Origin of the sequence: Burkholderia sp. KBS0801 (genome assembly GCF_005937855.2) — a bacterium.
GTDB classification, from domain to species: Bacteria; Pseudomonadota; Gammaproteobacteria; order Burkholderiales; family Burkholderiaceae; genus Burkholderia; species Burkholderia ambifaria.
Genome location: NZ_CP042177.1, coordinates 339,312 through 395,779 on the forward strand (window position 1 = coordinate 339,312; position 56,468 = coordinate 395,779).

General features: G+C 66.7%; 53 protein-coding genes and 1 riboswitch (2 of these 54 cut by a window edge). Of the genes, 45 read left to right on the forward strand and 8 right to left on the reverse strand.

Features of this window, described 5'->3' with window-relative positions; genetic code table 11:
* Positions 1–600, forward strand: the final stretch of a protein-coding gene (gene dsbD / locus FFI87_RS01640; protein ID WP_012362895.1) for a protein-disulfide reductase DsbD. It extends 1,236 nt beyond the left edge of the window; only the last 600 of its 1,836 coding nucleotides appear in the window; its start codon lies off the left edge, out of view; the stop codon is at positions 598–600.
* A gap of 110 nt (positions 601–710) precedes the next feature.
* Here the strand turns inward: dsbD and hemB are convergent, their stop codons facing one another.
* The gene (gene hemB / locus FFI87_RS01645) at positions 711–1,709 is read right to left on the reverse strand and encodes a porphobilinogen synthase (RefSeq protein WP_011655765.1); all 999 of its coding nucleotides are present in this window, start codon (positions 1,707–1,709) and stop codon (positions 711–713) included.
* Between the two features lie 253 nt (positions 1,710–1,962).
* A complete protein-coding gene (gene yihA, locus FFI87_RS01650) occupies positions 1,963–2,622 on the reverse strand; it encodes a ribosome biogenesis GTP-binding protein YihA/YsxC (RefSeq protein WP_006758791.1) in 660 nt (219 codons plus the stop codon).
* 217 nt (positions 2,623–2,839) lie between these two features.
* On the opposite strand from yihA, the gene FFI87_RS01655 reads away from it, so the two are divergent.
* The 5 genes from FFI87_RS01655 (at position 2,840) to msrQ (ending at position 8,972) form a co-directional block, all read left to right on the forward strand.
* A complete protein-coding gene (locus tag FFI87_RS01655) occupies positions 2,840–3,493 on the forward strand; it encodes a c-type cytochrome (RefSeq protein ID WP_006758792.1) in 654 nt (217 codons plus the stop codon).
* 203 nt (positions 3,494–3,696) lie between these two features.
* Positions 3,697–5,913 carry a cytochrome c biogenesis protein ResB gene (locus FFI87_RS01665; protein ID WP_138848359.1) on the forward strand — a complete coding sequence of 739 codons (2,217 nt, stop codon included), beginning with the start codon at positions 3,697–3,699 and terminating at the stop codon, positions 5,911–5,913.
* A 4-nt stretch (positions 5,914–5,917) separates the two neighbouring features.
* The gene (gene ccsB, locus FFI87_RS01670; protein WP_012362898.1) at positions 5,918–7,108 is read left to right on the forward strand and encodes a c-type cytochrome biogenesis protein CcsB; all 1,191 of its coding nucleotides are present in this window, start codon (positions 5,918–5,920) and stop codon (positions 7,106–7,108) included.
* Positions 7,109–7,266: 158 nt separating this feature from the next.
* On the forward strand, positions 7,267–8,262 hold the full coding sequence (gene msrP / locus FFI87_RS01675; RefSeq protein ID WP_138848358.1) for a protein-methionine-sulfoxide reductase catalytic subunit MsrP: 996 nt from the start codon (positions 7,267–7,269) through the stop codon (positions 8,260–8,262).
* Between the two features lie 20 nt (positions 8,263–8,282).
* Entirely contained in the window at positions 8,283–8,972 is a 690-nt protein-coding gene (gene msrQ / locus FFI87_RS01680) for a protein-methionine-sulfoxide reductase heme-binding subunit MsrQ (protein ID WP_012362900.1), read from the forward strand.
* Positions 8,973–9,058: 86 nt separating this feature from the next.
* On the opposite strand, the gene lptM is transcribed toward msrQ, so the two are convergent.
* The gene (gene lptM, locus FFI87_RS01685; protein WP_012362901.1) at positions 9,059–9,337 is read right to left on the reverse strand and encodes an LPS translocon maturation chaperone LptM; all 279 of its coding nucleotides are present in this window, start codon (positions 9,335–9,337) and stop codon (positions 9,059–9,061) included.
* Positions 9,338–9,376: 39 nt separating this feature from the next.
* On the opposite strand from lptM, the gene cyaY reads away from it, so the two are divergent.
* A complete protein-coding gene (cyaY, locus tag FFI87_RS01690) occupies positions 9,377–9,703 on the forward strand; it encodes an iron donor protein CyaY (RefSeq protein WP_006758798.1) in 327 nt (108 codons plus the stop codon).
* Positions 9,704–9,798: 95 nt separating this feature from the next.
* Here cyaY and FFI87_RS01695 read toward each other — a convergent pair whose 3' ends face one another.
* Positions 9,799–12,186, reverse strand: a complete 2,388-nt coding sequence (locus tag FFI87_RS01695; protein WP_012362902.1) for a penicillin-binding protein 1A — start codon at positions 12,184–12,186, stop codon at positions 9,799–9,801.
* A 226-nt stretch (positions 12,187–12,412) separates the two neighbouring features.
* Here FFI87_RS01695 and FFI87_RS01700 point away from each other — a divergent pair, with 226 nt between their 5' ends.
* The 12 genes from FFI87_RS01700 (at position 12,413) to ugpQ (ending at position 24,570) form a co-directional block, all read left to right on the forward strand.
* Complete coding sequence (locus tag FFI87_RS01700; RefSeq protein ID WP_138848357.1) at positions 12,413–13,336, forward strand: competence protein ComA; 924 nt, start codon at positions 12,413–12,415, stop codon at positions 13,334–13,336.
* On the forward strand, positions 13,333–13,965 hold the full coding sequence (locus FFI87_RS01705; protein ID WP_138848356.1) for a PilN domain-containing protein: 633 nt from the start codon (positions 13,333–13,335) through the stop codon (positions 13,963–13,965). Before FFI87_RS01700 ends, FFI87_RS01705 begins: the two co-directional genes overlap by 4 nt.
* On the forward strand, positions 13,962–14,834 hold the full coding sequence (locus FFI87_RS01710) for a pilus assembly protein (protein ID WP_138848355.1): 873 nt from the start codon (positions 13,962–13,964) through the stop codon (positions 14,832–14,834). The genes FFI87_RS01705 and FFI87_RS01710 overlap by 4 nt, the downstream gene beginning before the upstream one ends.
* Entirely contained in the window at positions 14,831–16,492 is a 1,662-nt protein-coding gene (locus tag FFI87_RS01715) for a type IV pilus secretin PilQ (RefSeq protein ID WP_138848354.1), read from the forward strand. Before FFI87_RS01710 ends, FFI87_RS01715 begins: the two co-directional genes overlap by 4 nt.
* Positions 16,493–16,532: 40 nt before the next feature.
* Positions 16,533–17,087 carry a shikimate kinase gene (locus FFI87_RS01720; RefSeq protein ID WP_011655776.1) on the forward strand — a complete coding sequence of 185 codons (555 nt, stop codon included), beginning with the start codon at positions 16,533–16,535 and terminating at the stop codon, positions 17,085–17,087.
* The gene (gene aroB, locus FFI87_RS01725; RefSeq protein WP_012362908.1) at positions 17,084–18,163 is read left to right on the forward strand and encodes a 3-dehydroquinate synthase; all 1,080 of its coding nucleotides are present in this window, start codon (positions 17,084–17,086) and stop codon (positions 18,161–18,163) included. The genes FFI87_RS01720 and aroB overlap by 4 nt, the downstream gene beginning before the upstream one ends.
* Positions 18,164–18,228: 65 nt before the next feature.
* The gene (locus FFI87_RS01730) at positions 18,229–19,413 is read left to right on the forward strand and encodes a deoxyguanosinetriphosphate triphosphohydrolase (protein WP_229202968.1); all 1,185 of its coding nucleotides are present in this window, start codon (positions 18,229–18,231) and stop codon (positions 19,411–19,413) included.
* 88 nt (positions 19,414–19,501) lie between these two features.
* Entirely contained in the window at positions 19,502–20,836 is a 1,335-nt protein-coding gene (ugpB, locus tag FFI87_RS01735; RefSeq protein WP_138848353.1) for a sn-glycerol-3-phosphate ABC transporter substrate-binding protein UgpB, read from the forward strand.
* 96 nt (positions 20,837–20,932) lie between these two features.
* Positions 20,933–21,817 (forward strand): sn-glycerol-3-phosphate ABC transporter permease UgpA, encoded by an 885-nt coding sequence (gene ugpA, locus FFI87_RS01740; RefSeq protein ID WP_059535674.1) that lies wholly within the window; start codon positions 20,933–20,935, stop codon positions 21,815–21,817.
* Positions 21,814–22,659 carry a sn-glycerol-3-phosphate ABC transporter permease UgpE gene (ugpE, locus tag FFI87_RS01745; RefSeq protein ID WP_012362912.1) on the forward strand — a complete coding sequence of 282 codons (846 nt, stop codon included), beginning with the start codon at positions 21,814–21,816 and terminating at the stop codon, positions 22,657–22,659. Before ugpA ends, ugpE begins: the two co-directional genes overlap by 4 nt.
* Positions 22,660–22,691: 32 nt before the next feature.
* On the forward strand, positions 22,692–23,777 hold the full coding sequence (locus FFI87_RS01750; protein WP_138848352.1) for a sn-glycerol-3-phosphate import ATP-binding protein UgpC: 1,086 nt from the start codon (positions 22,692–22,694) through the stop codon (positions 23,775–23,777).
* Positions 23,778–23,805: 28 nt separating this feature from the next.
* Positions 23,806–24,570 (forward strand): glycerophosphodiester phosphodiesterase, encoded by a 765-nt coding sequence (gene ugpQ, locus FFI87_RS01755; RefSeq protein WP_138848351.1) that lies wholly within the window; start codon positions 23,806–23,808, stop codon positions 24,568–24,570.
* A gap of 164 nt (positions 24,571–24,734) precedes the next feature.
* Here ugpQ and FFI87_RS01760 read toward each other — a convergent pair whose 3' ends face one another.
* On the reverse strand, positions 24,735–25,466 hold the full coding sequence (locus FFI87_RS01760; RefSeq protein WP_011655784.1) for an OmpW/AlkL family protein: 732 nt from the start codon (positions 25,464–25,466) through the stop codon (positions 24,735–24,737).
* 193 nt (positions 25,467–25,659) lie between these two features.
* On the opposite strand from FFI87_RS01760, the gene FFI87_RS01765 reads away from it, so the two are divergent.
* The 3 genes from FFI87_RS01765 (at position 25,660) to FFI87_RS01780 (ending at position 32,919) form a co-directional block, all read left to right on the forward strand.
* A complete protein-coding gene (locus FFI87_RS01765; RefSeq protein ID WP_006752972.1) occupies positions 25,660–26,373 on the forward strand; it encodes a transposase in 714 nt (237 codons plus the stop codon).
* A gap of 290 nt (positions 26,374–26,663) precedes the next feature.
* On the forward strand, positions 26,664–31,367 hold the full coding sequence (locus FFI87_RS01775; protein WP_138848349.1) for a glutamate synthase-related protein: 4,704 nt from the start codon (positions 26,664–26,666) through the stop codon (positions 31,365–31,367).
* Positions 31,368–31,452: 85 nt separating this feature from the next.
* Positions 31,453–32,919 (forward strand): glutamate synthase subunit beta, encoded by a 1,467-nt coding sequence (locus FFI87_RS01780; protein WP_012362916.1) that lies wholly within the window; start codon positions 31,453–31,455, stop codon positions 32,917–32,919.
* A gap of 126 nt (positions 32,920–33,045) precedes the next feature.
* Here the strand turns inward: FFI87_RS01780 and FFI87_RS01785 are convergent, their stop codons facing one another.
* On the reverse strand, positions 33,046–33,420 hold the full coding sequence (locus FFI87_RS01785) for a hypothetical protein (RefSeq protein WP_175711924.1): 375 nt from the start codon (positions 33,418–33,420) through the stop codon (positions 33,046–33,048).
* 51 nt (positions 33,421–33,471) lie between these two features.
* Complete coding sequence (locus tag FFI87_RS01790; RefSeq protein ID WP_261378485.1) at positions 33,472–34,524, reverse strand: lipid II-degrading bacteriocin; 1,053 nt, start codon at positions 34,522–34,524, stop codon at positions 33,472–33,474.
* 757 nt (positions 34,525–35,281) lie between these two features.
* Between FFI87_RS01790 and FFI87_RS01800 the strand changes: the two genes are divergently transcribed.
* On the forward strand, positions 35,282–36,772 hold the full coding sequence (locus FFI87_RS01800) for an alanine/glycine:cation symporter family protein (RefSeq protein ID WP_138848345.1): 1,491 nt from the start codon (positions 35,282–35,284) through the stop codon (positions 36,770–36,772).
* Positions 36,769–37,317 carry an RNA 2',3'-cyclic phosphodiesterase gene (thpR, locus tag FFI87_RS01805; RefSeq protein WP_138848344.1) on the forward strand — a complete coding sequence of 183 codons (549 nt, stop codon included), beginning with the start codon at positions 36,769–36,771 and terminating at the stop codon, positions 37,315–37,317. Before FFI87_RS01800 ends, thpR begins: the two co-directional genes overlap by 4 nt.
* A 65-nt stretch (positions 37,318–37,382) precedes the next feature.
* Here the strand turns inward: thpR and FFI87_RS01810 are convergent, their stop codons facing one another.
* Positions 37,383–39,152, reverse strand: coding sequence for an ABC transporter ATP-binding protein/permease (locus FFI87_RS01810; protein WP_138848343.1), 1,770 nt, complete (start codon positions 39,150–39,152; stop codon positions 37,383–37,385).
* Positions 39,153–39,421: 269 nt separating this feature from the next.
* Positions 39,422–39,545: riboswitch (TPP riboswitch) on the forward strand.
* Positions 39,546–39,779: 234 nt separating this feature from the next.
* Here FFI87_RS01810 and FFI87_RS01820 point away from each other — a divergent pair.
* From FFI87_RS01820 to hisA, 21 genes are all read left to right on the forward strand, one after another.
* On the forward strand, positions 39,780–40,916 hold the full coding sequence (locus FFI87_RS01820) for an FAD-dependent oxidoreductase (RefSeq protein ID WP_138848342.1): 1,137 nt from the start codon (positions 39,780–39,782) through the stop codon (positions 40,914–40,916).
* Positions 40,917–40,948: 32 nt separating this feature from the next.
* Positions 40,949–41,146 (forward strand): sulfur carrier protein ThiS, encoded by a 198-nt coding sequence (thiS, locus tag FFI87_RS01825; RefSeq protein WP_006762101.1) that lies wholly within the window; start codon positions 40,949–40,951, stop codon positions 41,144–41,146.
* A gap of 38 nt (positions 41,147–41,184) precedes the next feature.
* Complete coding sequence (locus FFI87_RS01830; protein ID WP_006755423.1) at positions 41,185–42,000, forward strand: thiazole synthase; 816 nt, start codon at positions 41,185–41,187, stop codon at positions 41,998–42,000.
* Positions 41,997–43,121, forward strand: coding sequence for a thiamine phosphate synthase (gene thiE / locus FFI87_RS01835; protein WP_138848341.1), 1,125 nt, complete (start codon positions 41,997–41,999; stop codon positions 43,119–43,121). Before FFI87_RS01830 ends, thiE begins: the two co-directional genes overlap by 4 nt.
* Positions 43,122–43,205: 84 nt before the next feature.
* Positions 43,206–44,027, forward strand: a complete 822-nt coding sequence (locus FFI87_RS01840) for an ABC transporter ATP-binding protein (protein ID WP_011655795.1) — start codon at positions 43,206–43,208, stop codon at positions 44,025–44,027.
* Entirely contained in the window at positions 44,024–44,791 is a 768-nt protein-coding gene (gene mlaE, locus FFI87_RS01845) for a lipid asymmetry maintenance ABC transporter permease subunit MlaE (RefSeq protein ID WP_011655796.1), read from the forward strand. The genes FFI87_RS01840 and mlaE overlap by 4 nt, the downstream gene beginning before the upstream one ends.
* 24 nt (positions 44,792–44,815) lie before the next feature.
* Entirely contained in the window at positions 44,816–45,385 is a 570-nt protein-coding gene (gene mlaD / locus FFI87_RS01850) for an outer membrane lipid asymmetry maintenance protein MlaD (protein ID WP_041489744.1), read from the forward strand.
* A gap of 32 nt (positions 45,386–45,417) precedes the next feature.
* Positions 45,418–46,362, forward strand: coding sequence for a VacJ family lipoprotein (locus FFI87_RS01855; protein WP_138848516.1), 945 nt, complete (start codon positions 45,418–45,420; stop codon positions 46,360–46,362).
* A 110-nt stretch (positions 46,363–46,472) separates the two neighbouring features.
* Positions 46,473–47,102: a phospholipid-binding protein MlaC gene (locus FFI87_RS01860; protein WP_041489891.1), complete on the forward strand. Its 630-nt coding sequence runs from the start codon at positions 46,473–46,475 to the stop codon at positions 47,100–47,102.
* Positions 47,099–47,374: a lipid asymmetry maintenance protein MlaB gene (locus FFI87_RS01865; RefSeq protein ID WP_006751811.1), complete on the forward strand. Its 276-nt coding sequence runs from the start codon at positions 47,099–47,101 to the stop codon at positions 47,372–47,374. Before FFI87_RS01860 ends, FFI87_RS01865 begins: the two co-directional genes overlap by 4 nt.
* Positions 47,375–47,566: 192 nt before the next feature.
* Complete coding sequence (locus FFI87_RS01870; protein WP_012362928.1) at positions 47,567–48,493, forward strand: ABC transporter ATP-binding protein; 927 nt, start codon at positions 47,567–47,569, stop codon at positions 48,491–48,493.
* On the forward strand, positions 48,490–49,335 hold the full coding sequence (locus FFI87_RS01875; RefSeq protein WP_011655801.1) for an ABC transporter permease: 846 nt from the start codon (positions 48,490–48,492) through the stop codon (positions 49,333–49,335). The genes FFI87_RS01870 and FFI87_RS01875 overlap by 4 nt, the downstream gene beginning before the upstream one ends.
* A gap of 52 nt (positions 49,336–49,387) precedes the next feature.
* A complete protein-coding gene (locus FFI87_RS01880) occupies positions 49,388–49,627 on the forward strand; it encodes a BolA family protein (RefSeq protein ID WP_006477131.1) in 240 nt (79 codons plus the stop codon).
* A 13-nt stretch (positions 49,628–49,640) separates the two neighbouring features.
* Positions 49,641–50,990 carry a UDP-N-acetylglucosamine 1-carboxyvinyltransferase gene (murA, locus tag FFI87_RS01885; RefSeq protein WP_105788606.1) on the forward strand — a complete coding sequence of 450 codons (1,350 nt, stop codon included), beginning with the start codon at positions 49,641–49,643 and terminating at the stop codon, positions 50,988–50,990.
* Positions 50,987–51,640, forward strand: a complete 654-nt coding sequence (gene hisG / locus FFI87_RS01890; RefSeq protein ID WP_006751807.1) for an ATP phosphoribosyltransferase — start codon at positions 50,987–50,989, stop codon at positions 51,638–51,640. Before murA ends, hisG begins: the two co-directional genes overlap by 4 nt.
* Before the next feature lie 24 nt (positions 51,641–51,664).
* Positions 51,665–52,981 (forward strand): histidinol dehydrogenase, encoded by a 1,317-nt coding sequence (hisD, locus tag FFI87_RS01895; protein WP_012362930.1) that lies wholly within the window; start codon positions 51,665–51,667, stop codon positions 52,979–52,981.
* Positions 52,982–53,102: 121 nt separating this feature from the next.
* On the forward strand, positions 53,103–54,176 hold the full coding sequence (gene hisC / locus FFI87_RS01900; protein ID WP_138848340.1) for a histidinol-phosphate transaminase: 1,074 nt from the start codon (positions 53,103–53,105) through the stop codon (positions 54,174–54,176).
* Positions 54,177–54,238: 62 nt separating this feature from the next.
* Positions 54,239–54,826: an imidazoleglycerol-phosphate dehydratase HisB gene (gene hisB, locus FFI87_RS01905; RefSeq protein WP_006751804.1), complete on the forward strand. Its 588-nt coding sequence runs from the start codon at positions 54,239–54,241 to the stop codon at positions 54,824–54,826.
* Positions 54,827–54,888: 62 nt separating this feature from the next.
* Positions 54,889–55,509: a MarC family protein gene (locus tag FFI87_RS01910; RefSeq protein WP_012362932.1), complete on the forward strand. Its 621-nt coding sequence runs from the start codon at positions 54,889–54,891 to the stop codon at positions 55,507–55,509.
* A complete protein-coding gene (gene hisH, locus FFI87_RS01915; protein ID WP_006757059.1) occupies positions 55,506–56,147 on the forward strand; it encodes an imidazole glycerol phosphate synthase subunit HisH in 642 nt (213 codons plus the stop codon). Before FFI87_RS01910 ends, hisH begins: the two co-directional genes overlap by 4 nt.
* Positions 56,148–56,310: 163 nt before the next feature.
* A protein-coding gene (hisA, locus tag FFI87_RS01920) for a 1-(5-phosphoribosyl)-5-[(5-phosphoribosylamino)methylideneamino]imidazole-4-carboxamide isomerase (RefSeq protein ID WP_006751801.1) crosses the window boundary here: on the forward strand, positions 56,311–56,468 show its beginning. It continues 598 nt past the right edge of the window; the window shows 158 of its 756 coding nt (coding positions 1–158); it begins with the start codon at positions 56,311–56,313; its stop codon lies off the right edge, out of view.

The window sequence follows — 56,468 nt, forward strand, 5'->3', positions numbered from 1 at the left end:
ATGGTCCTCGCCGCGTTGTGGCTGCTGGTTGCTGCCGCGGCACTCGGCCTGTTCACGCCGCATGCCGGCGCCGCGTCGATCTGGCGCCGCCTCGGCCGCGGTCTCGGTGCGGCGCTCGCGATCTGGGCTGCGACGCTGCTCGTTGGTCTCGCGGCCGGTTCCAACGACCCCGTGAAGCCGCTGGCAGTCCTCGCGGCGCGCACGGTTGCATCGGGCGATGCGCCGGCAGCCGCGCAACAGGGGCCGGCGTTCGCGTCGGTGCGCTCCAGTGGCGAGCTCGACACGCTGCTGAAGACCTCGGGCCGCCCCGTGATGCTCGATTTCTACGCCGACTGGTGCGTGAGCTGCAAGGAGATGGAGCATCTGACGTTCACGGATTCGCGTGTGCAGGCGCGGCTTGCGCAACTTCATCTGGTGCGTGCGGACGTTACCGCGAACAATCCGGACGACCAGGCGCTGCTCAAGCGCTTCAACCTGTTCGGGCCGCCGGGCATCATCTTCTTCGATCGCAACGGCCACGAAATCGGCCGCGTGGTCGGCTATCAGGCGGCCGAGACGTTTCTGCGCAGCCTTGATCGCGCAGCGGTACCGACGGTGTAACGCGCTCGTCCGCGTGCACAGGCGACCTTTGCGTCGACCGGACTGCAAATGAAAAACGGCGGGACACCGAAGTGTCCCGCCGTTTTTCATTGTGCCTGCCGGCGCGCGGCTCAGCGCTGCGCTTTCAGCAGACGCGCGGCATCGAGCGCGAAGTACGTGAGCACGCCGTCGGCGCCCGCGCGCTTGAACGCGAGCAGCGATTCGAGCACGACCTTGTCGTGGTCGAGCCAGCCGTTCATCGCGGCGGCCTTCAGCATCGCGTATTCACCGCTCACCTGATACACGTAGGTCGGGAAGCGGAACTCGTCCTTCACGCGGCGCACGATGTCGAGATACGGCATGCCGGGCTTGACCATCACCATGTCGGCGCCTTCGTCGATGTCGAGGCGGACTTCGCGCAGCGCTTCGTCGCTGTTCGCCGGGTCCATCTGGTAGGTCATCTTGTTGCCCTTGCCCAGGTTGGACGCCGAGCCGACCGCGTCGCGGAACGGGCCGTAGAACGCCGACGCGAACTTGGCCGAGTAGGCCATGATGCGCGTATGGATGTGGCCGTCGCTTTCCAGCATTTCGCGGACCGCGCCGATGCGGCCGTCCATCATGTCGGATGGCGCGACGATGTCGACACCGGCTTCCGCCTGCGCGCGCGCCTGGTCGACCAGGATCTCGATCGTGTCGTCGTTGATCACGTAGCCGTTTTCGTCGAGCACGCCGTCCTGGCCGTGGCTCGTGTACGGATCGAGCGCGACGTCGGTCAGCACGCCGAGTTCGGGGAAGCGCTTCTTCAACTCGCGCACCGCGCGCGGGATCAGGCCTTCCGGATTGGCCGCTTCGCGACCGTCGGGCGTTTTCAGCGACGGCTCGATGGCCGGGAACAGCGACAGCACGGGCACGCCGAGTTCGACGCACTGCTCGGCGACCTGCATCAGCAGATCGACCGACACGCGTTCGACGCCGGGCATCGACGGTATGGGCTGGCGTTCGTTGGTGCCTTCGACGACGAACACCGGATAGATCAGGTCGTCGGTGGTCAGGCGGTTTTCGCGCATCAGGCGGCGGGAGAAGTCGTCGCGGCGCATCCGGCGCGGACGATGAAGCGGATGGAAGCTCATGGCGATTTGGCAGAAATCAGGGCAAGAAGGACCTTACGGAACCCTTAGGTCATTTTCGAGACCGTTGGTATATGATAGCGATCGAGCGGCACGCGTCGCGTGCAGCTCCCCGCTTCTCCTCCCTGAGCGGGTGCCTGTCGTTATTCGATTAGGCTGTTTGACCCGCCGTTCGACGGCGGGTTTTTTTATGAGCCGGCCGAATCCGCAGGTGCCGTCAGGTGCGCACAGCCAATCCTGGCCGCGCGTTGCCCGCTCATTGTGCTACAGGCTCGCTTTTTTCGTCGGCGACGGACGGCCGCACCCAGCTCTCGATCAGTTCGTGCGCCTCGTCGAGCCCGGTGCGCTTCAGCGCCGAGAACAGCTGGACGGTCAGCTTGCCCTTCACGCCCTGGTCGCGGTACGCGTCGAGCCCCTTTTGCGTGTTGCGCAGCGCATTGATGCTTTCCTGCCGCGTCAATTTGTCGCACTTCGTCAGCAGCGTGTGGATCGGCTTGCCGGTCGGCACGAACCACTCGATCATCCGGCGGTCGAGGTCGGTCAGCGGGCGGCGCGAATCCATCATCAGGATCAGGCCGCACAGCTGCGAACGGGTCGCGAGGTACGACGACAGCAGCATTTCCCAGTGGGCCTTCGCGGCTCCCGGCACTTCCGCGTAGCCATAGCCGGGCAGGTCGACGAGGTTCGCGACGGGCTCGGCGGCCGGGCCGACGGAGAAGTAGTTGATGTGCTGCGTGCGGCCGGGCGTCTTCGACGCGAAGGCGAGCCGCTTCTGGTTGCACAGCACGTTGATCGCCGTCGATTTGCCGGCATTCGAGCGGCCCGCGAACGCGATTTCCGGCTGGACCGTCGGCGGCAGGTCGCGCAGATGATTGACGGTCGTATAGAAGCGGGCTTGATGGAGCAAAAAGGCCATGGGGAACCGGTGGGACGGGGCGGCGCGAGCCGCTGGGGTGGAGGCGGGGTAGCCCCGATAGGCGCGGGAGCTTTCAGCGCGATATTGTACAATACGCCGGTTTTGCCGAAGAGTTGCGGGCGCCTGCCTCGCGCTTTTATGTAGCTTCTGCGGTAGACTGGTCGACGTCGTTTTTTGCAGAACCTCAAATTCCCACAAGACGAAACAGGGTGTGCGAATGAATCGACTGTGCAAGTCTCTGATGGTGCTTCAGGTTGCAGCAGGGTTCGTAGGTTTCGTAGCGGAGGCAAACGCGGCGGATGCGGCAAAGCCGGATCTGGACCGCGGCAAGGCGATTGCCGGGCAGGTGTGTGCGTCGTGTCACGGCGCCGACGGCAACAGCGCGTCGGGCAGTTTCCCGAAGCTCGCCGGCCAGCATCCCGAATATCTGGTCAAGCAGTTGAACGACTTCAAGACCCAGTCGGGCGCCAAGGGGCCGGCGCGGACAAATCCAGTGATGGTCGGGTTCGCGAGCGCGTTGAGTGCGGACGACATGCGCAACGTCGCCGCGTATTACGGCTCGCAGGCAACGAAGCTCGGCACCGCCCGCGATGCGGCGACCGTGCCGATCGGCCAGAAGATCTATCGCGGCGGCATCGCGGAAAAGGGTGTCCCCGCCTGCGCGAGCTGTCACGGGCCGACGGGGCAGGGGCTGCCGGTCCAGTACCCGCGTCTGTCGGGGCAGTGGGCCGATTACACGGTTGCCCAGTTGACCGCGTTCCAGCAGGGTGCCGGCGCGCGCAACAACAACGAGGCGATGCATCAGATCGCATCGCGTCTGTCGGACAACGAGATCAAGGCCGTCGCGGATTACATCGCGGGCCTGCGTTGAACGGGCCGTCGCGAATGGAATGACCGGCGCCCGAAGGGCGGCCGGAGTCAGAACAAGAAAAGGGTGGGGCGCCGCGTGATCGCGGTGGCCTCGCCCTTTTTTGTCGGCACTCGCCGGGCCGCCCCGGGAGTGCTGACCGCCCCTTTCGGGGCAGCGAACACAAAGTGAGCGTGGGGGCTGTTTCCCCCAAAGTCGGAGTTTGAATGAGCGTTACCACGTCGGGGTTGCAGTCGAAGTCGGGTCAAAGTGCGTCCAAGCGCGCGATCGAGCTGGTGAGCTCGATGCGCTTCGCGATCGCGCTGCTGGTGGTGTTGTCGATCGCGAGCATCATCGGCACGGTTCTGACCCAGGATGACCCGTATCCGAATTACGTGAACCAGTTCGGCCCGTTCTGGGCGGACATCTTCCGCTCGCTGGGCCTGTACAACGTGTACAGCGCGTGGTGGTTCATGCTGATCCTGATTTTCCTCGTCACGTCGATCTCGCTGTGCGTGATCCGCAACGCGCCGAAGATGCTCGCCGATGCGAAGAGCTGGAAGGACAAGGTCCGCGAAGGCAGCCTGCGTGCATTCCATCACAAGGCCGAATACACGGCGTCCGGCGCGCGTGCGACCGTTGCGGCCACGCTCGCCACGTTCGTCGCGAAGGCCGGCTACAAGCACGTGGTGCGCGAAACCGACGGCGCGACGCTGATCTCCGCTAAGCGCGGCGCGCTGACGAAGTGGGGCTACATCTCCGCGCACCTCGCGATCGTCGTGATCTGCATCGGCGGCCTGCTCGACAGCAACCTGCCGATCAAATTCCAGATGTGGATGTTCGGCAAGAGTCCGGTCAACACGAGCGCGACGATCAGCGAGATCTCGCCCGACCACCGGCTGTCCACGTCGAACCCGACGTTCCGCGGCTACGCGTGGGTGCCGGAAGGCCAGTTCGTGTCGACCGCGATCCTGAACCAGCCGAGCGGCTCGCTGATCCAGGACCTGCCGTTCTCGATCCAGCTCAACAAGTTCATCGTCGACTACTACACGACGGGGATGCCGAAGCTGTTTGCGAGCGACATCGTCGTGATCGATCGCGAGACGGGCCAGAAGATCCCCGCGCGCGTCGAGGTCAACAAGCCGTTCACGTACAAGGGCGTGTCGATCTACCAGTCGAGCTTCCAGGACGGCGGCTCGCAGATGCAGATGACGGCCTACCCGATGACGGGCGACAACGCGAAGACCTTCGCGGTAAAGGGCACGATCGGCAGTACGGCGCCGCTGCAGATGCCAGGCACCGACGGCGACACGATCGAGTTCTCCGACTTCCGGGCGATCAACGTCGAAAACATGGCCGACGCGAACGGCAAGCCGGACGTGCGCGGCGTCGCGAAGACGGAATCGCTGAAGGAGGTGTTCGACGAACGGCTCGGCTCGGGCGCGAAGACGTCGAAGCCGATGCAGCTCCACAACATCGGCCCGTCGGTGCAGTACAAGATTCGCGGCAAGGACGGCCAGGCGCGCGAATTCAACAACTACATGCTGCCCGTCGACATGGGCGGCACGCGCGTGTTCCTCGCCGGCGTGCGCGGTAGCCCGAACGATCCGTTCCGCTACATGCGGATTCCGGCCGACAGCCAGGATTCGATCGGCGAATGGATGCGCCTGCGCGCCGCGCTCGAGGATCCGGCCGTGCGTGCCGACGCCGCCGCGCGTTTTGCGCAGCGTTCGCTGCCGACGACCGAAGCGTCGCTGCGCGGCCGTCTGCAGGACAGCGCCTTCAAGGTGCTGACCCTCTTCGCGGCAAGCGACGACAGCGTCGGTCGGGGCGCCGACGGCCAGCCGATCGGCGGCTTCCAGGCGGTGGCGACGTTCATCGACCGTTCGGTGCCGAAGGCCGAGCAGGAAAAGGCGGCGAGCCTGCTGCTGCGCATGCTCGAGGGCTCGATGTGGGAGGTCTGGCAGATCGCGCGCGAGCGCGCCGGCGAGCCGGCCGCCCAGCAGGGCACCGACACGATCCGCTTCGTGCAGAACGCGATCAATGCGCTATCGGACAGCTTTTTGTATGGATCGCCGGTCTATTTGCAGCTGGATTCCTTCAAGCAGGTGCAAGCTTCGGTATTTCAGTTGACGCGCGCGCCTGGCAAGAATCTGGTGTATCTTGGCAGCCTGCTGTTGGTCGCCGGCATCTTCTCGATGTTCTACGTGCGCGAGCGGCGCCTCTGGTTCTGGCTCAAGGATGCCGGCTCGGGCGTCGATGTGGTGATGGCGATGTCCACGGCCCGCAAGACCTTCGATTTCGAGAAAGAATTCGTGCAGACGCGCGACGCGGCCGGCGCCGCCTTGCGCGCCGCACCGCGCGACGCCGCGCCCGCAGGCGCGGCAGCGACTGCCCGCCCGCCCGCCGGCGGCGGTTCCGATTCCGAGAACTCCACCCGGTAACATCATGGATCTCACTCAAGTTTCCTCTTCCCGTTCGGGGCCCGCCCAAGCCTCGAATCCGGCGCCGTTGTTCGACGACCGCCCGTTCCTCGCGCGCCTGTCGGTCATCGACTGGTTGTTCGCGCTGGCACTCGTGGTCGGCGCGGGCTATGCGTTCGTGCACTACAACGAACACATGAATTACTACGACAAGGCGGTGATGATCGGCACGGTGCCGGCGCTTGTCGTACTCGGCTGGCGCTGGAAGCCCGCCCGGCTGATGATGGCGTCGATCGCGGTGCTGTCGCTGCTGTCGATCCAGATCTACCAGGGCGATCTGGCGCGCGCCGATTCGGCGTTCTTCCTCAAGTATTTCCTGTCGAGCCAGTCCGCGATCCTGTGGATGAGCGCGCTATTCGTGCTCGCGACGATCTTCTACTGGATCGGCTTGCTCGCACGTTCGGAGTCGGGCTCCGCGATCGGCCAGAAGCTCACGTGGGTCGCCGTGCTGATGGGCTTCACCGGCCTGATGGTGCGCTGGTACGAGTCCTACCTGATCGGTGCCGACGTCGGGCATATCCCCGTATCGAACCTGTATGAAGTGTTCGTGCTGTTCAGCCTGATCACCGCGCTGCTTTATCTGTATTACGAAGGCCACTATGGCACGCGCGCACTCGGCGCATTCGTGCTGCTCGTCATCAGCGCGGCTGTCGGCTTCCTGATGTGGTACTCGGTCGCGCGCGATGCGCAGCAGATCCAGCCGCTCGTGCCGGCGCTGCAGAGCTGGTGGATGAAGATCCACGTGCCGGCGAACTTCATCGGCTACGGCAGCTTCGCGCTGTCGGCGATGGTGTCGGTCGCGTACCTGATGAAGGAGCGCGGCGTGCTCGCCGATCGCCTGCCGACGCTCGAGGTGCTCGACGACGTGATGTACAAGTCGATCGCGGTCGGCTTCGCGTTCTTCACGATCGCGACGATCCTCGGCGCGCTCTGGGCCGCCGAAGCATGGGGCGGCTACTGGAGCTGGGACCCGAAGGAAACCTGGGCGCTGATCGTGTGGCTCAACTACGCGGCCTGGCTGCACATGCGGTTGATGAAGGGCCTGCGCGGCGCGGTCGCCGCCTGGTGGGCGCTGACGGGCCTGCTCGTGACGACGTTCGCGTTCCTCGGCGTCAACATGTTCCTGTCCGGGCTGCACAGCTACGGCAAGCTGTAAGATTTCCGACGCTGGTCCGACAAAAGACCGCCGGCGCACTGCGTGCCCGGCGGTTTTGTTTTGTAACGGGCGGGTGGCCCGGGCGTCGAACGGCGCATGATCGGCCGGGTCGAACGCTGATGAAGCGTGCGCGCCGCGCATGCAGGAGGAGCAGCACGATGTGGATCAAAACCCCTTTGCGCACCGTACTGACCGGCGGTGATATCGCGCAGAGCCAGATTACGCCGCGCGCGGTGTTCGAGAACCGGCGGCGCGTATTGCAGGCCGCCGGCCTGGCGGCGGCGGGCGGATTGCTGGGCGGTAGCGGCGCGGCGTTCGCCGCGTATGCGTCACCCGATGCGCGAGCTGCGAAGCTCGCGGCGAAAACGAACCCGAAGTTCGTCGCGGCCGACAAGGTGACGCCGTTCAAGGACATCACGTCCTACAACAACTACTACGAATTCGGCACCGACAAGGGCGACCCGGCGCAGAACGCGGGCACGTTGCGGCCGCGCCCGTGGCGCGTGAGCGTCGAGGGCGAGGTGATGCACCCGAAGGTGTTCGATCTCGACGAACTGCTGAAGCTCGCGCCGCTCGAGGAGCGCGTGTACCGGCTGCGCTGCGTCGAGGGCTGGTCGATGGTGATTCCATGGATCGGCGTGCCGCTGTCCGAGCTGATCAAGCGCATGCAGCCGACCGGCAACGCGAAATACGTGCAGTTCATCACGCTGGCCGATCCGTCGCAGATGCCGGGCTTGTCGACGCCGGTGCTCGACTGGCCGTACTCGGAAGGGCTGCGGATGGACGAGGCGATGAATCCGCTGACGCTGCTGACGATGGGCGTCTACGGTCAGGTGCTGCCGAATCAGAACGGCGCGCCGGTGCGCATCGTCGTGCCGTGGAAGTACGGCTTCAAGAGCGCGAAGTCGCTCGTGAAGATCCGCTTCGTCGACAAGCAGCCGAAGACGAGCTGGAACACGTATGCGTCGAACGAATACGGTTTCTATTCGAACGTGAACCCGAACGTCGACCACCCGCGCTGGAGCCAGGCGACCGAGCGCCGGATCGGCGAGGACGGCTTCTTCACGCCGAAGCGCAAGACGCTGATGTTCAATGGTTACGGCGATCTCGTCGCGTCGATGTATCAGGGCATGGATCTGAAAAAGAATTTCTGAGCGCGACGGTGAGAAACGACATGCCTCCTTCGACACTGGAGCCCGTGCGCGCGTCGGGCGCGCGCACGGCAGCCGCGGGTAGCTCCCGGGCCGGCGCCGTGCGTACTACGTCGCCGCGCTGGCTGGTGCCCGCCAAGGTGCTGGTTTTCGCGGCCGGCCTCTATCCGCTCGCGCGACTCGTGCTGTTCGGGCTGACCGACCGGCTCGGTGCGAACCCGATCGAATTCATCACGCGTTCGACGGGCCTCTGGACGCTGGTCATGCTCTGCATCACGCTCGCCATCACGCCGCTTCGGCACGTGACGAGCGTTCCGGCGTTGTTGCGTTTTCGCCGGATGATCGGCCTGTTTGCGTTCTTTTATGCGACGCTGCATTTCACGACGTACCTGTGGTTCGACAAGTGGTTCGACGTGCTCGCGATCCTGAAGGATGTCGGCAAGCGTCCGTTCATCACGGTCGGCTTCGCTGCGTTCGTGCTGCTGATTCCGCTGGCCGCGACATCGCCGCGTGCGATGGTGCGCCGGCTCGGCCGTCGCTGGGCTACGCTGCATCGCGCGATCTATGCGATCGCGCTGTTCGGCGTGCTGCATTTCTGGTGGATGCGGGCCGGCAAGCACGATCTCGCGCAGCCGAAGCTCTACGCGACGATCGTCGCGGTGCTGCTCGGCTGGCGGCTGCTTGCATGGGGCTGGCGGCGCGTCCGTACCTGACGTGGCGGGCCCGGAAAAACAAAAGGCGATGACCGGAAGTCATCGCCTTTGGGCGCGACAGGAACCGCCGCTGCGGCGGCGCGCGGCTACTGCGCGGCGGCCGGGCCTGATGCCGGCGTGGCCGGCTTCGGCGCACTGCTCGACAGCTCGGGCGACAGCGTGAGCGGCGTGCCGGAAGAATCGGGAATACTGTCGGACGCGTTTTCATCAGTCGGCGCGACGTCCGACGGCGGCGTGTCCTGCTGCTGCATGGGCTTCGCCGGCAAGGGGGGCACGGTAGGCAGATAGAGCGGACCGCGTTGCCCGCAGCCGGCAAGAATCGCCAAAGCCGCTACAATCGCGCTCATCCGGAAAACGACTCGCATGATCGTCCCTGAGCAATTATTTAACCGATAGAGTTTAGCATGTCCGATACTGAATACCTGGCCCGTGCCGAGGCGGTGCTGGCGTCCGTCGAACGTACCGTGGACGCCGCGAACGACGGCGATCACGACATCGATCTGGAGCGCAACGGCAGCGTGCTGACGCTCACGTTCGAGAACGGCTCGAAGATCATCATCAACCTGCAGCCGCCGATGAAGGAGCTGTGGATCGCCGCGAAGGCTGGCGGATTCCATTACCGTTTCGTCGACGGCGAATGGCGCGATACGCGCACCGGCACCGAGTTCTTCTCGGCGCTCACCGACTACGCGACGCAGCAGGCCGGCCTGCCGATCACGTTCCGCGCATAACGACGCTCGCTCGCCCGCCGGGCGCCGATACGTCGGATCAATGCACAAAGAAAAAGCGCCCCAGCGGGGCGCTTTTTTCATGGCCGGGCCGTTCGTCAGTGGCCGCGGAACAGGTTCATGATGTCCTGCTTTTCCTGCTCGTCGACGTGCGGCACCGGTTCCTCGGTGTCCTGCACCGCCGGCGCCTGCGGCACGCCGACCGTCGACACGAAGCCGTGCCCCGGCGTGAACTCGGTGAAGTACAGCTCGCCGCCGATCGACTGGACGTCGTCCGGCATCGTCGGCTTGAACTCCGGCACGCCCTTCAACGCCGCACCCATGTATTCGATCCAGACCGGCAGCGACAGGCCGCCGCCGGTTTCGCGATCGCCGAGGCTGCGCGGGTTGTCGTAGCCGATCCACGCGATCGCCGCGAGCGTGTGCTGGTAGCCGGCGAACCACGCGTCGTGCGAGTCGTTCGTCGTACCGGTCTTGCCTGCGAGGTCGGTGCGCTTCAGCACGTTGGTGCGTGCGCCCGTGCCGCGCTGCGCGACGCTCTGCAGCAGGCTGTTCGTCACGTATGCGTTGCGTGCGTCGATCGCGCGCGGCGCGTTCTGCTCGGCGATGAGCGGCTGCGCGCGGGCGACGATCGCGCCGTTCGGATCGGTCACTTCGGCGATCAGATACGGGTTCACGCGGAAGCCGCCGTTGGCGAACACCGAGTACGCGCCGGCCATCTGCAGCGGCGTGACCTGGCCCGCACCGAGCGCCATCGGCAGGTAGGCCGGATGGCGGTCGGCGTCGAAGCCGAAGCGGGTGATGTACTGCTGCGCGTACTTCGTGCCGATGTGGTTCAGGATCCGGATCGATACGAGGTTGCGCGAGCGCTGCAGCGCGGTGCGCATCGACATCGGACCTTCGAAGCCGCCGCCGTAGTTCTTCGGTTCCCACGGCTGGCCGCCGGTTTCCGCGGCGCTGAAATACAGCGGGCCGTCGTTGATCACCGTGGCAGGCCCGAGGCCCTTGTCGAGCGACGCCGAGTAGATGAACGGCTTGAACGACGAACCCGGTTGCCGCCACGCCTGCGTGACGTGGTTGAACTTGTTCTTGTTGTAGTCGAAGCCGCCGACGAGCGAGCGGATCGCGCCGTCCTGCGGGACGATCGAGATGAACGCGCCCTCGACCTGCGGCAATTGCGTGATCGACCACTTGCCGGCGTCGTTCTTCACGACACGGACGATCGCGCCCGGACGGATGCGGCGGTTCGGCTGCGCGTTGGCCGACAGCGCGCTCGACGCGAAGCGCAGGTTGTCGCCTTCGATCGTCGCGGTGCTGCCGTCGATGAAGGCCACCGTGATCTGGCGCGGGGTGGCCGCGGTGACGACCGCCGCGATCAGTTCGCCGTTGTCGGGATGCTCGAGCAGCGCGTCGTCGATCGCCTGTTCGCGGTCGTCGGCGCCGGCCGGCAGCTCGATGAAGCCTTCCGGCCCGCGATAGCCGTGGCGGCGCTCGTAATCCATGATGCCCTTGCGCAGCGCGGTGTACGCGACCTGCTGGTCGGCGGAATCGATCGTCGTGACGACGTTGAAGCCGCGCGTGTAGGTTTCCTCGCGGTACTGCGCATACATCATCTGCCGGACCATTTCCGCGACGTACTCGGCGTGTACGCTGAACTCGCGGCCCGCGCCCTTGACGACGAGCGGCTGCGCGACAGCCTCGTCGTACTGCTCGCGCGTGATGAAGTTCAGCTCGAGCATCCGCTGCAGGATGTATTCCTGGCGGACCTTCGCGCGCTTCGGATTGACGACCGGGTTATACGCGGACGGCGCCTTCGGCAGCCCCGCGAGCATCGCCGCTTCCGCGAGCGTGATGTCCTTCAGGTCCTTGCCGAAATACACGCGCGCGGCGCTGGCGAAGCCATACGCACGCTGGCCGAGATAGATCTGATTCATGTAGACCTCGAGAATCTGATCCTTCGTCAGCGCGCGCTCGATGCGGTACGCGAGCAGCATCTCGTAGATCTTGCGTGTGTAGGTCTTTTCACTCGACAGGAAGAAGTTGCGCGCGACCTGCATCGTGATCGTGCTCGCGCCCTGCGACGCATGGCCGTTCGTCAGCGCGACGAAGCCGGCGCGGGCGATGCCGGTAAGGTCGACGCCGCCGTGATCGTAGAAGCGCGCGTCCTCGATCGCGAGGATCGCCTTCTTGAGCGAGTCCGGCACGTCCTTGAAATGGACGATGTCGCGGCGTTCCTCGCCGAATTCGCCGATCAGCACGTGATCGGACGTGTAGATGCGCAGCGGTATCTTCGGACGATAGTCGGTCAGCGCGTCGAGCGACGGCATGTTCGGCCATGCGACGACGAGCGCGTAGCCGAGCACGAGGCCGCCGGCCACGACGAGGGCCACGCACATCGCGGCGACGCCGATCAGGGCTTTCTGCCACCAGGGCCGTTTCTTCGGCTCGGGCGCGGGAGGCGGGGACGTAGGAGACGTGGATTGCATAGGCATACCGGAAAACAGTCCCGCGATTATAGCTGCCCGGTAAGACCGGCCCTGACGCGACGGGTGGCCGGCGGAAAGCGGTGGGTCGCGGTGCCGCCAGCATAACGTCCGCGCGGCCGCCGCGCGCCATGCCTGGCCGTCCGGCCGACTGTCCGAGGCACGCGCCGCTTTGCAGAATCAGGCATCGGAAACGCGGCGTGGGCCGCAACGAGCGCGGGAGGCTGGGATGACAGCACGATGGGCGGCGCGGTTCGCGCCGGGCAGGCACCGTTCGACGGGCATCGACGTCGGGGCGGACGAGGTGAGGGTAGCCGTGCTGAGCCGGCGCGGCCGGGGCTCGGATGTGCGGGTCGAAGGGCTCGAGCGGGAGTCGGTAGGACTCGCGGACGGTCCGGAGGACGCGCGCTGGGCCGCGGTCGCGCGGGCGTTGGCGGCCGCCGTGTCGCGGCTGTCGGCGGCAGGCGTGCGTTGCGACGCGCATGGCGTGATGGCACTGCGCGACGACGAGATGCGCACGGCAACGCTCGACCTGGCCGGGCGCGAGGACGTCGCCCACGCCGCCCGGCAGGCGGCCGAGCGCATCTCGGGGCTGGCGCCGGACAGTTTCGCGTTCGACTGGCGGCAGGAGGACGGCGCGCATTCGGGCGAGATCGCGGTCGCCGTGGCGCCGCAGGCATTGCTCGAGCGGCGGATCGACGTGGCCGCGCAGGCCGGCATCGACTTGACGGCCGTCGACGGCGAGTCGGCCGCCGCGCTGCGCGCATTGCGCCATGCCGCGCAGTTCGAGCTCGATGCGCACGGCCCGTACGCCGCATTCTGGTTCAGCGACACGGGTGTGCGCGGCTGGCGGGTCGACGGCCCGGTCGCCGCACCGGTGCTCGCGGTATCCGGCGACGTGCAGGCGGCGCTCCCCGATGCATTGCGCCAGTGCGTATTCGAGCCGGTGCGCTGCGTGCTCGTGGCCGGCGACGCGCGCTGCATTGCCCGCTGCGGTACGTCGGTCGCCGACATCGGAGATGCACTCGGCGTGGCGGCGGTGCCGTTCGACTGTACGGGATGGGACGGGCTGCCGGGCGAACCCGGCGGTGTGCCGGACGCTCCGGCATTTGCTCTCGCGGTCGGGCTGGCGCTGCGCGGGGTATGGGAATGATGGTCGATACGGGGTTCGGGCGGAATAGCGCCGGCCACGCCGCTCTCGGCGGCTTCAATCTGCTGCCGTACCGTGAGCGGGTGGCGCACGCGTTGCGGCGGCGCCGTGCCACGCAGTGCGGAGCAGCGATCGTGCTCGGCGTATTCGGGGCCTGCGTGTGGACGGGCGCGCAGACTGTGTGGAGATGGCGCATCGATGCCGAGCGTGCGCGTGTGGAGGCGCAACTGCGGCAATTGGAGCCCAAGGTCGCGGCCGTCCGGCGCACCGCCGGCGCGGCCGCCGACCTCGCGCAACGCGATGCGCGCTCGATCGTGCTTGCCGCGCCTTACCGGCGTGCCACCGGGCTGCTCGTGACGCTGGCGCAGGTGCGCGACGACACCGTCCGGCTCGACGCATTGCGCACGACGTCGTCCGGCGCCGTGCTCGACGCGCGCGCGACGAGTTACCGGGCGGCCGCGCGCTGGCTCGCGCGGATCGCGGCCGAGCAGCGCGACTGGCGATTCGATATCGGGGAGCTGACACAGGCTTCGGCCATGCCCGTCACGGCGTCAGCCGCGCCGTTCCGGTTTTCCGTACAGGTGCGCTGGCACGACGCGTCGCCGCAAGGCGCAGCGGGAGGCGGCGCATGACAGCGATCGTGCATAAGTCCGTGCCGGGCGTTACCGGGTCGCTCGGCCGCATGGCGCGGGTGTCGCCGGCCACCGCGCACGCCGTCGGCTGTATGGCGGCATTCGCGTCCGTGCTGCTAGGCGGCATTCATCTGACAGATGCCGGCGACTGGAGCGGGCTCGCGCGCAGTCGCGCGTTGCTGGCAACGGCAAAGACGCGCGCCGCCGACACCCAGCGGGCACTCGCCGCCACGCAACGGCGCGACCCGGCCCCGGCCCCGGCCGCCGGGCGCAACGTCAGCTCGGCGCGTGCGCCGGCGTGGCCCGCGCTGATGCTGGAGCTGGCCGACCTGGCCGGGGCGAGCGGACTGCGGATCGTGTCGATCGAACCGCAGCGCGCGGACGATGCAGCACAGGATGGCCGGCGCACGGTGCGGATCGTCGCGGACGGCGGCTTTCCGGCGCTGTTGCGGCTGATGGGCGGGCTGGCGGGTTTGCCCGCGCTGGTGGTGCCGTCGGTCCTGCATATCGAACGAAAACCGCCCACGGCGCGGGTCGACATGACGATCGACGTATTTCCGGCGCTCCCGGGAGCCCGTTTGCCGGGTGGCGCGGCGCCCACGCTCGCCGGTGCGTCAGGCGACGATCCATTCGGCGGCGCGGGGCCGCTCACGGGAGCCGACGATGAGGTGCCGCGTCTGGCGGGCACCATTCGCGACGCGCGCGCCGGGCTCGCGTTGTTCGACGCGGGTGACGGCGGATTCGCGACCGTTGCGCGGGGCGAAGCGCTTGGGGCCGCGCGGGTGATGCGCGTCGATGCCGACGCCGTGACGCTTGCGACGGCCGATGGCGCGCGCCGGTTCCTCGTGGACGACGGAGGTCGTCCATGACGAAATACGGATGGTGGGCGATCGTATTCCAGGTCGCGTCATGCGTGGCCACGGCGCACGCGGCGCTACCGCCTTTGCCCCCGCTGCCCCCTTTACCGCCGGCCGGCTGGCCGATCGCAGCGATGCAGGCGTCTGTCGAGGACACACCGCTGCCGCAGGGCGCGCTCGATGGCGCGGACGGCATGAACGGTGCCGCATCCGCACAGGGCGGCCCACAGCCGTTCGATCAGGCCGCACATGCAGCGGTTCGGGCAGGCACGACCGCGCCGGTACCGTTGCTGGAAGGGCCGCCGATCCCGTTGCCACCGCCGACGCGCATGAGCGACGCCGCGGCGCGGCACCCCGGCGATGCGGACGACGCGCGGCGAATCTCGCTGAACCTGCAAGGCGCCGGGCTCGCGGCCGCATTCGATGCGCTCGCGCGGTTCACGGGGCTCAACATCATCGTCGGCGAACAGGTGCGCGGCACCGTAACGTTGCGTCTGAACAATGTCCGCTGGCGCGATGCGTTCGATACGTTGCTCGACACGCACGGGTTGGCCATGTCGCGGCGCGGCAACGTGATCTGGGTCACGCCGGCGGCCGAACTCGCCGCGCGCGAGCGCGAGCGCTTCGAAACGCACGCCCGCGCGGCCGATCTGGAGCCGCTCGCGAGCCGGACCTTCGCGCTGCATTACCCGCGCGCGCTGGACGTGCAGCGGCTGCTGGCCGGTGCGACCGGCCAGCGCCTGCTGTCGAAACGCGGCGCCGCGGCGGCCGATCCGCGCACGAACCTGCTGTTCGTCACAGATCTTGCGCCGCGCATCGTGCAGATCGCGGGGCTGATCGACGCGATCGATCGGCCGTCGCGACAGGTGCGGATCGAGGCGCGCATCGTCGAAGGCGAACAGGGCTTTTCGCGCAACCTCGGCGCTCGCATCGCGTTGCGCGCGCAGGGACGGGCGCCCACGGCCGACGGCGCGGCATCCGCGACCGACACGCGCAACGCGCTCGATCTCGCCGCGCGGCCGCTCGGCGGCTTCGAGGCGGCGACGGCCGGCTTCACGTTGTTCGCCGCGCCGCTCAGCCGCGTGCTAGACGTCGAGCTGAGCGCGCTCGAGGCACAGGGGCGGGGCCAGATCGTGTCCAGCCCGCGCGTGGTCACGGCCGACCGCGTGAAGGCGATCGTCGAACAGGGCTCGGAGCTGCCGTATCAGGCGAAGGTCGGCAATGGCGTGAGTGGCGTGCAGTTCCGCCGCGCGACACTGAAGCTCGAGGTCGAGCCGCAGATCACGCCCGACGGGCGCGTCGTGCTCGACCTCGACGTGACGAAGGACAGCATCGGCGAGCCGACCGCGGCCGGCCCGGCGATTCATACGAAGCACGTGCAGACGCGCGTGGAGGTCGAAAACGGCGGGACGGTCGCGATCGGCGGGATTTACGAGCAGTTGAACCGGGATGATGTGACGCGGGTGCCGCTGTTGGGCAAAATACCGGTACTGGGCGCGCTTTTCCGGCACCGCGCGCGGCGCGACCAGCGCAGCGAACTCGTCGTCTTCATCACGCCGACGGTCGTCGGCACGCAGTGCGAGACGTCCGGCGCGGGCGATGCGGACGCGGGAAAAAGGGGGCCGGAAGCCGGTGGCGCAGGCTCGACAAGGCAGCCGCTTTGCCAGTAAGCTGCGCCACACACCAGCAAGATTCAAGCAGAGGAAGCCGTTGCAAGCGCGGGACCCACACGCAAACGTATTTTTCGTCGGCCTTATGGGAGCGGGTAAGACCACCGTGGGCCGTGCGGTCGCGCGCCGGCTCGACAGGACGTTCTTCGACTCCGACCACGAAATCGAGGCCCGCACGGGTGCGCGCATTCCGGTGATCTTCGAGATGGAGGGCGAGGCCGGCTTTCGCGACCGCGAATCGCAGGTGATCGCCGATCTCACGCAGCGTGAGAATATCGTGCTCGCGACGGGTGGCGGCGCGGTGCTGCGCGCCGAAAATCGCGATTGCCTGAAAGGCCACGGCATCGTCATCTATCTGCGCGCCAACCCGCACGATCTGTGGCTGCGCACGCGCAAGGACAAGAACCGCCCGCTGTTGCAGACCGGCGATCCGAAGGCGCGTCTCGAAGCGCTCTACGAAGTGCGCGACCCGCTGTACCGCGAATGCGCGGACTTCATCATCGAGACCGGCCGTCCGTCGGTCAACGGCCTCGTCAACATGGTGCTGATGCAACTCGAACTGGCAGGCGTCATCGCCAAGCCGCTACAAGCATGATTACCGTCAACGTCGACCTGGGCGAGCGCGCCTACCCGATTCACATTGGTGCCGGCCTGATCGGCCGCACCGAACTGTTCGCCCCTCACATCACCGGTTCGTCGGTCACGATCGTCACGAACACGACGGTCGATCCGCTCTACGGCGACGCGCTGCGCGCGGCGCTCGCGCCGCTCGGCAAGCGCGTATCGACGGTCGTGCTGCCGGACGGCGAGGCCTACAAGAACTGGGAAACGCTGAACCTGATCTTCGACGGCCTGCTGACCGAGCGCGCCGACCGCAAGACGACGCTCGTCGCACTCGGCGGCGGCGTGATCGGCGACATGACCGGCTTCGCCGCCGCGTGCTACATGCGCGGCGTGCCGTTCATCCAGGTGCCGACGACGCTGCTGTCGCAGGTCGATTCGTCGGTCGGCGGCAAGACCGGCATCAACCATCCGCTCGGCAAGAACATGATCGGCGCGTTCTACCAGCCGCAGGCGGTGATCGCCGATATCGGCGCGCTGACCACGCTGCCCGATCGCGAGCTGGCGGCCGGCGTGGCCGAAGTCATCAAGACGGGCGCGATCGCCGATGCCGAATTCTTCGACTGGATCGAGGCGAACGTCGACGCGCTGAACCGCCGCGAGCCGGCCGCGCTCGCGCATGCAGTGAAGCGCTCGTGCGAGATCAAGGCGAGCGTGGTCGCGGCCGACGAACGCGAAGGCGGCCTGCGCGCGATCCTGAACTTCGGCCATACGTTCGGCCATGCGATCGAGGCCGGGCTCGGCTACGGCGAATGGCTGCACGGCGAAGCGGTCGGCTGCGGGATGGTGATGGCGGCCGACCTGTCGGTGCGGCTCGGCCTCCTCGACGAAGCGTCGCGGCAGCGGCTCGATGCCGTGATTGCCGCCGCGCACTTGCCGGTGCGCGGGCCGGCACTCGGCGATGCGCGCTACATGGAGCTGATGCGTGTCGACAAGAAGGCCGAAGCCGGCGCGATCAAGTTCATCCTGCTGAAGCGATTCGGCGATACGCTGATCACCCAGGCGCCCGACGAAGCGGTGTTCGCTACACTGGCGCAGACGACCCGGTAACGGCGCCCCGGATGCCCCGGCGCCACTGACATGGAGCAGACGTGAGCGAGACATCCAGCAGCAAACTGCCCGAGGCCGGCCGCGCATCCGTCGCGACGCTGGTCGAGCCGCCGACGCTGGCGGCGCTGGAAGCCCATCTCGCTCCGTATGCCGCCCACGCATCGCAGTCGCGCGGCCGCCGCCATCCGGAAACGCCGCCGGCGGCGCGCACCGAATTCCAGCGCGACCGCGACCGCATCGTTCATTCGACCGCGTTTCGCCGGCTCGAATACAAGACGCAGGTCTTCGTCAATCACGAAGGCGACCTGTTCCGCACCCGCCTCACGCACAGCCTCGAAGTCGCGCAGATCGCGCGTTCGGTCGCGCGCAACCTGCGCCTGAACGAGGATCTCGTGGAAGCGATCTCGCTCGCGCACGATCTCGGCCATACGCCGTTCGGCCATGCCGGGCAGGACGCGCTGAATGCATGCATGCGCGAGCACGGTGGCTTCGAGCACAACCTGCAGAGCCTGGCCGTCGTCGACGAGCTCGAGGAGCATTACGGCGCGTTCAATGGCCTGAACCTGTGCTTCGAGACGCGCGAAGGCATCCTCAAGCATTGCTCGCGCGAGAATGCGCGCAAGCTCGGCGCGCTCGGCGAACGGTTCCTGCAAGGGCGCCAGCCGTCGCTGGAGGCGCAACTCGCGAACATCGCGGACGAAATCGCATACAACAACCATGACGTCGACGACGGCCTGCGCTCGGGCCTGATCACGATCGGGCAGCTCGCCGAAGTCGAGCTCTGGCAGCGCCACTACGAGGCCGCGCTGGCGGAATTCCCGCATCTCGAAGGCCGCCGCCTCGTGCACGAGACGGTGCGCCGCATCATCAACACGCTGATCGTCGACCTGATCGACGAGACCACGCGCAATCTCATGCGCGTCGCGCCCGCGTCGCTCGACGACGTGCGCGCGGCGCCGCCGCTTGTCGCGCACAGCGAAGCGATCGCCGCGCAGGCGGCCGCCCTCAAGCGTTTCCTGTTCAAGAACCTGTACCGCCATTACAAGGTGATGCGCATGGCGAACAAGGCGCAGCGCGTCGTTACCGGGCTGTTCGACGCGTTCATCGACGATCCGCGCCTGCTGCCGCCGCCGTACCAGTCGGACGACGAAGCGCAGCAGCCGCGCCTCGTCGCGCACTACATCGCCGGCATGACCGACCGCTTCGCGCTGAAGGAATACCAGCGCCTGTTCGTCGTCAACGACAACTGACTGTCACAAACGATCACTAGACTTCGCCGGTTCAATGGCGACGGGAATGTTGCACACGCTGTTGGTAACGTTTTCATAGGAGAGGTCGATGAAGAAGAAGCCTGCGGGGACCACGATTCGCTCGATCGCGCTTGGCGGCGCGCTGATGTTCGGTGTGCAGCATGCGGCGTTCGCCGCGACGGAAATCCAGTTCTGGCATGCGATGGAGTCGGCGCTCGGCGAGCGCGTGAACGAGCTCGCCACGCAGTTCAACGCATCGCAGAGCGACTACAAGATCGTGCCGGTCTTCAAGGGTACCTACGACCAGGCGCTTGCGGCGGGCATCGCCGCCTATCGCAGCGGCAACGCGCCGGCGATCCTCCAGGTCTATGAAGTCGGCACCGCGACGATGATGCAGGCGAAGAAGGCCGTCGTGCCCGTCTACGACGTGTTCAAGCACGCCGGCGTGCCGCTCGACGAAAAGGCGTTCGTGCCGACCATCGCGAGCTACTACAGCGATGCGAAGACGGGCCATCTCGTGTCGATGCCGTTCAACAGCTCGACGCCGGTGCTGTACTACAACAAGGACGCGTTCAAGAAGGCCGGGCTCGATCCGAACCAGCCGCCGAAGACATGGGCGGACGTGCAGGCCGATGCGGAGAAGCTGCGCAAGTCGGGGATGGCCTGCGGCTTCACGACCGGCTGGCAGGGCTGGATCCAGCTCGAGAACTACAGCGTGTGGCACGCGCTGCCGTTCGCGAGCCGCAACAACGGCTTCGACGGCGCCGACGCGGTGCTCGAATTCAACAAGCCGCAGCAGATCGCCCACATCGCGTTCCTGCAGCAGATGCAGAAGGACGGCACGTTCACGTACGCGGGCCGCAAGGACGAAGCGTCGGCGAAGTTCTACAGCGGCGACTGCGGGATCCTGACGACGTCGTCGGGTGCGCTCGCGAACGTGCAGAAATTCGCGAAGTTCAGCTACGGCACGGGCATGATGCCGTACGACGCGAACGTGAAGGGCGCACCGCAGAACGCGATCATCGGCGGCGCGAGCCTGTGGGTGCTGGCCGGCAAGGATCCGGCGACCTACAAGGGCGTCGCGAAATTCCTCGCGTTCCTGGCCTCCCCGCCGATCGCCGCGAAGTGGCACCAGGAAACGGGCTACCTGCCGGTCACGACGGCCGCGTACGACCTCACGCGCCAGCAGGGCTTCTATGCGAAGAACCCGAGCGCGGAAACCGCGATCAAGCAGATGTTGAACAAGCCGCCGCTGCCCTACACGAAGGGGCTGCGTCTGGGCAACATGCCGCAGATCCGCACGGTCGTCGACGAAGAGCTGGAGCAGGTCTGGGCGCAGAAGAAGTCGCCCAAGGACGCGCTCGACTCGGCTGCCTCGCGCGGCGACGAGCTGCTGCGCCGCTTCGAGAAGTCGGGCGGCTGATCCCGCATCGCGTCCGTGCCGCCGGCCGCCGCCTCGCGCATGCGCGCGGGACGGCGGCGCGGTTCCCTTTCCGTTTCGCCTGACCGGATGCCCGCGATGCAATCCCGTTCCCGTTTCGGCGCGAGCCTGCTGCCGTACCTGCTGATCGCGCCGCAGCTCGCGATCACCGCCGTGTTCTTCCTGTGGCCGGCCGGCGTCGCGCTGTGGCAGTCGACGCAAATGCAGGATGCGTTCGGCACGTCGAGCGAATTCGTCGGCTTCGCGAACTTCACGCACCTGTTCGCCGATCCGCTGTACCTCGACTCGTTCCGCACGACACTGGTGTTCAGCTCGCTCGTCACGGTCAGCGGGCTCGTCGTGTCGCTGCTGCTCGCCGCGTGCGCCGACCGCGTGATCCGCGGCGCGCGCGTGTACCGCACGCTGCTGATCTGGCCGTACGCGGTCGCGCCGACGATCGCCGCCGTGCTGTGGGCGTTCCTGTTCAACCCGAGCATCGGCCTCGTCACCTATGCGCTCGCAAAGGGCGGCATTGTCTGGAATCACGCGCTGAACGGCAGCCAGGCGATGTTCCTCGTCGTGCTCGCGTCGGTGTGGAAGCAGGTGAGCTACAACTTCCTGTTCTTCTATGCGGGGCTGCAGGCGATTCCGCGCTCGCTGATCGAGGCGGCGGCGATCGACGGCGCCGGGCCGGTGCGGCGCTTCTTCAACATCGTGCTGCCGCTGCTGTCGCCGACGAGCTTCTTCCTGCTGGTCGTGAACCTCGTCTACGCGTTCTTCGACACGTTCCCGGTAATCGACGCGGCCACCGCGGGCGGCCCCGCGCAAAGCACCAAGACGCTGATCTACAAGATCTTCACGGAAGGCTTCCAGGGGCTCGACATCGGCAGTTCGGGCGCGCAGTCGGTCGTGCTGATGATCATCGTCGTCGGGCTCACGGTGATCCAGTTCCGCTTCGTCGAACGCAGGGTGCAATACGCATGATCGAAAATCGCAAGGGTTTCGACCTGTTCTGCCACGCGGTGCTGATCGCGGGCGTCGTGGCGATCGTGTTCCCCGTCTACGTCGCATTCTGCGCGGCGACGATGAACGCGCAGGAAGTGTTCACGATCCCGCTGTCGCTGGTGCCGAGCACGCACCTGCTGGAGAACATCGCGTACATCTGGGGGCACGGCAGCGGCGGCACGACCGCGCCGTTCGGCCGGCTGCTCGTGAACAGCTTCGTGATGGCACTCGGGATCGCGGTCGGCAAGATCGCGGTGTCGATCCTGTCCGCGTACGCGATCGTCTATTTCCGCTTCCCGTTCCGCAACACGGCGTTCTGGCTGATCTTCATCACGCTGATGCTGCCGGTCGAGGTGCGGATCTTCCCGACCGTGCAGGTGGTGTCGACGCTGCACCTGACGAACGCCTACGCGGGGCTCACGCTGCCGCTGATCGCGTCGGCGACGGCGACGTTCCTGTTCCGCCAGTTCTTCATGACGCTGCCCGACGAATTGATGGACGCCGCGCGCATCGACGGCGCGGGGCCGATGCGCTTCTTCTGGGACGTCGTGCTGCCGCTGTCGAAGACGACCATCGCGGCGCTGTTCGTGATCACCTTCATCTACGGCTGGAACCAGTATCTGTGGCCGATCCTGATCACGACGGAGGCGTCGCTGTCGACGGCGGTGGTGGGCATCAAGACGATGATCGCGAGCGGCGACGCCGCGACCGAATGGCAATACGTGATGGCGGCGACGCTGCTGGCGATGATTCCGCCGCTCGTCGTCGTGCTGGCGATGCAGCGCTGGTTCGTGCGCGGCCTCGTCGATTCCGAGAAATGAACCACGGACGGCAACCGGGAGAAGGACCAAGTATGGCTGCGCTGAGCTTGAAGGGCGTCAGGAAATCCTACGACGGCAAGCAGCACGTGCTGCACGGCATCGACGTGGAGATCGCCGACGGCGAATTCGTCGTGCTGGTCGGCCCGTCGGGCTGCGGCAAGTCGACGCTGCTGCGGATGATCGCGGGGCTCGAGACGGTGACGGACGGCGAGATCGCGATCGGCGACCGCGTGGTCAACGCGCTGGAGCCGAAGGATCGCGACATCGCGATGGTGTTCCAGAACTACGCGCTCTATCCGCACATGACGGTCGCGCAGAACATGGGCTACGGGCTGAAGATCCGCGGCATCGAGCGCGCGACGATCGACGCGCGGGTGGCCGCGGCCGCGAAGATCCTCGAACTCGATCCGCTGCTCGCGCGGCGTCCGCGCGAACTGTCGGGCGGCCAGCGGCAGCGCGTCGCGATGGGGCGTGCGATCGTGCGCGAGCCGGAGGTGTTCCTGTTCGACGAGCCGCTGTCGAACCTCGATGCGAAGCTGCGCGTGCAGATGCGGCTCGAGATCCAGCGGCTGCATGCGCGGCTCGCGACGACGAGCGTGTACGTGACGCACGACCAGATCGAGGCGATGACGCTCGCGCAGCGCGTGATCGTGATGAACCGCGGCTACGCGGAGCAGATCGGCGCGCCGGTCGACGTGTACGAGAAGCCGGAGACGGAGTTCGTCGCAGGCTTCATCGGCTCGCCGGCGATGAACCTGATGCATGGCCGGCTGTCGGAGGATGGCGCGACCTTTGCGGTCGCGGGCGGCGGCCCGGCGCTGCCGGTCGCCGGCGCGCCCGGCATCGGCACCACGATCGCCACCGGGCGCGACTGGGTGCTCGGCGTGCGCCCGGAGCACATGACGCCGCAGCCGGGCGTCGCGCAGGCATCGTTGCCGGTCGATTCGTGCGAGCTGCTCGGCGCGGACAACCTCGCGCACGGCCGCTGGGGCAACCACGACGTCGTGGTACGCCTGCCGCACGCGGATCGTCCCGCGCGCGGCACGGCGCTGGGCGCCGCGCTGCCCGCGCACCGGCTGCATTTCTTCGATCCCGAGACCGGCAAGCGCGCCGGCTGACCCTGACGAACCCGCTGCGAGGCGCACGATGACTTCCCGTACCGACTGGCCCTATCCGCGCGTGGTCGCCCATCGCGGCGGCGGCACGCTTGCGCCGGAGAACACCCTCGCCGCGCTCGACGAGGGCGCGCGGCGCGGGCACCGGATGGTCGAGTTCGACGCGAAGCTGTCCGCCGACGACGTGACGTTCCTGCTGCACGACGACACGGTCGAGCGCACGTCGAACGGCAGCGGGCCGGCGGCGGGCATGCGTTATGCGGCGCTGGCCGCGCTCGACGCCGGTGCGTGGTTCGACGCGCGCTTCGCGGGCGAGCGGATGCCGACGCTCGAGGCGGCGGCGGCGCGCTGCATCGCGCACGGGCTGGCCGCGAATGTCGAGATCAAGCCATGCCCGGGGCGCGAGCGCGAAACCGGGCAGCGCGTGGCGGCCGACGCGGCTGCGTACTGGCGCGATGCCGCGGTGCCCCCGCTGCTTTCGTCGTTTTCGTTCGATGCGCTGCAGCAGGCGCACGCGACCGTGCCGGCGCTGCCGCGCGGGATGCTATACGAAGCCGTGCCGGACGACTGGCATGCGCAGGTCGTCGGGGCGCTCGGCTGCGTTTCGTTGCATGCAGACCACACACGGCTCGACGAACCGCTCGTGCGCGCGATCAAGGCGGCCGGGCTACGCATCCTGGTCTACACGGTCAACGACCTCGCCCGGGCGCGCGAACTCGTGCGCTGGGGCGTCGACGCGGTCTGCACGGACCGGATCGACCTGATCGGCCCGACGGCACTCGACGACGTCATATAGCGCCCGCACCGGGCAAAATTCTGTCCGGGAACCTGCGTGACGCGAAAAAACGACGCCCCGACGCGATTCCCGCCGGGGCGTTTTGCATCGTGGAGACGTTACGTCGGGAAAAATCCGCTACAAATTGCAGCAGGATTAACCATTCCCCAAATATTCGACTACGCTTAGAAGCGGTAGCCGACGTTCAGGTACGTGACGATCGGGTTCAGCGAGATCTTCGCTTTCGACGTTTCGGTCAGGGTGCCGACCGGCGTGCGGCGGGCCGTCGTGAAGGTGGCGGTCACGCTGACCGGGATGTACGAGATCGACAGGCCCCCGAACCAGTGTTTCGTGAAGTTGTACGTGAAGCCGGCGTTGAGCACGGGCGCCCACTGGTTGCTGGTCGTGGCGCTGGTCGGGCCGCCGAGCACGCCGTTCTCGAAGCTGCTGTTCGTGATCTTTGCGCCGGTGAACCAGACATACGTCGCGCCGACGCCGAGATACGGACGGAACTTCGCGTTGGCGTCGTTGAAGTGGTAGCGAAGCAACAGGGCGGGGCTCCACTGGTACGCACGGCCGAGTACGCCGAAGTTTTCGAACCGACCCTTGCCGGTGATGTCGAACTTCGGCGGTATCCCCATGACGAGCTCGGTGGAGATGTGGTCGGTAACGAAGTAGCCCGCGGCGAGCCCGAGCGTATCGGCGTCGTTGATGCCGGCGCCCGTGTTGGGAATCGATTGGTTGATGGGCGTGCCGCCGACGCGGTAGACGAACAGCGGGTCGCTGCTGTCCTGCGGTGACAGGTGCAGCCAGCCGGTGCTGACGTAGAAGTCACCTGCGGATTGTGCGTGTGCCGGGCCGCCCGCAAATGCGAATGCGAGCGCTGCGGCCCCCGTAATGGCCAGTTTTCGTTTCATTGTGTCTCCTCCGATCAAAGGCGTGCTCATTATGACGACTGCGTTTAAAACCAAACAAGCTCGCAAGTTAGAGCTTTCTCCCTAGGATTCGCACGACCGTACGCTTCCGCGCCCCGTAGGGACAGGCATTCTACGCAGGTGCGCACTTTCGGACCTTCGGGTATTTCCTAACGCGTTCAAACGGACATTCAGCATGGCACGGTTAGCACGACTCTACGTTCCCGACCAGCCGCAGCACGTGATACTGCGCGGCCTGGATCAGCAACCCGCGTTCGTCGACGACCAGGACTACGAACTCTTTATCGATTGCCTGAAGGCCGCGGCACGCGATCACCATCTTTCGGTGCATGCCTATGTGCTGCTCCCGCGTCAGGTGCAGCTCCTCGTGACGCCGAGCGACGAGGCGAGCCTGCCGAAGGCGATGCAGGCGGTCGGCCGCCGCTACGTCGCGCATTTCAACCGGCGCTATTCACGTCGCGGCACCCTGTGGGAAGGCCGCTATCGGGCGACCGTGATCGAAGGCGAGCGCTATTTCCTGCTCGCGAGCCGCGTGGTCGAGATGAGCCCGGTGCGCGCGCAGCTGGTTGCGACGCCCGACGCCTATCGCTGGTCGAGCTACCGGCACCACGTCGGGCTGACGGTCGACAGCCTGATCACCGACCACCCGCTCTACTGGGCGCTCGGCAACACGCCGTTCGACCGGCAGCGCGCGTACAAGGAGCTGTGCGAACAGCCGCTCGACGAGCGGCAGGCCGATCAGCTTCAACAAGCGACGCTGAAGGGCTGGGTGCTCGGCGGCGAGAATTACCGCGAGTGGGCGGCCCGCACCGCGAATCGTCGCGTGTCGCCGCTGCCGCGCGGACGCCCCAGAAAGGTGCGTGAAAACACGCCGCCCATCCAGCAATAGCCCGGAACAGGCGGATCACGAGGCGGCGCCGCGGGCGCCGCTTCTTTTTGCACCAAAACGATACGTCCCCAATAAAACGGCACCAGATCGGAGCGTGGCTTTAATTGGGGTTCTATCAAGAGGTTTTTGTTGCTATTCCTTTGATTCGTCGCGTATATTCCGAATTCCGGTGGCCCGGGCGAAGCTCGCCCAACCACTGTCGGCCGTGCCGTCTCCCGTCGGGAGCGGGATCGACGGCAACAAAAAAATGGTTCAACGGCCTTCGAGGCCCCCTTTACGACGGTGTCCCCATGAACGACCACCAGAAGCCGCTCGCCGCGGTGCCCGCCGCACAAGGTCTGTACGACCCGCAAAACGAACACGACGCCTGCGGCGTCGGCTTCGTCGCTCACATCAAGGGCAAGAAGAGCCACGAGATCATTCAGCAGGGTCTTAAGATCCTCGAGAACCTCGATCACCGCGGCGCCGTCGGTGCCGATCCGCTGATGGGCGACGGCGCCGGCATCCTGATCCAGATTCCGGACGCGTTCTATCGCGAGGAGATGTCGAAGCAGGGCGTGACGCTGCCGCCGGCTGGCGAATATGGGGTCGGCATGATCTTCCTGCCGAAGGAAAACGCGTCGCGTCTCGCGTGCGAGCAGGAACTCGAGCGGACGGTGCGGGCCGAGGGGCAGGTCGTGCTCGGCTGGCGCGACGTGCCGGTCGACCATGCGATGCCGATCTCGCCGACGGTGAAGGCGAGCGAGCCGCTGATCCGCCAGATCTTCATCGGCCGCGGCAAGGACATCATGGTGACGGACGCGCTCGAGCGGAAGCTGTACGTGATCCGCAAGACCGCGAGCCACCGCATCCAGGCGCTGAAACTCAAGCACGGCAAGGAATACTTCGTGCCGTCGATGTCGGCGCGCACGGTCGTCTACAAGGGGCTGCTGCTGGCAGGCCAGGTCGGCGTGTATTACCGCGACCTGCAGGACGCGCGCGTCGTGTCGGCGCTCGCGCTTGTGCACCAGCGCTTCTCGACCAACACGTTCCCGGCATGGGAACTCGCTCACCCGTACCGGATGATCGCGCACAACGGCGAGATCAACACCGTGAAGGGCAACGTGAACTGGCTGAACGCGCGTACCGGCGCGATCGCGTCGCACGTGCTCGGCGACGACCTCCCGAAGCTCTGGCCGCTGATCTACCCGGGCCAGTCGGACACCGCGTCGTTCGACAACTGTCTCGAACTGCTGGTGATGGCCGGCTACCCGCTCGTGCACGCGGTGATGATGATGATCCCGGAAGCGTGGGAACAGCACACGCTGATGGACGACAACCGCCGCGCGTTCTACGAATACCACGCCGCGATGATGGAGCCGTGGGACGGCCCCGCCGCGATCGCGTTCACCGACGGCCGCCAGATCGGCGCGACGCTCGACCGTAACGGCCTGCGCCCGGCGCGCTACATCGTCACGGACGACGACCTCGTCATCATGGCGTCGGAAGCCGGCACGCTGCCGATCCCCGAATCGAAGATCGTCAAGAAGTGGCGCCTGCAGCCGGGCAAGATGTTCCTGATCGACATGGAACACGGCCGCATCATCGACGACAAGGAGCTCAAGGACAACCTCGCGAACGCGAAGCCGTACAAGAGCTGGATCGATGCCGTGCGCATCAAGCTCGACGAGATCGAGCCGAAGGCCGAGGACGTCGCGGCCGGCCGCACGCAGGGCGCCGCGCTGCTCGACCGCCAGCAGGCGTTCGGCTATACGCAGGAAGACCTGAAGTTCCTGATGGCGCCGATGGCGCAGCAGGGTGAGGAAGCCGTCGGTTCGATGGGCAACGACTCGCCGCTCGCGGTGATGTCGAACAAGAACAAGACGCTCTATCACTACTTCAAGCAGCTATTCGCGCAGGTCACGAACCCGCCGATCGACCCGATCCGCGAAAACATGGTCATGTCGCTCGTGTCGTTCATCGGCCCGAAGCCGAACCTGCTCGACACGAACAACATCAACCCGCCGATGCGTCTCGAAGTGTCGCAGCCGGTGCTCGACTTCAAGGACATCGCGAAGATCCGCGCGATCGACCAGTACACGGGCGGCAAGTTCAGCGCATACGAGCTGAACATCTGCTACCCGGTCGCATGGGGCAAGGAAGGCATCGAGGCGCGCCTCGCGTCGCTGTGCGCGGAAGCCGTCGACGCGGTCAAGTCGGGCTACAACATGCTGATCGTGTCGGACCGCAAGACGGACGCCGAACACGTCGCGATTCCGGCGCTGCTCGCCACGTCGGCGATCCACACGCACCTCGTCCAGCAAGGGCTGCGCACGAGCACGGGCCTCGTCGTCGAGACGGGCTCGGCACGTGAGACGCACCATTTCGCGCTGCTCGCGGGCTACGGCGCGGAAGCCGTCCACCCGTACCTCGCGATGGAAACGCTCGCGAAGATGGCCGAAGGCCTGCCGGGCGACCTGTCGCCGGAGAAGGCCGTCTACAACTTCACGAAGGCGGTCGGCAAGGGGCTGCAGAAGGTGATGTCGAAGATGGGCATCTCGACATACATGTCGTACACGGGCGCGCAGATCTTCGAAGCGCTCGGCCTGTCGAGCGACCTCGTCGAGAAGTACTTCAAGGGCACGGCGTCGAAGGTCGGCGGCATCGGCCTGTTCGAAGTCGCGGAAGAAGCGATCCGCCTGCACCGCGATGCGTTCGGCGACAACCCGGTCCTGCGCGACATGCTCGACGCGGGCGGCGAGTACGCGTACCGCGTGCGCGGCGAAGACCACATGTGGACGCCGGACTCGATCGCGAAGCTCCAGCACGCGACGCGTAGCAACTCGTACCAGACGTACAAGGAATACGCGCACCTGATCAACGACCAGACCAAGCGTCACATGACGTTCCGCGGCCTGTTCGAGTTCAAGGTCGAGCCGACCAAGGCGATCCCGATCGACGACGTCGAGCCGGCGAAGGACATCGTCAAGCGCTTCGCGACCGGCGCGATGTCGCTCGGTTCGATCAGCACCGAAGCGCACGCGACGCTCGCGATCGCGATGAACCGGATCGGCGGCAAGTCGAACACCGGCGAAGGCGGCGAGGACGAGAAGCGTTATCGCAACGAGCTGCGCGGCATTCCGATCAAGTCGGGCGAGACGCTGAAGTCGGTGATCGGTGACGAGATCGTCAGCGACATTGCGCTGAAGGACGGCGATTCGCTGCGCTCGAAGATCAAGCAGGTCGCGTCGGGCCGCTTCGGCGTCACCGCCGAGTACCTCGCATCGGCCGATCAGATCCAGATCAAGATGGCGCAGGGCGCGAAGCCGGGCGAAGGCGGCCAGCTGCCGGGCCACAAGGTGTCGGAATACATCGGCAAGCTGCGCTACTCGGTGCCGGGCGTCGGCCTGATCTCGCCGCCGCCGCACCACGACATCTACTCGATCGAGGATCTGGCGCAGCTGATCCACGACCTTAAGAACGTGAACCCGAGCTCGAGCATCTCGGTGAAGCTCGTGTCGGAAGTGGGCGTCGGCACGGTTGCGGCCGGTGTCGCGAAGGCGAAGGCCGATCACGTCGTGATCGCGGGCCACGACGGCGGCACGGGCGCATCGCCGCTGTCGTCGGTCAAGCATGCGGGCACGCCGTGGGAACTCGGCCTGGCCGAAACGCAGCAGACGCTGGTGCTGAACCGCCTGCGCGGCCGGATCCGCGTGCAGGCCGACGGCCAGATGAAGACGGGCCGTGACGTCGTGATCGGCGCGCTGCTCGGCGCGGACGAATTCGGCTTCGCGACGGCACCGCTCGTCGTCGAAGGCTGCATCATGATGCGCAAGTGCCACCTGAACACGTGCCCGGTCGGCGTCGCGACGCAGGATCCGGTGCTGCGTGCGAAGTTCAAGGGCCAGCCCGAGCACGTCGTGAACTACTTCTTCTTCGTCGCTGAAGAAGTGCGCGAGATCATGGCGCAGCTCGGCATCGCGAAGTTCGACGACCTGATCGGCCGCGCCGACCTGCTCGATACGCGCAAGGGCATCGAGCACTGGAAGGCGAAGGGCCTCGACTTCTCGCGCGTGTTCTACCAGCCGGAGGAGTGCGAGGGCGTCGCGCCGCGTCACGTCGACGTGCAGGATCACGGCCTCGAGCGGGCGCTCGACCACGTGCTGATCGAGAAGGCGAAGGCCGCGATCGAGAACGGCGAGCATGTGTCGTTCATCCAGCCGGTGCGCAACGTGAACCGTACCGTCGGCGCGATGCTGTCGGGCGTGATCGCGAAGAAGCACGGCCACGACGGCCTGGCCGACGACGCGGTGCACATCCAGCTGAAGGGCACGGCCGGCCAGAGCTTCGGCGCATTCCTCGCGAAGGGCGTGACGCTCGACCTCGTCGGCGACGGCAACGACTACGTCGGCAAGGGCCTGTCGGGCGGCCGGATCATCATCCGTCCGACCAACGACTTCCGCGGCAAGTCCGAGGAAAACATCATCTGCGGCAACACGGTGATGTACGGCGCGATCGAAGGCGAGGCGTTCTTCCGCGGCGTCGCGGGCGAGCGTTTCTGCGTGCGCAACTCGGGTGCGACGGCGGTCGTCGAAGGCACGGGCGACCACGGTTGCGAATACATGACGGGCGGCACGGTCGTCGTGCTCGGCGAAACCGGGCGCAACTTCGCGGCCGGCATGTCGGGCGGCCTCGCGTACATCTACGATCCGGAAGGCACGTTCGCGGCGAAGTGCAACAAGTCGATGGTCGCACTCGATCCGGTGCTGCAGCAGGCCGAGCAGGAGCGTACGGTCGACCGCGCGCTCTGGCATGCAGGCATGACCGACGAAGCGCTGCTCAAGGGGCTCGTCGAGCGTCATTTCCAGTTCACGGGTTCGCCGCGCGCGAAGTCGCTGCTGGAAAACTGGGACGCGGCGCGCCGCCAGTTCGTGAAGGTGTTCCCGCACGAATACAAGCGCGCGCTGGGCGAGATCGGTGCGAAGAAGGCGGCGAAGGAAGTGCTGGCCGCCTGAGCGACGAACGACATAGCGAATGCCGCGCGCGCATGACTGCCGCGCGCGGCTCCCCCACCCGATACACCGAACAGAAGAGCACCTTATGGGCAAGGCAACCGGTTTTCTGGAGTTCGAACGCCGCCACGAGGCGTACGAAGCACCGCTCACGCGCGTGAAGCATTACAAGGAATTCGTCGCGGCGCTGACCGACGCGGACGCGAAGGTCCAGGGCGCGCGCTGCATGGATTGCGGCATCCCGTTCTGCAACAACGGCTGCCCGGTCAACAACATCATCCCGGACTTCAACGATCTCGTTTACCGCCAGGACTGGCAGCAGGCGATCGAAGTCCTGCATTCGACCAACAACTTCCCCGAGTTCACGGGCCGCATCTGCCCGGCGCCGTGCGAGGCGGCGTGCACGCTCGGGATCAACGACGATCCGGTCGGCATCAAGTCGATCGAGCACGCGATCATCGACAAGGCCTGGGCGGAAGGCTGGGTGAAGCCGCTGCCGCCCGAGCACAAGACCGGCAAGACGGTCGCGGTCGTCGGTTCGGGCCCCGCGGGCCTCGCCGTCGCGCAGCAGCTCGCGCGTGCGGGCCACGACGTGACGGTGTTCGAGAAGAACGATCGCATCGGCGGCCTGCTACGTTACGGGATCCCCGACTTCAAGCTCGAGAAGTGGCTGATCGATCGCCGCATGCGCCAGATGGAAGCGGAAGGCGTGACGTTCCGCACCAGCGTGTTCATCGGCAAGGATCCGCTGCCCGAGTCGATCGGCAGTCTCGCGAAGGAAACCATTTCGCCGGAGCAGCTGAAGGAAGAATTCGACGCGGTCGTGATCGCGGGCGGTTCGGAAACGCCGCGCGACCTGCCGGTGCCGGGCCGCGAGCTCGCCGGCGTCCATTTCGCGATGGACTTCCTGCCGCAGCAGAACCGCGTGAACGCGGGCGACAAGCTCGTCGACCAGCTGCTCGCGAAGGGCAAGCACGTGATCGTGATCGGCGGCGGCGATACGGGTTCGGACTGCGTCGGCACGTCGAACCGTCACGGCGCGAAGCAGGTCACGCAGTTCGAGCTGCTGCCGCAGCCGCCGGAAGAGGAAAACAAGCCGCTCGTGTGGCCGTACTGGCCGATCAAGCTGCGCACGTCGTCGTCGCACGAAGAAGGCTGCGAGCGTGACTGGGCGGTCGCGACGAAGCGTCTCGAAGGCAAGAACGGCAAGGTCGAGAAGCTGATCGCGGTGCGCGTCGAGTGGAAGGACGGCAAGATGCAGGAAGTGCCGGGCTCCGAATTCGAGATGAAGGCCGACCTGGTGCTGCTCGCGATGGGCTTCACGCAGCCGGCAGCCACCGTGCTCGAGGCGTTCGGCGTCGCGAAGGATGCGCGCGGCAACGCGCGTGCGGCAACCGAAGGCGATCGCTCGTACTACACGTCGGTCGACAAGGTGTTCGCGGCAGGCGACATGCGCCGCGGCCAGTCGCTCGTCGTGTGGGCGATCCGCGAAGGCCGCCAGTGCGCGCGCTCGGTCGACGCGTATCTGATGGGGCATTCGAACCTGCCGCGATAAGCCGACGCGCGAGCAGATTTCGATGAGAGCCGGGCGTCCGAAAGGGCGCCCGGTTTTTTTTATGGAACACCGGTTACAGGAGCGGCTGCTCGGAGCAATTGGGGGCGATGCTCCCTGTGAGCGGAGTCATTGCGTCGGCGTCGCAGGCACAAGAGGAAGTTTTTGAATCTTCCCGAAGCCGGTGACGCGGCCATTGCAATCGATCGTCGCAACGTAGTTTCCGTCCGGTGCTCTCAGATCGAATCCCCACCAACCATACGTGTCGGCATGGTAGCGCGGCTTTCCCACGAATTCCGCGTCGTCCGGATAGACGTGCTGTTCTTTCGCGAACGCCAGAATTTTTGCTTCGAGCTCTTCGACGGAAGCGCCCGGACAGTAGCCGGCGTCTTTCTCGTATCTCGCAATTCCGACAATGACGAGAAATGCGATGAGAGTCGCCGCGGCCACAGCGACACTAGCAAGTACGATACGAACGACCTGTCTAGCAGCTGTCGAAGTCATGGCGGTCGGCTCTCCCAACGAACACAGGGCCAATGTGACACTGATTGCAGTCTACTGGGGTCCGGGGCGCATAAGGCCACCGAACGATGGCCGGTGAACCGCTTGCGGTGGACGCGTTTGCCCGTTCTGAATCGTTCTTTGACCTGAGAACGAGACCTCCTTTTCACCAGTGAAGTAGATTTGATAATCGGCATGTCCGAGCATGGAGCCAATTTCTCTCAACACGGTAGTCATCCACTCTTGTAGAAACGGACGATTGGAGCTATCGGCGTCGAATTTGTCTGGATTCAACGTGTAGGAGCCAACGAATCGATAGGTATTGTCCTGCAGCATCGTCAAGGTCCCTCGTACGTGCCCGGAGACACGCCCTACAGTCGTGGCGGACCAGAAGTCATGGGCACCGTGGTTGAAGATGTTTGTGCTGAATGGTCCGTCGATTGAGTAGGTGCCCGGGCCATATCCTGGATTGTCGATGCTGTCCTGGATCAACTTGAAATCGGAAGCGCTCATTCTCAAATTCATGGATTCCAGGTTGATTGATCTGCGCTCGCCATTTCCGAACACCCAGTAGTAGACGGCCCCAATGAACATGAAGGGATTGCCGTAAAACTGGAACTCGGAGACCGGCCGGATGCCGTTCAGCTGATTTGCATAGATGCCGAACAGTGTCGAAACATCACCATACTGGCCCAGGGCGACGTTAAGGTTGTATGAATTCGCTCCTGGGAAATTCTGATAGCCGCCTCGTGCCAGCCACCCGGTAAATTCGCCGACCAACGTCAGTTGGTTGCGCCAAAAAATCTCGTTGCGGGACTCGAACAGGAATTTGAAGAATTCCTCCGTGGTGGAGATCATGTCGCCATGATCAGCGTTATTGAACATCTCCGTGGCGGAACAGTATCTACCGAAGCACAGAAGCTTGGGATAACCGAGTGCGGCCTCTGACATCGCCCCTCCTCCGCCGACCTTGTTTGAAAATCCGTCGAGACTGGGGAGGCGCGGTGCGTTGGCCGAAATTTCCGGCAACACATTGGTTTGTGCCAAGCTGATTGATTGTTTCAACAGTGCATAAATCGGGAGGTAGGGTGACGCCGCGACGAGCATTCTCCTTTTTCTATGTCGTTGCGTTTGCTCGGCGACGTGGTCCGATGAAGAGCCTCGCTTCCTCATTTTGCATCTCCTTCGCTGTCAAATAGTTTGCAATCCGAAGTTGTTAGGATTCGTGCTTTTCGACCATTGATGCAAGTGGGACTCTATGTGTCGTTGTCTTTGGCGGCCACGATGTGTTCAGTTTTGCCCCTTCGGGCGAATGCTTGCGCAAAATTTCCGTGGGGGTATCTGGCGAGGAGTCCTGGAGTTTCAGGATGTTCCGATCGCGCGGGAAGCTTCTACTACATGGCGCGACGGCATGGCTGGTGAAATTTTGTGTTGCTGATAGGAATCAAACTGAGCGCGCGGGCTGGGCGACGGGAAGGAGCAACGGTCTGCGCCGCCTATTCGGTGATCCGGTCTTGAAAATGTTTCGGAATGTCAAAGGTTGCGAATCGCCCGCAACAGGGTTTTCGCGTGGGATCGCCCCATGCAGGAGGCAAAGGCTGAGGTCGAGTACTCCGTATGGCTGGCGAATGCGGACTGGGCGACGGGCGTAAGTGCAGCGGCATGCGCCCGTCGTCGTGTCAGCTCTTGCACCTGCCGCATTTCCCCCAAGCGTCACCTAACCTGATCACATCGAGTATTGATTTTCCGCCCTCCGATTCCTTTCAATTTGTAATAATCCTTGGAAACTGTCATATCATGTCGCCCCTCCGGCCGCGTTCGCGTGGCAGCCGAATATGACTTACCCCGTTTACAAGGATTCTGGATGGAAGCATTCGTGCAAGGGCTGATCGATGCGGTCAACGGCGTGCTGTGGAACTATGTGCTGATCGCGCTGCTGCTCGGCGTGGGCGCGTGGTTCACGCTGCGGTTCCGGATGATCCAGTTGAAGGCGCTGTTCCTCAGCATGAAGCTGGTCGGCAGCAAGGGCGAGCCGGGCAGCATCTCGTCGTTCCAGGCATTCGCGACCGGCCTCGCGAGCCGCGTGGGCACCGGCAACATCGCGGGTGTCGCGGTCGCGCTGACGGTCGGCGGGCCCGGCGCGATCTTCTGGATGTGGATGACGGCGCTCGTCGGCATGTCGTCCGCGTTCGTCGAGGCGACGCTCGCGCAGATCTTCAAGGTGTCGCATCCGGACGGCAGCTATCGCGGCGGCCCCGCTTACTACATCCAGACAGGCCTGCGCTCGCGCGGCTTCGGCGTGCTGTTCTCGCTGTCGCTGATCCTCGCGTTCGGCTTCGTGTTCAACGCGGTGCAGGCCAATGCGATCGCCGATGCATTTCACACTTCGTTCGGCTGGAGCCGCGAGACGGTCGGCCTCGGCCTCGTGCTGCTCACCGCGCCGCTCATCTTCGGCGGCATTCGCCGCATCGCGTCGGTCGCGCAGGTGATCGTGCCGGTGATGGCGATCGGCTACCTCGCGCTGGCCGTCTACGCGGTCGCGACGCACGCGGCGCTGGTGCCGGGCGTGCTCGCGCTGATCGTGAAGAGCGCGTTCGGGCTCGAGCAGGCGGCGGGCGGCCTGACCGGCTATGCGGTCAGCCAGGCAGTCGGGATGGGCGTGAAACGCGGGCTGTTCTCGAACGAAGCCGGCATGGGTAGCGCGCCGAACGCGGCCGCGACCGCGAGCGTGCGGCATCCGGTCGTGCAGGGGCTGATCCAGATGCTCGGCGTGTTCGTCGACACGATCGTGATCTGCAGCGCGACCGCGTTCGTGATCCTGCTGTCGGGCCAGTACGAACTCGGCACCGGCATGGAAGGCGCGGCGCTCACGCAGCGCGCGATCGCGAGTCACGTCGGCGGTTGGGGCGGCATCTACATGGCCGTCGCGATCTTCTTTTTCGCGTACTCGTCGGTGATCGGCAACTACGCGTATGCGGAAGGCAACGTCGAGTTCATCACGAAGCGGCGCGGCGTGCTGCCGCTGTTCCGCATCGCGGTGCTCGGGATGGTGATGTTCGGCAGCGTCGGGCAACTGCCGCTGGTGTGGGCGATGGCCGATACGAGCATGGGGCTGATGGCGATCATCAACCTGGTCGCGATTCTCGCGCTCGGCAAGTATGCGCATGCCGCGTGGCGCGACTATCGCCACCAGCGCGCGCAGGGCATTGCCGAACCGGTGTTCACGCGCAACACGATTCCCGAGCTCGCACGCGTGCTGCCGGCCGACGTGTGGGGCGAGCACGGCCCGTTGCCGCTGCGTCCGGCTTCGTCCGATGCGGTGGCCGAAGCCCGCGTCGCGGTGCGCGAGTCATGAACGGCGACCGGCTCCGTGCGTTCGTCGCGCTGATGCCCGATACGGCATCGCGCGACGCGCTGCAGGCGCTGCCGGTCACGCGCGGCGCACGGCGCACGCTGCCCGCGCAACTGCACGTGACGCTTGCGTTCATCGGCGCGATCGAACGTGCGCGGTGCGACGCGCTGGCCGCGCGGCTGCCGGCGCTTGCGAGCGCGCATGCGCTGCCGTTGCAGCGGGTCGAGCGGATCGCGTGGTGGCCGAGCCTGCCGCGCGCGCGGCTGATCGTCGCGGAACTCGCCGCCGATCCCGCCTGTGCGGCGCTGAATGCCGATTTGTCCGCGCTGTTGCGCGAGCTGGGCGTGCCGGCCGACCGCCGGCCGTTCCGGCCGCATGTGACGCTCGCGCGGCTGCCGCGCGATGCTGACGGCCAGCCTGCACACGGCGGCGCGACCGGCCGGCCGGTCGCGGTGCGCTTCGTCGCGCTGACGCTGTTCGAAAGCCGCCTGTCGCACGACGGTGTGTCGCATGTGCCGATCGTGTCGGTGCCGATCGGGCGGGCGTAGCGGGAAGGGGGCAGGACGAACGAGAGAAGGCCGGCGCGGTGTGCGCCGGCCTTTTGCTTTTGCGGTTAAGCGGCGACCTTGTCGGTGTCGGTCACGCGCTCGACGTTGATCATGCCGACGTGGAACGCGGCCAGCGATTCGCGGTGGGCGATGCTGACGATCGCGGCCTTCGGCAGCCGTTCGGCGAACAGGTGATACAGCCGTGCTTCGTTGTCCGCGTCGAGCGCGCTCGTCGCTTCGTCGAGGAACAGGAAGTCCGGCTTGTGCAGCAGCACGCGCGCGCCGGCGAGACGCTGCTGTTCGCCGGGCGACAGCACGCGCGTCCAGTGGCCGGTCTCGTCGAGGCGCCCGACGTAGTCTTCGAGGCGGCACGCGCGCAGCGCGTCGCGGCATGCATCGTCGGTGAACGCGTCGGGCGGCGCCGGATAGGTGAGCGCGGCCTTCAGCGTGCCGATCGGCAAGTAGCTCGTCTGCGGCACGAACATCATCCGCGCGCCGACCGGCGCGTCGATCGCGCCGTCGCCGAACGGCCACAGGCCCGCGAGCGCACGCATGAACGTGCTCTTGCCGGAACCCGACTTGCCGATCACAAGCCAGCGCGAGCCGGGTTCGATCGTCAGGTTCCCGATGTTCGCGAGCGCGGTGCCGTTCGGCAGCGCGAGCTTCAGCGACGATGTGGACAGCTTCGCGGCATCGACGTAGTGCAGGTTGATGCCGCCGTGCTCGGTTGCCGGCGACAGGCTTTCCTTCAGGTGCGACGTCCCCATCACGCGCTTGAATTCACGCAGACGGTTGACGGTCGCGCGCCATTCGACGAGGGTCGAGTAACTGTTGATGAACCACGAGAACGAATCGCTGACGGTGCCGAACGCGGACGAGATCTGCATCAGCACGCCGAACGAGAACGCGCCCGCGAAATAGCGCGGCGCGGCGACGACGAGCGGGAAGATGATCGCGATCTGCCCGTAGAAGCTCAGCACGAACGTGAGGCGCTTCGTGTACTTCATCACGCGCCACCAGTTGTCGCGAATGCGCATGAACAGGCTCTGCGCGTTGCGGGTCTCGGTTTTCTCGCCGTCGTAGAACGCGATCTGCTCGGCGTTCTCGCGCACGCGGATCAGCCCGAAGCGGAAATCGGCCTCGACGCGCTGCTGCTGGTAGTTGATCGACACGAGCGGGTGGCCGACCTTCTGGATGATCAGCGAGCCGACCACCGCGTACAGCGCGGCCGCCCACACCATGTAGCCGGGGATCGTGATCGGCGTCGCGCCGAGCGAGAGCGTCAGCGCGCCGGCGAGCGACCACAGGATCGTGATGAACGACACGAGCGTGACGACCGTCGACAGCAGGTCGAGCGACAGCGCGAGCGTCGTCGTCGCGAACGACTGGAGGTCGTCGGTGATCCGCTGGTCGGGGTTGTCGGCGAGGCGGTCGCGCTCGATCCGGTAGAACGCGCGATCGCCGAGCCACTGGCCGAGAAAGCGGTCGGTGAGCCACTGGCGCCAGCGGAACCCGAGCATCTGCCGCAGGTAGCGGCCGTACACCGCGAGGATGATGAAGCCGAACGCGAGTGCCGAGAACTGCATCAGCAGGTTCGGGAAGTCGTGGACGTCCTTCGACTGCAGTGCGTTGTAGAACTGCGCGTTCCACTTGTTCAGCTTGACGTTGATCCAGACGACGCAGAGATTGATCACGATGATCGTGACGAGCAATCCCCACGCGGTTTTCCATTCGGACGACACCCAGTAGGGCTTGATGAGGCTCCATGCGGATACCGGGCGCTCGTCCTGCGGCGCGTCTGAGGCGGAGCGGACGGGATCGATCGATTGGGTCATGTGCTTCCTGATGAGTAGCCGGCGCGCGGGCCGGGCGAAGCCGGGCGCGCGCCGCGATAAGGCATGCCGGGGCGCGGCGCCGACTGACGGCGGGCGCACGGATGGTCGCCCGCGCGTCTTAAACGGCGCTTAAGGGCCGGCGGCGACGCGGCAACCGGCCGCTCGCGCGGCCGGCCTGCGGGCATTGTGCCAGAGCGGCGCAGCGCGACGCGAATTTGCCGCAAGGGGGACAGTTTGCGGCGCTTTCCGCTTTTATGGTCTAATGGCCGACGACGAAACAGGGGTGCTTCGAGCGCGGCCGACGGTTCATTCCGGGCGACGCGGCGAGGCTGAGAAAGACCCTTCGCACCCGATCCGGGTAATACCGGCGAGGGAAGTTTCTGATCCCGCCGGGCCGCGCTGGCCGCCATCCCACATGGTCAGCGCCCGAGTCCCGCCCGGCCGGCCTTTGCTGCCGGTTTCGTCCTTTTGGGTACGCGCGTTGCGCGTTACGGAAGGAATGATGACCGCTCAATCTTCAGTCTTTTGCGCTGTTCCCGATCCGCTGTCGTGTGCGTTGGCACAGGGCGGCGCGCGCACGTCGACGTCCGTCGAGCGAGCCCGCGCGGTTCGCGGGGAGGGCGCGCGATGAACGTCCACGCTTCACGACCGGATTTCGCGGTGCTCGGCGGCGGCCTCGTCGGCCGTCTGATCGCCTGGCGGCTCGCGGGCGACGGGCATCGTGTCGCGCTGTACGAGCGCGGCGGCCCGGACGGCGAGCAGTCGGCCGCATGGATCGCGGCCGCGATGCTCGCGCCGCTCGCCGAGGCGGCGAGCGCCGAGCTGCTGATCACCGAGCTCGGCGTCGCGTCGCTCGCGCGCTGGCCGCAGTGGCTCGCGGAGCTGCCCGAACCGGTGTTCTTCCAGCATCACGGCACGCTCGTCGTCTGGCATCACGCCGATCGGGCGGAAGCGCCGCTGTTCGAGCGGCGCGTGCGCGCGAACGCGCCGGCCGAGCTGTTCGACGGCGGCTTCGTCACGCTGGCCGGCGCGCAGGTCGACGCGGCCGAGCCCGCGCTCGCGGGGCGCTTCGCGCGCGGCCTGCTGCTGCCGCGCGAAGGCCAGCTCGACAACCGGCAGGCGCTGCGCGCGCTGGCGGCGGGCCTCGCGCAGCGCGGCGTCGAGCTGCACTGGCACGCGACGATCGACGACGCGAACCGCCCCGACGCACATTTCACGATCGATTGCCGCGGCCTCGGCGCGAAAGCCGCGCTGCCCGCGCTGCGCGGCATCCGCGGCGAAGTCGCGCGGGTGCGCGCGCCCGGCATCGGGCTCACGCGGCCCGTGCGGCTGCTGCATCCGCGCTATCCGCTGTATATCGCGCCGAAACAGGACGACCTGTACGTGATCGGCGCGACCGAGGTGGAGGGCGAGGACATGTCGCCCGTCAGCGTGCGCTCCGCGCTCGAACTGCTGAGCGCGGCGTTCTCCGTGCACCCGGCGTTCGGCGAGGCGCGCATCCTCGAACTCAATGCGCAGTGCCGCCCGACGCTGCCCGACCACCGCCCGGCGGTGATCTGGGACGGCGCGACGACGCTCGCCGTCAACGGCCTGTACCGGCACGGCTTCATGATTGCTCCGGAAGTCGCGCATGCGGCGGTCGCGTTCGCGCAGGCCGCGCTCGGCGGCGCGTTCGCCGATGCCGATGCGTTCACCGCGTGGCGCGATGCCGCGCGCTGGCCGGCGCTCCTTCATCACCGCGACGACGCGCGCCAGCCGGCCTGATGCGCGCCGCCGACCGAATTCGACCAAGCCTCATGGATATCCAGATCAACCAACAGACCCTGACGCTGCCCGACGGCGCGACGGTGGCCGACGCGCTCGTCGCGTTCGGCGCGCGTCCGCCTTACGCAGTCGCGCTGAACGGCAATTTCGTCGCGCGCACGCAGCATGCGGCGCGCGCGCTCGCGACGGGCGACAAGCTCGACGTGGTGCACCCCGTCGCGGGCGGCTGAGCGCCGCCGGTTCGCCTCCGCTCTTCCAGGAAAACGACATGACGTCCCTCACTTCCGCCGACGCGCTGACGCTGTACGGCGAAACCTTCGCAAGCCGCGTGCTGCTCGGCACCTCGCGCTATCCGTCGCTGCAGTCGCTGTCCGATTCGATCGCCGCGTCGCGTCCCGGCATGGTGACGGTCGCGCTGCGCCGCCAGATGACGGGCGGCACCGCCGAGGCCGGCTTCTTCGACCTGCTCAAGCGTCACGCGGTGCCGCTGCTGCCGAACACGGCCGGTTGCCAGACCGTCGCCGAGGCGGTGACGACCGCGCACATGGCGCGCGAGGTCTTCGAGACCGACTGGATCAAGCTCGAGCTGATCGGCGACGACTACACGCTGCAGCCCGACCCGGTCGGGCTGATCGAGGCGGCCGCGCAGCTGGTCAAGGACGGCTTCAAGGTGCTGCCGTACTGCACCGAGGATCTCGTGATCGGCCGGCGCCTGCTCGACGTCGGCTGCGAGGCGCTGATGCCGTGGGGCGCGCCGATCGGCACCGGCAAGGGCGTCGTGAACCCGTACGGGCTGCGCGTGCTGCGCGAGCGGCTGCCGGACGTGCCGCTGATCGTCGACGCCGGGCTCGGCGTGCCGTCGCATGCGTGCCAGGTGATGGAATGGGGCTTCGACGGCGTGCTGCTGAACACGGCCGTGTCGCAGGCCACGCATCCGGAGATCATGGCGCGCGCGTTCGCGCAGGGTGTCGAGGCCGGCCGTGCGGCCTACCTCGCTGGGCCGATGGATGCGCGCGAGACCGCGCACGCGAGCACGCCGGTCGTGGGGATGCCGTTCTGGCATCAGGACGGGGGCGGCGCATGAGCGCGCGCTTCGCCGATGCGTTCTGGCCGCCGGCCGACGAGCTGGCCGAGGCGGCCGAGCGGATTCGCGCCCGCCTGGGTGACTGGCCGGCCGGCACGACGCCGTGGCGGCTGTGCGTCGCGGCGCCCGACGTGCCGGTCGACGGCGACGTGCTGATCGTGTCGGCCGGCGACCATGCCGCGCAGGCGCGCGCGTCGGCCGCATCGCGCCCCGCGGCGCCGGATGCGGTCGCGATCGAGTTCGACGAGCACGGCGCGACGCTGCATGCCGCGGACGTGCGCCATGCGCTGGAAGGCGCGCATCCGCTCGCCGACGACTGGATCGCGGCGCTGGCCGCGTTCCTCGATTGCGGTTTTGCGCCGATCGACGCGCTGGTGCTCGCGCTCGCGTGGCGTGACGGCGACGAGACGCGCGGCGCGGATGCGTGGCCGGTCGACGCCGCGCGATTTCCCCGCGTCGCCGGCCTGGCCGCCGCGCCCGAGCCCGCATTCCCGCCGTGCCCCGCGCAACTCGGCCTCTATCCGGTCGTCCCCGACGCCGAATGGGTCGAGCGCGTGCTCGATTGCGGCGCGCGGACCGTGCAACTGCGCGTGAAAGGTGCGGACCCCGCCGCGTTGCGCGGCGAAATCGCGCGTGCGGTGGCGGCCGGGCGTCGCTATCCCGATGCGCGCGTGTTCATCAACGATCACTGGCAGATCGCGGTAGAAGAGGGGGCGTACGGCGTACATCTGGGCCAGGAAGACCTCGAGACAGCCGATCTGGCCGCGATCGCGCGCGCCAGCCTGCGGCTCGGACTGTCGAGCCACGGCTATTACGAAATGTTGCGGGCGTTGCACGAGCGCCCGAGCTATCTCGCGCTCGGCCCCGTGTACGCGACCGCGACCAAGGCGGTCGCCGCGCCGCCGCAGGGACTCGCGCGGATCGCCCGCTATGCACGCTTCGCGGGGGCGCGGGCGCCGCTCGTCGCGATCGGCGGTGTGGGCCTCGACGCGTTGCCTGACGTGCTGGCGACGGGCGTCGGCAGCGTCGCGGTCGTCAGTGCGATAACGGGCGCGATCGATTATCGGGCGGCGGTTGTTGCGTTGCAGCAATGTTTTGCCCGACAATTTGACAATCATTGACCGCAGGGCCCGGAACGGCGTCACGACATCATTCCAATGCAGGCCCTATAATTCGGCGTTCTGCGTTAAAGGACTGTCCGCTCCGTGAGCCCCACTCCTACCGAGACTCTGCTGGAACTTCGCGACGTCGACTTTGGCTATGGCGAGCGCCTCGTCCTGTCGAACCTGAACCTGCGCTTCGGGCGCGGCCAGGTCGTCGCTGTCATGGGCGGGTCGGGCTGCGGCAAGACGACCGTGCTGCGCCTGATCGGCGGCCTGGTGCGTGCAAGCCGCGGCCAGGTGCTGTTCGACGGCGCCGACGTCGGCGCGCAGACGCGCGACGGCCTGTACGCGCTGCGCCGCAAGATGGGCATGCTGTTCCAGTTCGGCGCGCTGTTCACCGACATGTCGGTGTTCGAGAACGTCGCGTTCGCGCTGCGCGAACACACCGACCTGCCCGAAGACCTGGTCCGCGACCTCGTGCTGATGAAGCTCAACGCGGTCGGGCTGCGCGGCGCGCGCGACCTGATGCCCTCCGAGGTGTCGGGCGGGATGGCGCGCCGTATCGCGCTCGCGCGCGCGATCGCGCTCGATCCGCAGCTCATCATGTACGACGAGCCGTTCGCGGGCCTCGATCCGATCTCGCTCGGCATCACCGCGAACCTGATCCGCACGCTGAACCAGGCGCTCGGCGCGACGTCGATCCTCGTCACGCACGATGTGCCGGAATCCTTCGCGATCGCCGATTACGTGTATTTCCTGGCCAACGGCGGCGTGCTCGCGCAGGGGACGCCCGCCGAGCTGCGCGCGTCGACCGAGCCGAGCGTGCGGCAGTTCATCGACGGCGCGCCGGACGGCCCGTTCAAATTTCATTACACGAGCCCGCCGCTGGCAGCGGATTTCGGGCTCGGCGGAGGGCGCGCATGATCAGCGCGATCGGACGTTACGTCATCGGCGGCCTCGAGCGCGCGGGCTACGGCACGCGGCTGTTCGTGCGCCTCGTGCTGGAATTCTTCCCGCTGCTGCGCCGGCCGCGGCTGGTCACGAAGCAGATCCACTTCCTCGGCAACTATTCGTTCGTGATCATCGCCGTGTCGGGCCTGTTCGTCGGCTTCGTGCTCGGCCTGCAGGGCTACTACACGCTGAACCGCTACGGATCCGAGCAGGCGCTCGGCCTGCTGGTCGCGCTGTCGCTCGTGCGCGAGCTTGGGCCCGTCGTGACCGCGCTGCTGTTCGCGGGCCGCGCGGGCACGTCGCTCACGGCCGAGATCGGCCTGATGAAGGCCGGCGAGCAGCTCACCGCGCTCGAGATGATGGCCGTCGATCCGATCAAGACGGTGATCGCGCCGCGCCTGTGGGCCGGCATCATCGCGATGCCGCTGCTTGCCGCGATCTTCAACGCGGTCGGCGTGCTCGGCGGGTATTTCGTCGGCGTCGTGCTGATCGGCGTCGATCCGGGCGCGTTCTGGTCGCAGATGCAGGGCGGGGTCCAGGTGTGGGCCGACGTCGGCAACGGCGTGATCAAGAGCATCGTGTTCGGGTTCGCCGTGACCTTCATTGCACTGTTTCAAGGGTATGAAGCGAAGCCCACGCCCGAGGGCGTGTCGCGCGCGACGACCAAGACGGTCGTGTTCGCGTCGCTCGCCGTACTCGGCCTCGATTTCCTGCTGACCGCGCTGATGTTCAGCTAAGCCTCAGCCAAGCCAAATTTTGGGATGACGATGAAAAAGACTGCTCTCGACTTCTGGGTCGGCCTGTTCGTGGTGGTGGGCTTCCTTGCGGTGCTGTTCCTGGCGCTCAAGGTCGGCAACATGAGCTCGCTGTCCTTTCAGCCGACCTACTCGGTGCGGATGAAATTCGACAACATCGGCGGGCTGAAGCCGCGTGCGGCCGTGAAGAGCGCGGGCGTCGTGGTCGGCCGCGTGAAGGCGATCGGCTTCGACACCAATACGTATCAGGCGCTCGTGACGATCGACGTCGACGGCCAGTACCAGTTCCCGAAGGATTCGTCGGCGAAGATCCTGACGTCCGGCCTGCTCGGCGAGCAGTACATCGGCCTCGATCCGGGCGGTGACACCGAAATGCTGAAGTCGGGCGATACGATCACGATGACGCAGTCGGCGATCGTGCTCGAGAATCTGATCGGCCAGTTCCTGTACAGCAAGGCGGCCGACGCGGGCGGCGCGAAGCCGGCATCCGGCGCATCTGCTGCACCGGCAGCACCGGCCGCGCCCGCACCGGTCGCGGTGCCGGCGTCCGCGGTGGCCGGCTCGGCTGCCCAATAACCACACGAGAGAAAGACAAGAGGGTAATGACCATGCAGACGATCCGCATCAGGCACGCCGCGCTCGCAGTGGCGGCAGTCGCCGCGTTGAGCGGTTGCGCGACCGTACAGACGCCGACCAAGGGCGATCCGCTCGAAGGCTTCAACCGGTCGATGTACAAGTTCAACGACACGGTCGACACGTATGCGCTGAAGCCGGTCGCGAAGGGCTACCAGTACGTGGTGCCGCAGCCGGTGCGCGACAGCGTGACGAACTTCTTCTCGAACATCGGCGACGTCTACATCGCGGCGAACAACATCGTGCAGCTGCGGATCGCGGACGGCGTCGGCGACATCATGCGCGTCGTGATCAACACTGTGTTCGGCGTCGGCGGCCTGTTCGACGTCGCGACGATCGCGAAACTGCCGAAGCACACGGCCGACTTCGGGATCACGATGGGCCGCTACGGCATGCCGTCGGGCCCGTACCTCGTGCTGCCGCTGCTCGGCCCGAGCACGCTGCGCGACACGGCCGGCCTCGGCGTCGACTACGTCGGCAACCCGCTCACCTACGTGAAGCCGGACGGCCTGAGCTGGGGCCTGTTCGGCGTGAACCTGGTCAACACGCGCGCGAACCTGCTCGGCGCGGGCGACGTGCTGGATGCCGCAGCGCTCGACAAGTATTCGTTCGTACGCAACGCGTACCTGCAGCGCCGCCAGATGCTGATCAGCAACGCGCGGGGCGAGGCCGCGGCGACGTCGAGCAACGACGCGCTGCCGAAGTACGATCTGCCGGACGACGGCGCGGCCGGTACGGCGGGCGCGGCGGCGGTGGGTGGCGCGACGGCGCCGGCGGGCGCATCGGGCGCGGCGGTGCCCGCACCGGCGTCGGGCACGCCCGAAGCGCCGAACCCGGCCAGCGAAACGAACGTGCCGGCGATGCAGGTCGCGCCGCCGTCGCCGGGCGGGTTCCGCTTCCCGAGCATCCGGCTGCACTGACCCACTTACATTCGTTACAGCCGGAAACGATTCAGTCGGTAGCGTTCGCGAACTTGCGCGTAAGCTACCGGCTCCAACCTCCGCATTGACTCTTCATGCAGGTCACTATGATGAAAAAACTGTTCCTGATTCCCGTTTTCGCGGCGCTGTTCTCGTTCGGCAGCGCAGCTCACGCGCAAGTCGACCAGTCGAACCCGCAGGCGCTGATCAAGACGGCGACCCAGCAGGTGCTCGACGAGGTCAAGCAGCAGACGATCAAGCAGGGCGACACTAACCGCATCATCACGATCGTCAACAAGGACATCCTGCCGTACACGGATTTCCGTCGCACCACGCAGCTCGCGATGGGCCGCAACTGGCGCGCGGCGTCGGCCGAGCAGCAGCAGCAGGTTCAGGAGCAGTTCAAGCTGCTGCTGATCCGCACGTATTCGGGCGCGCTCGCGCAGCTGAAGCCGGACCAGCAGATCCAGTACCCGCCGTTCCGCGCCGATCCGGCCGACACCGACGTCGTCGTGAAGACGGTTGCGCTGAACAACGGCCAGCCGGTCCAGATCGACTACCGCCTGTACAAGACGTCCAACGGCTGGAAGGTGTATGACCTGAACGTGCTCGGCGCGTGGCTGATCCAGACGTACCAGCAGCAGTTCAACGAGAAGATCCAGCAAAGCGGCGTGGACGGCCTGATCAAGTTCCTGACGCAGCGCAACCAGGAACTTGCCGCGGGCAAGCAAGCTTCGTGAGCGGCTTCGCGGCCGGCTCCTCGCTGACCGTCGCGAGCGCGAAGTCCGCGCTCGCGGACGGTCTCGCGCGCATCGACGCGGGTGCCACCGCCGTCGATTGCGCGGCGCTGACGCAGTTCGACTCGTCCGCGCTCGCCGTGCTGCTCGCATGGCAACGCGCCGCGAAAGCCCGCGGCGCCACCCTCGACATCCTCAATCTCCCCCCGAAGCTCGCCAGCCTCGCGAACGCCTACGGCGTCGACGCGCTCATCGAAGGCACCGGGCGACATTGACCCTGTCCGATCGAAGCCTGCCGCGCCAGCCGGCGCGCGCACGCTTCAGGCCGCGCGCCTTCAGCGCCGGCCTCACCAGCCGGTTTGCCCTATAATCAAGCGTTTTGCGGGGCAGCCAATCGGCGTCCGGCCCCCATTTTCATCCGCAGCAAGCACAGAATAGGCGTCGCGGCCCTTGCGTCGCGCACAGTCATGTCAGCCATAGAAATCCGTCACGTCAAGAAGCGCTACAAATCGCTTCAGGCGCTCAAGGGCGTCAGCCTGTCGGTCGAGGAAGGCGAGTTTTTCGGTCTGCTCGGCCCGAACGGCGCAGGCAAGACCACGCTCATCAGTATCCTCGCCGGGCTCGCCAGGGCCGATGAAGGCAGTATCTCGGTGCTCGGCCACGACGTCGTCAAGGACTTCCGGGGCGCGCGCCGCGCGCTCGGCGTGGTGCCGCAGGAGCTCGTGTTCGATCCGTTCTTCACCGTTCGCGAGACGCTGCGGATCCAGTCCGGCTATTTCGGGCTGCGCCGCAACGACGACTGGATCGATGAAGTGATGGCCAATCTCGACCTCACCGAGAAGGCCGACGCGAACATGCGCGCGCTGTCGGGCGGAATGAAGCGCCGCGTGCTGGTCGCGCAGGCGCTCGTGCATCGTCCGCCCGTCATCGTGCTCGACGAGCCGACCGCGGGCGTCGACGTCGAACTGCGCCAGACGCTGTGGAAATTCATCTCGCGGCTGAACCGCGAGGGCCACACGATCGTCCTGACCACCCATTACCTCGAGGAAGCCGAGTCACTGTGCGACCGCATCGCGATGCTGCGTCGCGGTGAAGTCGTCGCGCTCGACCGCACCGACGCGCTGCTGCGCCGCTTCGCGGGGCTGCAGTTGTACCTGCGGCTCGCGACGGGCGCGCTGCCCGCCGAGCTGCGAGGGCTGGAGACCGATCCGGCCGCGCGCGCGCCGGGCGAGCATCTGCTGCGTCTGACGAACTACGACGACGTCGAGCGTATCCTCGCGCAGTGTCGCGCGGCGGGCTGCACGTTCGACGAGATCGAGGTCCGCAAGGCCGACCTCGAAGACGTGTTCGTCCAGGTGATGAACGGGGCCGAGGTGATCGAGGGGCTGGCATGAATCAACAACCCACACGCGAACTGCGTTCGCCCGGGGAGGCGCGGCCGCCCCGTTCCCTGCAAACGCCCGAGCCCGCCGTCGTGGCGGGAAGCGGGTTTCGGACACTGTTCTACAAGGAACTGCTGCGGTTCTGGAAGGTGTCGTTCCAGACGGTGTGCGCGCCGATCGTGACGGCGCTGCTGTATCTGACGATCTTCGGCCACGCGCTGTCGGGCCGCGTCGAGGTGTATCCGGGCGTCGAGTACGTGAGCTTTCTCGTGCCCGGCCTCGTGATGATGAGCGTGCTGCAGAACGCGTTCGCGAACAGCTCATCGTCGCTGATCCAGTCGAAGATCACCGGCAACCTCGTGTTCATGCTGCTGCCGCCGCTGTCGTACCGCGACATCTTCGGCGCGTACGTGCTCGCGTCCGTCGTGCGCGGCCTCGCGGTCGGCGCGGGCGTGTTCGTCGTGACGATCTGGTTTGTCCCGATGCATTTCGCGGCGCCGTTGTTCATCATCGCATTCGCGCTGCTCGGCTCGGCGATCCTCGGCACGCTGGGGCTGATCGCCGGGATCTGGGCCGAGAAGTTCGACCAGCTCGCCGCGTTCCAGAACTTCCTGATCATGCCGCTGACGTTCCTGTCCGGCGTGTTCTATTCGACGCACTCGCTGCCGCCCGTGTGGCGCGAGATCTCGCGTCTCAACCCGTTTTTCTACATGATCGACGGCTTCCGTTACGGGTTCTTCGGCGCGTCCGACATCAACCCGCTCGCGAGCCTCGCGATCGTCACCGGTTTCTTCGTGCTGCTCGCGATCTTCGCGATGCGGCTGCTCGCGACCGGCTACAAACTGCGTCATTGATATCGACAGGCAGCGGCCGCCCCCGGGCGGCGCGCGCCGACAGGAGCCCCTCATGTTGCCGACTCCCGAACAGGTCAAGCAATACATCGCCGGCGGTCTCGCCTGCACTCATCTGGAAGTCGAAGGCGACGGCCAGCATTTCTTCGCGACGATCGTGTCGGCGGCCTTCGAAGGCAAGCGGCCGATCCAGCGGCACCAGCTCGTCTATGCGGCGCTCGGCGATCGCATGAAACAGGAAATCCACGCGCTCAGCATGAAAACGCTGACGCCCGCCGAATGGCAGAACGCATAACCGGAACCACTGAGTGCAAGTCACCGTCAACGAGCGCGACGCCGTCCAGAGCGTCGCCACGGCACACCCGGCCGCCAACGGGGAATCGCAGGGACACGGGATGGACAAGCTGGTGGTCGAAGGCGGTCGCCGGCTCGCGGGCGAGATCGTCGTGTCGGGCGCGAAGAATGCCGCGCTGCCGATCCTGTGCGCGGGGCTGCTCAGCGCCGAGCCGGTCGAGCTCGACAACGTGCCGAACCTGAAGGACGTGCGCACCACGCTGAAGGTGCTGAACCAGATGGGCGTGAAGAGCGAAACGGACGGCTGCCGCGTGCAGCTCGACGCGTCGCGCGTCGACAACCTCGTTGCGCCGTACGAGCTCGTCAAGACGATGCGCGCGTCGATTCTCGTGCTCGGGCCGCTGCTCGCTCGCTTCGGCGAGGCGAAGGTGTCGCTGCCGGGCGGCTGCGCGATCGGCGCGCGTCCGGTCGACCAGCACATCAAGGGCCTGCAGGCGATGGGCGCCGAGATCAGCATCGAGCACGGCTTCATCGAAGCGCGCGCGAAGCGCCTGAAGGGCGCGCGCATCGTGACCGACATGATCACGGTGACGGGGACGGAAAACCTGCTGATGGCCGCGACGCTGGCCGACGGCGAGACGGTGATCGAGAACGCGGCGCGCGAGCCGGAAGTGAGCGATCTCGCACACTTGCTGGTCGCGATGGGCGCGAAAATCACCGGCATCGGCACCGATCGCCTGGTGATCCAGGGCGTCGAGCGGCTGCACGGCGCACGCCATTCGGTGATTCCCGACCGCATCGAGGCCGGCACGTTCCTGTGCGCGGTCGCGGCGGCCGGCGGCGACGTGCTGCTGACGGGCGTGCGCCCGCACATCCTCGACGCGGTGATCGACAAGCTGCGCGAGGCGGGCGTGTCGATCGAGGAAGGCGACAGCTGGCTGCGCGTGCGGATGGACCGCCGCCCGTCGGCGGTGACGATCCGCACGTCGGAATACCCGGCGTTCCCGACCGACATGCAGGCGCAGTTCATGGCCCTCAATTCGGTCGCGACGGGCACCGCGCAGATCGTCGAGACCATCTTCGAGAACCGCTTCATGCACGTGCAGGAGCTGAACCGGCTCGGCGCGAACATCACGATCGACGGCAACACGGCGCTCGTGACGGGCGTCGACAAGCTGTCCGGCGCGAACGTGATGGCGACCGACCTGCGCGCATCGGCGAGCCTCGTGATCGCCGGGCTGCGCGCCGAAGGCGAAACGCTCGTCGACCGCATCTATCACCTGGACCGCGGCTACGACCGCATGGAAACCAAACTGACCGCCGTCGGCGCGAACGTGCGCCGCCTCTCCGGGAGCCAAGCATGACCGCGCCGCTGACCCTCGCCCTGTCGAAGGGCCGGATTTTCGAGGAAACCCTGCCGCTGCTGGCGGCCGCCGGCGTGCAGGTGGCCGAGGATCCGGAAACGTCGCGCAAGCTGATCCTGCCGACGACCGATCCGAACCTGCGCGTGATCATCGTGCGTGCGAGCGACGTGCCGACCTATGTCGAATACGGCGCGGCCGATTTCGGCGTGGCCGGCAAGGACGTGCTGGTCGAGCACGGCGGCTCGGGCCTGTACCAGCCGATCGATCTGAACATTGCACGCTGCCGGATGTCGGTGGCCGTGCCGGCCGGCTTCGACTATGCGAACGCGGTGCGCCAGGGCGCACGCCTGCGGGTCGCGACCAAGTACGTCGAAACGGCACGCGAACACTTCGCCGCGAAGGGCGTGCATGTCGACCTGATCAAGCTGTACGGCTCGATGGAGCTGGCGCCGCTGGTCGGGCTGGCCGACGCGATCGTCGACCTCGTCAGCTCGGGCGGCACGCTGAAGGCGAACAATCTGGTCGAGGTCGAGGAGATCATGGCGATCTCGTCGCGCCTCGTCGTGAACCAGGCTGCGCTGAAGTTGAAGCGCGCGGCGCTCAAGCCGATTCTCGACGCGTTCGAACGCGCGTCGCAGAATGGCAATTGAGCGCATCACCGTAACGGAACTCCCATGGCCATCACCATCCGCAAACTCGATTCGACGAGCGACGGCTTCGGCGCCGCGCTGCGCGCGCTGCTCGCGTTCGAGGCGAGCGAGGACGAAGCGATCGAGCAATCGGTCGCGAAGATCCTCGCCGACGTGAAGTCGCGCGGCGACGCCGCGGTGCTCGAGTACACGAACCGCTTCGACCGGCTGGACGCGAGCAGCGTCGCCGCGCTCGAACTGCCGCAGGACGCGCTGCAGACGGCGCTCGACGGCCTCGCGCCGAAGGCGCGCGCGGCGCTGGAAGCGGCCGCCGCACGCGTGCGTGCGTACCACGAGAAGCAGAAGATCGAGTGCGGCACGCATAGCTGGCAGTACACGGAAAGCGACGGCACGGTGCTCGGCCAGAAGGTCACGCCGCTCGACCGCGTCGGCCTGTACGTGCCGGGCGGCAAGGCCGCCTATCCGTCGTCGGTGCTGATGAACGCGATTCCCGCGCGGGTCGCGGGCGTCGGCGAGATCGTGATGGTCGTGCCGACGCCGGACGGCGTGAAGAACGATCTCGTGCTCGCCGCGGCGCTGCTCGGCGGCGTCGATCGCGTGTTCACGATCGGCGGCGCGCAGGCGGTCGGCGCGCTCGCGTACGGCACGGCCACGGTGCCGGCGGTCGACAAGATCTGCGGGCCGGGCAATGCGTACGTCGCATCGGCGAAGCGCCGCGTGTTCGGCACGGTCGGCATCGACATGATCGCCGGCCCGTCGGAAATCCTCGTGCTGTGCGACGGCACGACCGATCCGAGCTGGGTCGCGATGGACCTGTTCTCGCAGGCCGAACACGACGAGCTCGCGCAGTCGATCCTGCTGTGCCCGGACGCCGCGTTCCTCGAGCGCGTCGAGAAGGCGATCGACGAGCTGCTGCCGACGATGCCGCGCCGCGAGGTGATCCGTGCGTCGCTCGAAGGCCGCGGTGCGCTGATCAAGGTGCGCGACATGGCCGAAGCGTGCCGGATCGCGAACGACATCGCGCCCGAGCACCTCGAGATTTCCGCGCTGGAGCCGCAGCAATGGGGCCAGCAGATCCGCCATGCCGGCGCGATCTTCCTCGGCCGCTACACGAGCGAAAGCCTCGGCGACTACTGCGCGGGCCCGAACCACGTGCTGCCGACGTCGCGCACCGCGCGCTTCTCGTCGCCGCTCGGCGTGTACGACTTCATCAAGCGCTCGAGCCTGATCGAAGTCAGCGCCGAAGGGGCGCAGACGCTGGGCGAAATCGCATCCGAGCTCGCGTACGGCGAAGGGCTGCAGGCGCACGCGCGCAGCGCCGAGCTGCGGATGAAGGGGTGACACGCGCCGCGGCCGGTGCCGACGCACCGGCCGCGGTCGACGAGGAGACCCCGCGCAGGGCGGCAGCCGCCGCCGTGCCGAGACCATTTGACGCCGGTGCGAAGCACGCCGGCTTGAGACCATGACGACGCCCCAAGACATCATCCGCCGCGACGTGCTCGCGATGACGAGCTACCCGGTGCCCGACGCGAGCGGCTTCGTGAAGCTCGACGCGATGGAGAACCCGTATTCGCTGCCCGCGCCGCTTGCGGCCGCGCTCGGCGAGCGCCTCGCGCAGGTCGCGCTGAACCGCTACCCGGCGCCGCGCCCGGGCGCGCTGCTCGACAAGCTGCGCCGCGTGATGGGCGTGCCGGCCGCGTGCGACGTGCTGCTCGGCAACGGCTCGGACGAAATCATCAGCATGATGTCGGTGGCATGCGCGAAGCCGGGCGCGAAGGTGCTCGCGCCGGTGCCGGGCTTCGTGATGTACGAGCTGTCCGCGAAGTTCGCGCAGCTCGAATTCGTCGGCGTGCCGCTCAAGGGCGACCTGACGCTCGACGCCGACGCGATGATCGCGGCGATCGCCGAGCACCGGCCCGCGCTCGTCTATCTCGCGTACCCGAACAACCCGACCGGCACGCTGTACGACGAAGCCGACGTCGAGCGGATCATCGCGGCCGCGCAACACAGCCTGATCGTGATCGACGAGGCGTATCAGCCGTTCGCGGAGCGCTCGTGGCTGCCGCGCGCCGCCGAGTTCGACAACGTCGTCGTGATGCGCACGGTGTCGAAGCTCGGCCTGGCCGGCATCCGCCTCGGCTATCTCGCAGGGCTGCCCACATGGCTGACCGAGTTCGACAAGGTGCGCCCGCCGTACAACATCAACGTGCTGACCCAGGCGAGCGCCGATTTCCTGCTCGACCACCTCGACGTGCTCGATGCGCAGGCGGCCGAACTGCGTGCGGAACGCACGCGCCTCGCGCAGGCCGTGGCCGCGCTGCCGGGCGCGACGGTGTTCCCGAGCGCCGGCAATTTCCTGCTGGTGCGCGTGCCGGACGCGGCGGCGGTGTTCGATGCGCTGCTCACCGAGCGGGTGCTGATCAAAAACGTGAGTAAAATGCATCCGTTGCTGGCCGAATGCGTGCGGCTGACCGTCGGTTCTGCCGACGAAAACGCGCGCCTGCTGGCTGCCTTGAAACTCGCGCTGCCCGGTTGAGCCCAGGGCGCGGCGCGCGACGATCAATCCCCATTTACATCAGACTCAATCAAGGAATTGCCATGCGTGTGGCGGAAGTCGTTCGCAATACCAGCGAAACGCAGATCCGTGTGAAGCTCGATCTCGACGGTACGGGCCGGCAGAAGCTGGCCACCGGCGTGCCGTTTCTCGACCATATGCTCGATCAGATCGCGCGCCATGGTCTGATCGATCTCGAGGTCGAAGCGCATGGCGATACGCATATCGACGACCACCACACGGTCGAGGACGTCGGTATCACGCTCGGCCAGGCCGTCGCGAAGGCGATCGGCGACAAGAAGGGCATTCGGCGCTACGGCCATTCGTACGTGCCGCTCGACGAGGCGCTGTCGCGCGTCGTGATCGACTTCTCGGGCCGGCCGGGTCTCGAATTCCACGTGCCGTTCACGCGTGCGCGGATCGGTACGTTCGACGTCGATCTGTCGATCGAATTCTTCCGCGGGTTCGTGAACCACGCGGGCGTCACGCTGCATATCGACAACCTGCGCGGGATCAACGCGCACCATCAGCTCGAAACGGTGTTCAAGGCTTTCGGCCGGGCGCTGCGTGCGGCGGTGGAGCTCGACGAGCGCGCGGCGGGGCAGATTCCGTCGACGAAGGGCAGCCTCTAACCTTCCGGACGGGCGCACTCCCAGGACAACCTCACGGCTTCGGCGCGACGCGCCGGCTTGCGATGGATCTGCTCAAATCGTTCATTTCGCTGCTGGCGCTGATCAACCCGGTCGGCGCGGTGCCGTTCTTCCTGAGCCTGACCGCGCAGCAAACGGACGGCGAGCGGCGCCGCACGATCCGGATCGCGTCGGTGTCGGTGTTCTGCGTGATGACGGTGACGACGCTGCTCGGGCAGCAGATCATCGACTTCTTCGGCATTTCGGTCGGCTCGCTCGAAGTGGGCGGCGGGATCATCATGCTGCTGATGGCGATCAACATGCTGAACGCGCAGATCGGCAACACGCGATCGACGCCGGAGGAGCGCTACGAGGCCGAGTCGAAGGACAACATCGCGGTCGTGCCGCTGGCGATTCCGCTGCTCACGGGCCCCGGCTCGATCAGCACGGTGATCATCTATGCGGCGAACTCGCATCACTGGTATGAGCGGGCCGGGCTGATCGCGATCGGCGCGGCCCTGGCTTTTCTGTGTTTCGTCGCGATGCGGCTCGCCGAGCCGATCGCGAACTGGATCGGCCGCACCGGCATCAACATCGCCACGCGGCTGATGGGTTTGATGCTGTCGGCGCTGGCGGTGGAATTCATCGTCAACGGACTGAGGGCGCTACTGCCTGCACTGAGATGAAAACTTCGATTGCGATTGTGGATTATGGGATGGGCAACCTGCGCTCGGTCGCGCAGGCGCTCAAGAAGGCCGAACCGGCCGCCGACGTGGCGATCGTCGACACGCCGGCCGCGATTCGCGCGGCCGACCGCGTCGTGCTGCCCGGCCAGGGCGCGATGCCGGACTGCATGCGCTGCCTCGGCGAATCGGGGCTGCAGGACGCGGTGATCGAGGCGTCGCGCACGAAGCCGCTGCTCGGCGTGTGCGTCGGCGAGCAGATGCTGTTCGACTGGAGCGCGGAAGGCGACACGAAGGGCCTCGGCCTGTTGCCCGGCAAGGTCGTGCGCTTCGAGCTCGACGGCCGGCTGCAGGACGACGGCTCGCGCTTCAAGGTGCCGCAGATGGGCTGGAACCGCGTGCGCCAGTCGCAGCCGCACCCGCTGTGGGACGGCGTGCCAGACGACGCATACTTTTATTTCGTACACAGCTATTACGTGAGGCCGGACAACCCGGCACACACGGTCGGCGAAACGGCATACGGCGCGCCGTTTACGTCCGCGGTCGCGCGGGACAATCTCTTCGCGACCCAATTCCACCCCGAGAAAAGCGCGGAAGTCGGGTTGCGTCTGTATCGCAACTTCGTACACTGGAAGCCGTGAGCGTCGCGTGCGTGCCACAGTCGGCGGGCCGGAACGGCCTGTCGCACGATGCGCGCACACGAAAGCGCCGAAAGAGTTGTACTAAACTAGCGAGGCGGCGCGGTACCGGATCGACCGGTGCGCGCCGGATCCTTTTCTTCTTCCACGACGACACCCGATTGCTATGCTGCTGATTCCGGCCATCGATCTCAAAGACGGTCAGTGTGTGCGCCTCAAACAGGGCGATATGGACCAGGCCACGATTTTCTCCGAGGACCCGGCGGCGATGGCCCGCAAGTGGGTCGATCTCGGCGCCCGGCGGCTGCATCTGGTCGACCTGAA

Excerpts from the sequence above, each read along its gene's own strand:
- hisB (WP_006751804.1), top strand. The coding sequence starts at position 54,239 with ATGCGTGTGGCGGAAGTCGTTCGCAATACCAGCGAAACGCAGATCCGT.
- msrQ (WP_012362900.1), top strand. The coding sequence starts at position 8,283 with ATGCCTCCTTCGACACTGGAGCCCGTGCGCGCGTCGGGCGCGCGCACG.
- FFI87_RS01790 (WP_261378485.1), bottom strand. The coding sequence starts at position 34,524 with ATGCTCGTCGCGGCGTCACCCTACCTCCCGATTTATGCACTGTTGAAA.
- aroB (WP_012362908.1), top strand. The coding sequence starts at position 17,084 with ATGATTACCGTCAACGTCGACCTGGGCGAGCGCGCCTACCCGATTCAC.
- hemB (WP_011655765.1), bottom strand. The coding sequence starts at position 1,709 with ATGAGCTTCCATCCGCTTCATCGTCCGCGCCGGATGCGCCGCGACGAC.
- lptM (WP_012362901.1), bottom strand. The coding sequence starts at position 9,337 with ATGCGAGTCGTTTTCCGGATGAGCGCGATTGTAGCGGCTTTGGCGATT.
- hisC (WP_138848340.1), top strand. The coding sequence starts at position 53,103 with ATGACGACGCCCCAAGACATCATCCGCCGCGACGTGCTCGCGATGACG.
- msrP (WP_138848358.1), top strand. The coding sequence starts at position 7,267 with ATGTGGATCAAAACCCCTTTGCGCACCGTACTGACCGGCGGTGATATC.
- thpR (WP_138848344.1), top strand. The coding sequence starts at position 36,769 with ATGAACGGCGACCGGCTCCGTGCGTTCGTCGCGCTGATGCCCGATACG.
- ugpE (WP_012362912.1), top strand. The coding sequence starts at position 21,814 with ATGATCGAAAATCGCAAGGGTTTCGACCTGTTCTGCCACGCGGTGCTG.
- mlaD (WP_041489744.1), top strand. The coding sequence starts at position 44,816 with ATGACGATGAAAAAGACTGCTCTCGACTTCTGGGTCGGCCTGTTCGTG.
- FFI87_RS01875 (WP_011655801.1), top strand. The coding sequence starts at position 48,490 with ATGAATCAACAACCCACACGCGAACTGCGTTCGCCCGGGGAGGCGCGG.
- FFI87_RS01710 (WP_138848355.1), top strand. The coding sequence starts at position 13,962 with ATGACAGCGATCGTGCATAAGTCCGTGCCGGGCGTTACCGGGTCGCTC.
- hisH (WP_006757059.1), top strand. The coding sequence starts at position 55,506 with ATGAAAACTTCGATTGCGATTGTGGATTATGGGATGGGCAACCTGCGC.
- ugpQ (WP_138848351.1), top strand. The coding sequence starts at position 23,806 with ATGACTTCCCGTACCGACTGGCCCTATCCGCGCGTGGTCGCCCATCGC.
- FFI87_RS01765 (WP_006752972.1), top strand. The coding sequence starts at position 25,660 with ATGGCACGGTTAGCACGACTCTACGTTCCCGACCAGCCGCAGCACGTG.
- FFI87_RS01800 (WP_138848345.1), top strand. The coding sequence starts at position 35,282 with ATGGAAGCATTCGTGCAAGGGCTGATCGATGCGGTCAACGGCGTGCTG.
- cyaY (WP_006758798.1), top strand. The coding sequence starts at position 9,377 with ATGTCCGATACTGAATACCTGGCCCGTGCCGAGGCGGTGCTGGCGTCC.
- FFI87_RS01830 (WP_006755423.1), top strand. The coding sequence starts at position 41,185 with ATGACGTCCCTCACTTCCGCCGACGCGCTGACGCTGTACGGCGAAACC.
- FFI87_RS01855 (WP_138848516.1), top strand. The coding sequence starts at position 45,418 with ATGCAGACGATCCGCATCAGGCACGCCGCGCTCGCAGTGGCGGCAGTC.
- FFI87_RS01810 (WP_138848343.1), bottom strand. The coding sequence starts at position 39,152 with ATGACCCAATCGATCGATCCCGTCCGCTCCGCCTCAGACGCGCCGCAG.
- thiS (WP_006762101.1), top strand. The coding sequence starts at position 40,949 with ATGGATATCCAGATCAACCAACAGACCCTGACGCTGCCCGACGGCGCG.
- FFI87_RS01655 (WP_006758792.1), top strand. The coding sequence starts at position 2,840 with ATGAATCGACTGTGCAAGTCTCTGATGGTGCTTCAGGTTGCAGCAGGG.
- yihA (WP_006758791.1), bottom strand. The coding sequence starts at position 2,622 with ATGGCCTTTTTGCTCCATCAAGCCCGCTTCTATACGACCGTCAATCAT.
- FFI87_RS01785 (WP_175711924.1), bottom strand. The coding sequence starts at position 33,420 with ATGACTTCGACAGCTGCTAGACAGGTCGTTCGTATCGTACTTGCTAGT.
- FFI87_RS01880 (WP_006477131.1), top strand. The coding sequence starts at position 49,388 with ATGTTGCCGACTCCCGAACAGGTCAAGCAATACATCGCCGGCGGTCTC.
- FFI87_RS01715 (WP_138848354.1), top strand. The coding sequence starts at position 14,831 with ATGACGAAATACGGATGGTGGGCGATCGTATTCCAGGTCGCGTCATGC.
- FFI87_RS01910 (WP_012362932.1), top strand. The coding sequence starts at position 54,889 with ATGGATCTGCTCAAATCGTTCATTTCGCTGCTGGCGCTGATCAACCCG.
- ugpA (WP_059535674.1), top strand. The coding sequence starts at position 20,933 with ATGCAATCCCGTTCCCGTTTCGGCGCGAGCCTGCTGCCGTACCTGCTG.
- FFI87_RS01750 (WP_138848352.1), top strand. The coding sequence starts at position 22,692 with ATGGCTGCGCTGAGCTTGAAGGGCGTCAGGAAATCCTACGACGGCAAG.
- thiE (WP_138848341.1), top strand. The coding sequence starts at position 41,997 with ATGAGCGCGCGCTTCGCCGATGCGTTCTGGCCGCCGGCCGACGAGCTG.
- ugpB (WP_138848353.1), top strand. The coding sequence starts at position 19,502 with ATGAAGAAGAAGCCTGCGGGGACCACGATTCGCTCGATCGCGCTTGGC.
- mlaE (WP_011655796.1), top strand. The coding sequence starts at position 44,024 with ATGATCAGCGCGATCGGACGTTACGTCATCGGCGGCCTCGAGCGCGCG.
- FFI87_RS01760 (WP_011655784.1), bottom strand. The coding sequence starts at position 25,466 with ATGAAACGAAAACTGGCCATTACGGGGGCCGCAGCGCTCGCATTCGCA.
- FFI87_RS01695 (WP_012362902.1), bottom strand. The coding sequence starts at position 12,186 with ATGCAATCCACGTCTCCTACGTCCCCGCCTCCCGCGCCCGAGCCGAAG.
- FFI87_RS01780 (WP_012362916.1), top strand. The coding sequence starts at position 31,453 with ATGGGCAAGGCAACCGGTTTTCTGGAGTTCGAACGCCGCCACGAGGCG.
- FFI87_RS01860 (WP_041489891.1), top strand. The coding sequence starts at position 46,473 with ATGAAAAAACTGTTCCTGATTCCCGTTTTCGCGGCGCTGTTCTCGTTC.
- FFI87_RS01705 (WP_138848356.1), top strand. The coding sequence starts at position 13,333 with ATGATGGTCGATACGGGGTTCGGGCGGAATAGCGCCGGCCACGCCGCT.
- hisD (WP_012362930.1), top strand. The coding sequence starts at position 51,665 with ATGGCCATCACCATCCGCAAACTCGATTCGACGAGCGACGGCTTCGGC.
- FFI87_RS01820 (WP_138848342.1), top strand. The coding sequence starts at position 39,780 with ATGAACGTCCACGCTTCACGACCGGATTTCGCGGTGCTCGGCGGCGGC.
- FFI87_RS01665 (WP_138848359.1), top strand. The coding sequence starts at position 3,697 with ATGAGCGTTACCACGTCGGGGTTGCAGTCGAAGTCGGGTCAAAGTGCG.
- hisG (WP_006751807.1), top strand. The coding sequence starts at position 50,987 with ATGACCGCGCCGCTGACCCTCGCCCTGTCGAAGGGCCGGATTTTCGAG.
- FFI87_RS01870 (WP_012362928.1), top strand. The coding sequence starts at position 47,567 with ATGTCAGCCATAGAAATCCGTCACGTCAAGAAGCGCTACAAATCGCTT.
- ccsB (WP_012362898.1), top strand. The coding sequence starts at position 5,918 with ATGGATCTCACTCAAGTTTCCTCTTCCCGTTCGGGGCCCGCCCAAGCC.
- FFI87_RS01775 (WP_138848349.1), top strand. The coding sequence starts at position 26,664 with ATGAACGACCACCAGAAGCCGCTCGCCGCGGTGCCCGCCGCACAAGGT.
- FFI87_RS01700 (WP_138848357.1), top strand. The coding sequence starts at position 12,413 with ATGACAGCACGATGGGCGGCGCGGTTCGCGCCGGGCAGGCACCGTTCG.